The sequence below is a fragment of the Rhizobium hidalgonense genome (assembly GCF_002914525.1).
GTDB classification, from domain to species: domain Bacteria; phylum Pseudomonadota; class Alphaproteobacteria; order Rhizobiales; family Rhizobiaceae; genus Rhizobium; species Rhizobium hidalgonense.
Map to the genome: position 1 here is coordinate 224,846 of NZ_LODW01000093.1, position 55,592 is coordinate 280,437.

Here is a 55,592-nt window from a genome sequence, read left to right on the forward strand (position 1 = left end):
CAAGCTGCACCATATGCGGCCGGAATCCCGCGGCCTTCAGCCGCGACCAGGATTCGGCCGTATCGTTGACGAGCTCGCGGCTCGCCACCATTTCGGTGACGACGAGGCCGGCGCCGAAGCGCCAGGCGAGTTCGCGAAAGGGCATGTCGGTGACGCCGGACATCGGCGCCAGCACAACGCGGTTCCGCACGGAGACATCTCCTACTCGGAAAGGCGCTGCGAGGTCCTTGGAAATCAATTGATTATCTTTCAGGCAAACCATGGAACTGCATTATTTTTAGCCATTGTTCCCTGTCTTGCCAAGGGGGCTCGGATCGGAATCGATATTTTTCGGGCAGATGCTGGAAAAGGCCAAAGCAAGAGGTTAGAGCACTGCGGTCAATTCCGCATAATTTAGGGGATTTATGCTGCAAATGCCTTCCAAGCAACCGATATCGGCAGGAATTGTCATCGTTGCCGCCGGCCGCGGCGAGCGCGCAGGATCCTCCAAGGAAGGCCCCAAGCAATATCGCCTGATCGGCGGCAAGCCGGTTATCGTCCATACGCTTGAAAACTTCATGACATGGGAAGCCACGACCGAGATCGTCGTCGTGATACATCCCGACGACGAGGCGCTATTTGCCAAGGCGTTCCGCCATATCATTTCCGCAACGCCGATCACAACGGTGCATGGGGGTCCGACCCGGCAGCAATCGGTGCTGGCTGGCCTCAGATATCTCAAGGACAAGCAAATCAGCCATGTGCTGATCCACGATGCGGTGCGACCGTTCTTCGACAACGCGCTTCTCGACCGCATTGCCGCGACCCTTGGCGACGGCGCTCAAGCGGTGCTGCCGGCGATCCCGGTCACCGACACGCTGAAACGCGTCGACAGCGCCGGTACCGTGCTGACCACGGTTTCGCGCGAGCATGTCTACGCGGCGCAGACGCCGCAATCCTTCGCTTTCGGAACGATTCTCGATGCGCATGAGAGGGCCGCGGCGAGCAGGCGAAGCGATTTCACCGACGACGCCTCGATCGCGGAATGGGCGGGCATTCCGGTGACGATCGTCGAGGGGACGGCCGACAACGTCAAGCTCACGGTCAAGAGCGATATCGCCATGGCCGACGACAAGCTGTCGATCTCGTCGCTTCCGGACGTGCGCACCGGCAACGGTTACGACGTGCACCAACTCGAAGCCGGCGACGGCGTCACGCTCTGCGGCGTGTTCATTCCGCATGACCAGAAACTTAAAGGCCATTCGGATGCTGACGTCGCGCTGCATGCGTTGACCGACGCGCTGCTTGCCACCTGCGGCGCCGGCGATATCGGCGATCATTTCCCGCCATCCGATCCGCAGTGGAGGGGCGCGGCCTCGCGGATCTTCCTCGAGCATGCCGCCCGGATCGTGCGCGAGCACGGCGGCACGATCATGAATGCCGATGTCTCGCTGATCGCCGAGGCGCCGAAAGTCGGCCCGCATCGCCAGGCCATGCGGGCAAAACTGTCGGATTATCTCGGCATCGATATAGAGCGCTGCTCGGTCAAGGCGACGACCAACGAGACGATCGGCTTCGTCGGCCGGCGCGAAGGTATCGCCGCGATCGCCACGGCGACCGTCGTCTATCGCGGGGGGAAACGATGAGTCTTTTCCCGCAGGATATTCTGTCAGCGGCAGAGACGATCATCCGCGATTTCACCGCCGCCGGGCTGATGGTCTCGACTGCAGAATCATGTACCGGCGGGCTGATATCAGGCGCACTGACCGAGATATCCGGCTCCTCCGCCGTCGTCGATCGCGGCTTCGTCACCTATACCAATACCGCCAAGATCGAACTGCTCGGGGTACAGGAGCAAACGCTACTCAGCTTCGGAGCCGTCTCCGAAGAGACCGCGCGGCAGATGGCCCACGGCGCCCTCTTCCGCTCGCGCGCCGCGATCGCCATCGCCGTCACCGGCATTGCCGGCCCCGGCGGCGGATCGGCGGAAAAACCCATCGGCCTGGTGCATCTCGCCGCCAAGTCACGCAGCGGCGCACTGATCCATCGGAAAATGCTCTATGGCGATATCGGCCGCAGCGAGGTTCGGCTGGCAACGGTCCGGACGGCGCTTGATATGGTGCACTCGCTGCTCGCCGGCTGATTGCCTCATCAGACCGCCGCGTAGATCTTGCCCGCGCGCGTTTCGAAGGCTTCGGTGAACATGCGGAAGGCACGGTCGAACATCGAGCCCATCAACGCCCCGAGAATGCGGCTCTTGAACTCGTAATCGATGAAGAAATCGACGGTGCAGCCGCCGGTCGTCGTCTCGGCGAAGTGCCACCGATTTTCGAGATACCGGAACGGGCCATCGATATATTTGACCTCGATGACGCGCTCGGCACGGTTCAGCAGCACCTGCGTCGTGAAGGTCTCGCGGATCGCCTTGTATCCCACCGTCATGTCGGCAACGAGCAGGATCTTGCCGTCGCGCTCCTTGCGGCTTCTGATGGCGAGGGCTTCGCAGAGCGGCAGAAATTCGGGATAGCGCTCGACATCGGCAACGAGATCGAACATCTGATCGGGCGTGTGCGGGACGGGGCGATGGGTTTCGAATTGCGGCATAGGCGGCACTTAAGCGGGCGGGCCGAGAAGATCAAGAAGCTCACGCATCTGGCGGCGGGATTTTAGCTGCAGAACGGGTATGCCGGGGCCGTGCGCGGCGATGCCGGCGACATGCTCCCGAAGTGCTGCCTCAATCAGGGGCACGGCGTCCCGCTCGAAATTCCAGATATAGGCGAGTGCGCCGAGGGAGAGGCGTTCTGGACAGCCGGCAGGCAGCTCGGGACGGTTGCGCCCGAAATAACGCAATGCTCTTGAGACGGCGCCGTAGAGGCATGCATATCTGGGCAGACGAAGCCAAATGACGACATCAGCGCGCGGCAGGCGAAGATGGAAGGAACTGAGGCCGGTTCCATCCATGATCCAGCGCTCTTCCGCCACCGCCTTGGCGATCAGGCGATCGATCTCGTCGCGCGGTCTCTTTCTCCAGCCCGGCAGCCAGTAGAAGTCACGGTCCATGGAGATGTAGCGAAGGCCGAGCGCTTGCGAGAGCTGTTTTGCAATCGTGCTCTTGCCGCTGCCGGGGCAGCCGATGACCAGGATGCGGTCATAAAGCGGCATCGAATCCTACTCAGCGGCGATCAGTAGCTTCTTCTCGCGCGCCGCTCTCAGCCGGGCGAAATCGTCGCCGGCGTGATGGGACGAGCGGGTCAGCGGGCTGGAGGCGACCATCAGGAAGCCCTTGCTGTAGGCGACGGTCTCGTAGGACTTGAATTCGTCTGGTGTGACGAAGCTTTCGACCTTGTGGTGTTTGCGGGTCGGCTGCAGATACTGGCCGACCGTCAGGAAGTCGACATCGGCAGTGCGCAGGTCGTCCATCAGCTGCAGCACCTCGTTGCGCTCCTCGCCGAGGCCGACCATGATGCCCGATTTGGTGAACATGGTGGGATCGAGTTCCTTCACCCGTTGCAGCAGGCGGACAGAATGGAAATACCGGGCACCGGGGCGAACTGTCAGATAGTTGCCGGGGACCGTTTCCATATTGTGGTTGAAAACGTCGGGTTTGGCGGCGACGACGCGCTCCAGCGCACCCGGCTTCTTCAGGAAGTCGGGCGTCAGGATTTCGATCGTCGTTGCCGGCGAGGCCGCGCGGATCGCCCAGATCACCTTTTCGAAATGTTCGGCGCCGCCGTCTTCAAGATCGTCACGGTCGACCGAGGTGATGACGACGTGGGATAGGCCCATCTCCTTGACCGCCTTGGCGACATTCTCGGGCTCGGCCATGTCGAGCGCATTCGGCTTGCCGGTGGCGACGTTGCAGAAGGCGCAGGCGCGGGTACAGATCTCGCCCATGATCATGAAGGTGGCGTGCTTCTTATCCCAGCACTCGCCGATATTCGGGCAGCCGGCCTCCTCGCAGACGGTGACGAGCTTGTGCTCCTTCACGATCGCGCGCGTCTCGGCATAACCCTTGGAGGTCGGCGCCTTGACGCGGATCCAGTCCGGCTTGCGCATGACCTCAGTATCGGGCCGATGCGCCTTCTCGGGATGGCGCACGCGCTTGGCGTCGGGATTGATCGTGTCGAGTATGGTCACCATTGCAGTTTCAGCTTTCTACCGCCCCTGTGCGGCAAATCATCAGGACCTAGCGCCGCACCAGCCGCGCAAGAAATATCAGCAGGCAGGCGCCAAGGAAACCCGTCACGAAGTAACCGAGCCTGCCGCCGACCAAGGCGAGGTGAAACTGCGCGAGGATGGCGCTTGCAACAACCGAGCCGACGATGCCGAGCACGATGTTCAGAAAAATCCCGTACCGCGCTTCCATCAGCTTGCCGGCCAGCCAGCCCGCAAGTCCGCCGATGATGATTGCCGAAATCCAGCCTACGCCTTCCATGCCTGCCCCTACCCTCAACTTGCCCTTCAGTTGCGCCTCAAGCGACCGCCCTGGCGATCAGCACCACGATAATGGCGCCGACCGTGGCGTGGATGATCTGCACGACCAGCGCGTTGTCAATGCCCAGTGATATGCCGAGCGCGCTGAACAGATAACCGCCGACGAAGGCGCCGATGATGCCGCTGAGCAGGCATCTGATCAAGCCGCCGCCACCGACGACCAGACTGGCGAGGAAGCCTGCAACCAGGCCAATCAGCAAAAACACCAGCAACGCCTGCGTCTCCATAGACATGATGATTTCCTTTCGTTTTTTCCAGCCCCCAGGGATGACCTAGGCCATCCTGAAGGACGGCTTCGCCGCCTCGGGATAGAGGGCAGCCGTGGAAATTATCAAGCGTTCAGGACGCGGCCATAGGCATCGAGCACCGCTTCCTTCATCGTTTCCGAGACGGTGGGATGCGGGAAGATGGTGTGCATCAGCTCTTCTTCGGTCGTTTCGAGGTTCATCGCGACGACGAAGCCCTGGATAAGCTCTGTGACCTCCGCACCGACCATATGGGCGCCGAGCAGCTCGCCGGTCTTCTTATCGAAGATCACTTTCACCATTCCCTGGTCTTCGCCGAGCGCGATCGCCTTGCCGTTCGCCGCAAAGGAGAACCGGCCGACACGGATGTCGCGGCCCAGTTCCTTGGCCTTGGCTTCGGTCAGGCCGACGGAGGCGACCTGCGGATTGCAATAGGTGCAGCCGGGAACTTTGCCCTTGTCTGTCGGATGAACATTCGGCAGGCCGGCGATCTTTTCGACGCAGACGACGCCCTCATGCTCGGCCTTGTGGGCCAGCATCGGCGGGCCGGCGACGTCGCCGATCGCATAGATGCCGGCGACATTGGTCTTGCCGTAACCATCGGCGACGACGCAGCCGCGATCGGTCTTGATGCCAAGCGCCTCGAGGCCGAGGTTTTCGATGTTGCCCTGAACGCCGACGGCCGAAATCATCCGGTCGGCGATGATCTGCTGGACTTTGCCATCTGACGTCTCGACATGAGCGGTGATGCTATTGGCACCCTTCTCGACCTTGGTGACCTTGGCGCTGGTGAAGATCTTGAGGCCGCGCTTCTCCAGCTGTTTGCGCGCGATGGCGGTGATTTCGGCATCCTCGACCGGCATGATGGTCGGCATGACTTCCACAACCGTGACGTCGACGCCCATCGAGCGGTAGAAGCTTGCGAATTCGATGCCGATCGCGCCGGAGCCCATGACGATCAGCGACTTCGGCAGCGCATCCGGCTTCAGCGCCTCGAAATAGGTCCAGATCAGCTTGCCGTCGGGCTCGATGCCGGGCAGTGCGCGCGGGCGGGCGCCGGTGGCGATGATGATGTGTTTGGCGCTATAGGTGCCCTCGCCCTTGACGTTCTTCGGCAGCGGGTGCTGCGGCTCGACGACGGGCTTCGACGATTTGCCGACGACGATCTCGCCTGGCTTGGTGATTTTTGCTTCGCCCCAGATGATGTCGATCTTGTTCTTCTTCATCAGGAAGCCGACGCCGGCATTGAGGCGGGCGGAGACGGCGCGCGAGCGGCCGACGACGGCCTTGGCATCCGGCTTGACCGTGCCGTCGAGAACAAGGCCGAAATCCTTGAAGTGATTGGCGTGATCCAGCACCTCGGCCGAGCGCAGCAGCGCCTTTGTCGGGATGCAGCCCCAGTTCAGGCAGATGCCGCCCATATGCTCGCGCTCGACGATCGCCGTCTTGAGGCCGAGTTGAGCGGCGCGGATGGCGGCGACATAGCCGCCGGGACCGGAGCCGATGATGATGACGTCGTAGGATTCAGCCATGTGTTTCCTGCCCTTTTGTTACGCTGCGCTGCGGGTCATGAGCACCCACGCGTGTCTCTTGCTGTTTTCGAAGAGCGGCACGGCATTGGCGCGCGCAGCCTCCAGGAATCCGTTTCTTCCATAAAGCGACAGAGCCGCCTCGTTATCACTTGCGGTAATGAGACTGACGGGGCGGCAATCCGCCCTTTCGATCTGATCGTCCAGCAGCCTCCGCCCGATGCCGATGCCGCGCAGATGGCGATAAACGCCGAGACTGCCTATGAACCAGCTTCCCACAACCGTTTTCTGCAAGGCGAGCATCGGCGCGGTCGCCGGAATCGTCGCCTCGATATTGCCTATCCTCTCGTCGAGCGCATGGCCGATCGCCACACCTGCGACCTCGCCATAGGCCTCGGCGATGACGGAATCCCGCCAGCCGCCGACAGCCTCCTCTTCGCTCATCTTCAACCGGCCCCGCTCCAGCGGCGTGTCGCTGACGCCATTCGCCACATCGGCGAACCAGAGCCAGGAGGCAAAACCGTGCGAAGCAATATCCGCCAGGATCGCCAGCTCCGAGGCATCCCGCCGTGAGGCCTGCCGCAGCGCGATGAAGGCGGCCATTCAGATCCCCAGCATCATCCGCACGATCGATTCCAGCCCGCGCCCGAGCGCCCGCGTATTCTCCGCATCGAGATGAATGCCGTCGATCGGCGTGGTCCTGGCGACGGAATTGCCGTCGAAGAAGCCGCAGCCGAGTTCGTCGGCAAGATCGCGATAAAGCGTTGCAAGCTTTGCCGATTCCTCGATGCCGCCGGGAAAGGATGCGGCGAAGGGAACGTTGCCCGTCGCGCAGATCGCCGGCGGCGCCACGATCAGGATCTCCGGTCCATCGAATTCGAAGGGCCAGGCATGATTGCGGATCAGCCGCACGAGGCGGCTGATGCCCTGGCAGGCGGCAAAGGCGGAACCGGCAACGACCGGCTTCATGTCGTTGGTGCCGAGCAGGAGGATGACGAGATCCAGCGGCGCATGCGTCTGCAGGATTGTCGGCAGGACGCGCGCACCGTTGCGGTCGCAATCGGCGAGGTGGTCGTCGAAAGCGGTCGTGCGACCGTTCAGGCCTTCAGCGATGACACGCGCCTCGCTGCCGAGCGCTGCCTGAAGCACGCTCGGCCAGCGATTCTTGTACTCATGACGGCCGATCGTCTCGGCGTCATAACCCCAGGTCAGCGAGTCGCCATAGCAAAGAACGGTCTTGCTCATTTCCGCCTCCGTTTTGCTATCAGACAAGCATGCCCATCGGGTTTTCGATGTAGCCCTTGAAGGCCTGGAGCAGCTCGGCGCCGAGCGCGCCATCGACGCAGCGATGGTCGGTCGACAGCGTCACCGACATCACGGTGGCGATCGCCATTTCGCCGCCCTTGACGACGACCCGCTGCTCGCCGGCGCCGACCGCGAGGATCGTCGCATGCGGCGGGTTGACGACGGCGGCGAAGTTCTTGACGCCCATCATGCCCATGTTGGAGACCGAGCTGGTGCCGCCCTGATACTCCTCGGGCTTCAGCTTGCGGTCCTTGGCGCGCTTGCCGAGATCGCGCATCTCGTTGGAGATGACCGACAGCGTCTTCTGCTCGGCCTTGCGGATGATCGGTGTGATCAGGCCGCCGGGGATCGAGACTGCGACGCCGACATCGGCGTGCTTGTGCTTGACCATGTTGTTGTCGGTCCATGACACGTTGGCGTCGGGCACGTCGCGCAGCGCCAGCGCCATGGCCTTGATGACCATGTCGTTGACCGAAAGCTTGTAGGCCGGGGCATTGTCCTTGCGCGGCGCCGCATCGTTGAGTTGGGCGCGTAGCGCCATCAGAGCATCGAGCTCGCAATCGACGCTGACGTAGAAATGCGGGATCGTCTGCTTGGATTCGACCAGGCGCCTGGCGATCGTCTTGCGCATGCCGTCATGCGGCACGAGCTCGTAGGAGCCCGGCTCGAAGAGCTTCAGCACGGCTTCCTCGGAAGCGCCCTTCGGCGCTGCGGCCGGAGCCGGAGCGGCGGCAGCCTGCGGCGCGGCAGCGGCCGGTGCGGGCGCGGCCTTGGCACCACCGCCGGCAACGGCAGCTTCGACGTCGCTCTTGACGACGCGGCCATGCGGACCGGAGCCGGCGACACCAGAAAGGTCGATACCGGCTTCCTTGGCCAGACGGCGGGCGAGCGGTGAAGAGAAGGTGCGGTTGCCATCGGCTGAAACCGACGCGGCTGCAGCGGCAGGAGCCGGTGCAGCCTCAGCCTTCGCCGGTGCAGCCTCGGCCTTAGGCACGGGGGCGGCCTCGGCCTTTGCCGGAGCGGCGGAAGCCGCGCCGCTTGCGGCAGCGGCGACATCTTCGCCATCGGCGGCGAGAACGGCGATCAGCGCATTGACCTTGACACCTTCGGTGCCGGCGGCAACGACGAGCTTGGCGACCGTGCCTTCATCGACGGCTTCGACTTCCATCGTCGCCTTGTCGGTCTCGATCTCGGCGATCACATCGCCAGACTTGACCGTGTCGCCTTCCTTGACCAGCCACTTGGAAAGATTGCCTTCTTCCATGGTCGGAGAGAGGGCGGGCATCGTGATATTGATCGGCATCGAAATACCCTCCCCTTATTTGTAGCAAACAGCCTTCACCGCATCGACGACTTCGCCGACGTTCGGAAGCGCCAGCTTTTCGAGATTGGCGGCATAAGGCATCGGCACATCCTTGCCGGCGATCGTCAGCACCGGCGCATCGAGATAGTCGAAGGCCTGCTGCATGACGCGGGTGGCGATTTCAGTGCCGACGGAGGACTGCGGATAACCTTCCTCGACGGTGACCAGACGGCCGGTCTTCTTGACTGATTCGATGACCGTTGGAAGGTCCATCGGGCGGATGGTGCGAAGGTCGATCAGTTCGACGTCGATGCTGAGCTTCTCCAGTTCGGCAACCGCCTTCGTCGCATAGGTCATGCCGATGCCGAAGGAGACGACTGTGACGTCCTTGCCCGGACGATGGATGCGGGCCTTGCCGATCGGCAGGACGAAATTGTCGAGCTTCGGCACGTCGAAATGCTGGCCGTAGAGAATTTCGTTTTCGAGGAAAATGACCGGATTCGGATCGCGGATCGCCGCCTTCAGCAGGCCCTTGGCGTCGGACGCCGTGTAGGGCATGACGACCTTCAGACCGGGAATGGCGCTATACCAGGCAGCATAGTCCTGGCTGTGCTGAGCGCCGACGCGGGCAGCAGCACCGTTCGGTCCGCGGAAGACGATCGGAGCGCCCATCTGGCCGCCGGACATATAGAGCGTCTTGGCGGCCGAGTTGATGATGTGGTCGATCGCCTGCATGGCGAAGTTGAAGGTCATGAATTCGACGATCGGACGCAGGCCGGCCATAGCAGCACCGACGCCGACGCCGGCAAAGCCGTGCTCGGTGATCGGCGTATCGATGACACGACGGGCTCCGAATTCCTGCAGCAGGCCCTGGGTGACCTTGTAGGCGCCCTGATATTCGGCGACTTCCTCGCCCATGACGAAGACGTCGTCGCTGGCGCGCATTTCTTCGGCCATGGCGTCGCGCAGCGCTTCGCGCACCGTCATCGATACCATTTCGGTGCCGGCCGGGATTTCCGGATCGTTCGGAACGACGGCCTTCGGCTCGGCCGGAAGCGGCGCGGAAGCGGAGCCGGTATTGGTCGGCTTCTCTTCCTGGGCAACCTGCGGAGCGGCGGCTGCAGCCGGTTTGGCGGCGGAGATATCCGCGGCTGATTCGCCCTCCTGCAGCAGCACGGCGATCTTGGTGTTGACCTTGACGCCTTCGGTGCCGGCATCGACGAGCAGCTTGCCGATGACGCCTTCGTCGACGGCTTCGACTTCCATCGTCGCCTTGTCGGTTTCGATTTCGGCAATCACGTCGCCAGAAGTGACCTTGTCACCTTCCTGCTTCAGCCATTTGGACAGCGTGCCTTCTTCCATCGTCGGAGAGAGGGCGGGCATGAGGATATCGATAGGCATGGGTTCCCTCCCCGATTAGAGCAGAATGTCGGTATAGAGCTCGGATGCATCCGGCTCCGGATCGGCCTGGGCGAAGTCGGCGCTGTCGGCGACGATGTCGCGGACATCCTTGTCGATCGCCTTCAAATCGTCTTCGGAGGCCCAGCCCTTTTCGATGAGGCGTGCCTTCACCTGTTCGATCGGGTCCTGCTCGGAGCGCATCTTCTGCACCTCCTCCTTGGAGCGATACTTCGCCGGATCGGACATGGAGTGGCCGCGATAGCGATAGGTCAGCATTTCGAGGATGATCGGGCCCTTGCCGGAGCGGCAATGTTCGAGCGCCTCGTCGGCCGCCGCTTTGACGGCGCGAACATCCATGCCGTCGACCTGGATGCCGGGGATGCCGAAGCCGGATCCGCGCAGCGAGTAGTTCGACTGAGCCGTCGCGCGGGCGGTCGAGGTGCCCATGGCGTAACGGTTGTTTTCGACAATATAGACAATCGGCAGCTTCCAAAGAGCGGCCATGTTGAAGCTCTCGTAGACCTGGCCCTGATTGGCGGCGCCGTCGCCGAAATAGGCGATCGAGACATTTCCGTTGCCGCGGTAGTGGTTTGCAAAGGCAAGGCCCGTTCCGAGCGAAACCTGGGCACCGACGATGCCGTGGCCGCCGTAGAAATGTTTCTCTTTCGAGAACATGTGCATCGAGCCGCCCTTCCCGTGGGAATAGCCGCTGCGGCGCCCGGTCAGTTCAGCCATGACGCCGCGTGCTTCCATGCCGGTCGCCAGCATATGGCCGTGGTCGCGATAGGCGGTGATAACCTGGTCGCCTTCCTTCTGCGCCATCTGCATGCCGACGACGACAGCTTCCTGACCGATGTAAAGGTGGCAAAAGCCGCCGATGAAGCCCATGCCGTAAAGCTGGCCGGCCTTCTCCTCGAAGCGGCGGATCAATAGCATCTCGCGATAGGCCTTGAGCTCTTCGTCGCGATCGAAGTCGGCTACGGGGCCTCCATTCGATGCTTTGGCTGCCGGTTTAGCTGCAGTCTTGCGGCTGGAAACGGTCGCGGTCTTTCGCGGCGCCATTCAACCCTCCCTATGGGTTTGTCGTTTCTCGGTGGCGCGTACCATAGGGAAGAAATATGACCACAGCAATGCCATAATTGCATGGCTCGTATTCGGCACTAAATTATTGGAAACACACGAGAAATTCCAATTAACTGAATTCCGGTTAATTGGAATAATGGTTGAATATGACGATCTCGTCCGCGCGCGACATATTGAGCTGATAGCGCGCTTTTTCGTCCAGCATATCCTTGTCGAGCGAGCCATCACTCAGCAGCGCGACCTGATTTTCAAGATGTTCGCGCTTTGCCTTCAAGATCGCAAGCTCTTTTTCACGCGCGAGACGCTGATGCTCGAACGTTTCCGTTGCGCGCAGACCGTAATCGCCGTGAATGCAATGATAACCGAAATAGGAAAGGAAGGCGACCGTCATAGCCGGAATGACGAAGCGGCCGATCTTTCTCTTCTTATGATGCTTTGTCCACATACACGCATGCTCTTGAACGCATTACCAATTCGTTCAGCATAACGCGCAGAGATTAACCGTTCATTGACCGTAACCGCCGGCAATAAAAAACCCGCGCCGGTGAGGCGCGGGTGAAGTCGTCGAAAGCAGATTCGATCAGCCGCGGATGATCGAGCGGCCGGCATACTGAGCCTGCGGGCCGAGGCCCTCCTCGATGCGGATCAGCTGGTTGTACTTGGCAAGACGGTCGGAACGCGACAGCGAGCCGGTCTTGATCTGGCCGCAGTTGGTGGCGACTGCGAGGTCGGCGATGGTTGAATCTTCGGTCTCGCCGGAGCGGTGCGACATGACGGCGGTGTAGGCTGCCTTGTGCGCCGTGTTGACGGCGTCGAGAGTTTCCGTCAGCGAGCCGATCTGGTTGACCTTGACGAGGATCGAGTTGGCGACACCCATGCGGATGCCATCGCGAAGACGGGCGGAGTTGGTGACGAAGAGATCGTCGCCGACGAGCTGGGTCTTCTTGCCGGTCAGGTCGGTCAGCGTCTTCCAGCCGTCCCAATCGTCTTCGGCCATGCCGTCTTCGATCGAGATGATCGGATACTTGGCGGCGAGTTCGGCGAGATATTCGGCCATGGCGCCAGATTCGAGCGTGCGGCCTTCCCCTTCGAGAACGTATTTGCCGTCCTTGAAGAACTCGGTCGAGGCGCAATCGAGGCCGAGGTAGATGTCCTCGCCCGGCTTATAGCCGGCTTTCTCGACCGACTTCATGATGAAGTCGAGGGCTTCCGAAGCGCTCTTCAGGCCCGGTGCGAAACCGCCTTCGTCGCCGACATTGGTGTTGTGGCCCTGGGCGGCGAGTTCCTTGCGCAGCGTATGGAAGACTTCCGAGCCCATGCGCACGGCTTCAGCAATGGTGTCGGCGCCGACCGGAAGGATCATGAATTCCTGGAAATCGATCGGGTTGTCGGCATGGGCGCCGCCGTTGATGATGTTCATCATCGGCACCGGCAGGAGGCTGGCGGAAGCGCCACCGACATACCGATAGAGCGGCAGGCCGGAGGCCTGGGCGGCAGCCTTGGCGACGGCGAGCGAGACGCCGAGAATGGCGTTGGCGCCGAGGCGCGACTTGTTCGGCGTGCCGTCCAGCTCGATCATGATGTTGTCGATCTGGATCTGGTTTTCGGCGTCGATGCCGCCGATTGCGTCGAAGATCTCGGTATTGGCGGCATCGACCGCCTTCTGGACGCCCTTGCCGAGGTAGCGCTTGCCGCCGTCGCGCAGCTCGACCGCCTCATGCGCGCCGGTGGAAGCGCCCGAGGGAACGGCCGCGCGGCCCATGTTGCCGTCTTCGAGATAGACATCGACTTCGACGGTGGGGTTACCACGGCTATCGAGAATCTCGCGGGCGATAATATCGGTGATTGCAGTCATGGGTTCTTCCTGCTCGGTGGGTGATCAATCATTCGAAGCCTGTCATAATCGAAGGCGGGCAAATTACAATGGCGCATTGCGACGCCATCGACCTGCGTGTCTGATCGTCGCTATAGCACGAACATGTCAGGCTTTTGACTGTCAGGCCTTGGCGACAGCATCGAAGGCGAGCAACTTTTCCAGCAGCCGCGGCATGTCCTTGAGATAGACCATGTTCGGGCCGTCGGACGGTGCGTTGTCCGGGTCCTGGTGGGTTTCAACGAAAACGCCGGCAATTCCGGTCGCCACCGCTGCGCGCGCCAGCGTTTCGACGAATTCCCGCTGACCGCCGGAGGAATCGCCCTGCCCGCCGGGCTGCGCGACGGAATGGGTCGCATCGAAAACGACGGGGGCGCCCATCGACGCCATGATCGGCAGTGAGCGCATATCGGAAACCAAAGTATTGTAGCCGAAGGAAGCGCCGCGCTCGCAGAGCAGTACGTTCGGATTGCCGCTGGCGTTGAGCTTCTTCAGGACGTTCTTCATTTCCCAGGGAGCCAGGAACTGTCCCTTCTTGACATTGACGGCACGGCCGGTCTCGGCAGCGGCGATCAGAAGGTCGGTCTGACGGCAGAGGAAGGCCGGAATCTGCAGGACATCGACCACCTTTGCCACTTCGGCGCATTGTTCGGCGGTGTGAACGTCGGTCAGGACCGGAAAGCCGAATTCCTTCTTGAGATCGGCAAAGACCTGCATGCCCTTTTCAAGCCCGATGCCGCGCTCGGCCGACAGCGAAGTCCGGTTCGCCTTGTCGAAGGAACTCTTGTAGACGAGGCCGATGCCGAGCTTGGCGCAGAGCTCCTTCAGCGTCCCGGCAACCATGAAAGCGTGGTCGCGGCTCTCCATCTGACAGGGGCCGGCAATCAGCGACAGGCGGCCAGCATTGGAAAAGGTGACCTGGCCTGCGCCCTCGCCGATCCTGACTTCAGAATTCGTATCAGTGCTCATCGTGTTTCCTCGAAGGCGAAGAGCGTGCCTGCCCGGGCGCCGGCTTCACCAGAATGCGATTGTTCTTGCGCGTGTAGGTCACTCCGTTAGCAGCCAAATGCGCTTCTGTCACGGCAAGATCAGCGACGGCAAAGAGGATAGCCCGGCCGCGCAGGCCGCGGTCGGCGGATGAGACGGCGATCTCGAAATAAGCCTCCAGCCCTTCCGGCGTCATCAGGCTGATTTTTACATTCGACGCGGCGATATTGACGCCGAAACCGGTCTTCTCGACGGCCGATTGCGCTGCGGCAAGACCGACGAAGGCGGCGAATGCAGCGGGGTCCGGCGCGCACAGCGCGATCTCGGCAATGCCTGTTGCGCCATTGGCATGCGTCTCCAGCGCGCCGCGATCGGCCGGCAAGGGATTGATACGCTGGCAGGTAAAGAGAAAGAAATCGGGCGCCCGCAGATCGCCCGCAAAAGCCAGTTTGAAGCTGCCGACGCTCTTGGAACCATCCGGCATTTTCATCGGCCGGCTGAATTGCAGCATCTCGCCGGCGCTCGATCCGCCGTCAGCGAAGCTCTTATGGTCGTGGCCGGCGTCCGCGGTGCCGAAAACCACCGCCGAAAGCCCCTCCTCGCCGCAACGGAAGCGGAAGGCCCGGTTGCGGGCGGTGAAGACATTGCCTTGCCGCGCCGACGCCTCGTTCTCCTCGACGCTCGCAATACCAAGCGGCTCCAGATAGGTCTTGTCGGCAAGGAAGACGCAGGCATTTTCCGTTCCGAAGGGATGGCGGGCATCGGCGGCAACGGTGAAGCCGAGCTTGCCCAGCCGTTCGCGGGCCAGATCGATATTGACGACGGGCAGCACGACATGATCCAGCGGGTGCGGTATGGCGGAATACTCGTTCATGATATCCCTCCCTCAAACGACAAAAGATGTGCGACAGCGCCACCCCCAAAGCAAGACATGTGTGCCAATCCGGCGAATGAAAATAAATATCTCAACGAGTTGGCGGCAAGTTTTACGGAAAATTAGCTACTTGCGGAACACATATGGAACATATAGTGTCTGTTCTGGATTTGTTTCAATCAGGGGTCTGACGTCGATGCTCACGCGCAAACAACAGGAGCTTCTCCTTTTCATTCATGAGCGCATGAAGGAATCCGGCGTTCCGCCGTCTTTCGACGAGATGAAGGATGCCCTCGATCTGGCCTCGAAATCCGGCATTCATCGCCTGATCACGGCGCTCGAGGAACGCGGTTTCATTCGCCGTCTACCGAACCGCGCCAGGGCGCTTGAGGTCATCAGGCTTCCGGAGGCCTATAGCCCCAGCATCCAGCCCCGGCGCGGCTTTTCGCCGAGCGTCATTGAGGGCAGCCTCGGCAAGCCCCAGCCGGTCGCCGCTCCCGCGCTTGTAAAACCCGTTGCTGACAACGGCAACTCGGTCTCGGTGCCGGTCATGGGCCGAATCGCTGCCGGCGTGCCGATTTCGGCGATTCAGAACAACACCCACGATATCGTCGTTCCGGCCGATATGCTTGGCTCCGGCGAGCATTATGCTCTGGAGGTCAAAGGCGATTCGATGATCGACGCCGGCATCTTTGATGGCGACACGGTGATCATCCGCAACGGCAGCACCGCAAGCCCAGGCGACATCGTCGTTGCCCTCGTCGATGACGAGGAAGCGACGCTGAAGCGCTTTCGCCGCAAGGGTGCCTCGATCGCACTTGAAGCGGCCAACCCGGCTTACGAGACCCGGATCTTCGGACCTGATCGTGTCAAGGTGCAGGGCAAGCTCGTCGGCCTCATTCGCCGCTACCACTGACACTGGACAGGCCAGATTCGACAAAACTGTTGCTGCGCCAGTCATAAGCGCGATGGCGCATCCACGGCCGTGACAGGGTTTCGAATGCGGTTGCGACCTCCAAGCCGGTGTCTGCGAAGCGCAGCTCGATTGAACCGGTTTTCCGTAGTGTCTCACCGGTAAAAAGCGTCCCACCTGAACGGCAGCTGTTGAAACGCAGGCGGACTGATGTGACGACGATATCGGCCGCATCGCAGGCCGGACCGAGATAAGCGGCATTGTCGATGACCGTGACGATACGGCCATTGCCAAGCCTCGATGTGCACCAGGCCTTCTTGACGCAGGAAAAGCGGTTTGTTTCACCGCCCGCGGCCGCCGCCCGCATCGCCGTCCTCGCTTCATTCTGCTGATCGCGGGAAAGCCTGACGCGGCGGTCGTCTCCCTCCGGCGGAATAGCGGGACCATCCAGCATCTTCGGCGGGTAATGCGCCGGCAGGACCAGCGCTCGCTGCCATTGGTCGAAAATGAAATCCGGCGGGTTTTCGCGATTGGAAGCCATTGCCTCAGCCGCGACGACTGCAACCAGACTGCCATCCTCCGAAATCACCAGATCCGGCGGCCGGGGAACCGGCAGAAGCAGCACGATGGACGTCGAGGCGGCGAGGATCGAAGTGCCGGCATGGCGCAACCGGGTGCGGAGCAGCGTCAGCAGCAGAAAGCCTGCCACCGCCACGACGAAATACCAGGCGGGGAGACGGCCGACGCCAATATCGCCGCCCCAGCCGGACACCGTCTTGGCAACCGCAATCACCATATCGAGGCCAAAGCCGACCACCTTCCAGAGCGGCGCGTCCAGACCGAAAGGCATGAGCAACATCGCCAGCAGCCCCGCCGGCATGACGATGAAAGAGATGATCGGCATCGTCGCGAGGTTTGCCGGCAGGCCGTAAGCGGTCAGGCGATGAAAATGCTCGATCGAAAACAGCGCCGTGGAAAAACCGCCGATCAGTGAGGTCAGGAAGACGCCGCCGAAGAAACCGGCGACCGCAACGACCGGCCTGATGATCGGCAGCTTCAGCAAAGCGTTTTCGCGGATGCGCCGGTCCTTCCACAGCTGATAGCCCGATACCAGCGCCAATGTCGCGGCAAAGGACATCTGGAAGCTCGGGCCCAGGACTTCCGAGGGCGAAATGGCGATGATGACAAGAGCCGAGAGGACGACATTGCGCAGGCTGATTGACGGGCGATCGAAGAAGACTGCGATCAGCATGATGGCCATCATGATGAAGGCGCGTTCGGCCGAGACTCCGAATCCTGATATCAGGAAGTAGGCGGTGACGGCGATGAGCGCGCCGGCGGCGGCGATTTTCTTTGTCGGATAGGCTTGAGCAACGCCCGGAAACAGGCTGAGCAGCATCCGGAACCCGACGAAGAAAATGCCTGCCGACAGGGCCATGTTGAGGCCCGAGATCGCAACGATATGGGCAAGACCGGACTGGCGCAGCGCCTCCGTCGTCGCCTTCGAGATGGCGCGCCGTTCGTCGGTCACCAAAGCAGCTGCAAAAGCGCCCGTATCACCGGGCAGGATCGACCGAATGCGGTCGCCAATGCTACTGCGCAACTGGTAAAGCCATTCGAGCACAGCTTCCGACGTCGATCTTGCCGCCTGTGGACCAGCCTGCAAGTCGACTTTCTTCGGCGCACCGTAGAAGAAACCGTTGGCGCCGATGCCGTCGAAATAGGCACCGAAGGAGAAATCGTTGAGCGCGGGCAGCGCCGGGCCCGCCGGCGGCGTCAGCCGCGCCCTGCCGGTGATGATGTCGCCGATCTCGAACGGCGCATCGGCGCCACGGGCGATTGCGGTGATGCGTCCCGGCTGCCGCTTCAGTTCCGGTGCCTCAGTGCCGGTGACGGCAAGAATATAGCGCCAGCGCCCCCGGCCGTCGCCTTCCCGCCGTTCCACGCGGCCGGTGACCGTCGTCGTCACCGCTGAATCGAGGATCACAGTCGAAGCCCGCCAGCTCTCGAACTGGGCCGAGAGCATGCCGCAGGCGAAAAACGCCAGCGCCAGGAAAGTTGCGCGCAATGCCGGCCGGCTGCGGCCGGCGAGGAAAACCGCAGCCGCCGGCACCAGCAGACAGAGCAGCGATGCAAAGAAGGGAAAATCCCATGCCGCAAGAAACCAGCAGGCCGAGCCGGCGCCGAGGAAGACCGGCGAGAACAGCAGCAGGCGGCCGTGATCGGCCTCTTCGCCCAGCATGCAGGCTCCGGCACGCAGCACTTGCCGGCCGGTGGCCGGCAGTCGATGGCGCAAGGGGGTCTCCGATTGCGTCCTTGCCGGTCGGGTCACCATCGCAATCGCGGGAAGAGCCGGCGGAACGGCACGGCCCACGCCCGCTTCCGGCCGCAATTCGGCTGTCGTCAATTCCTCCATGCCCCGCCCAAGATCACCCGCACCGGCAGTCAGAATGCAACCTTCAATCAAAACGAGCAAGAATAATCGATTGAAATATGAGGGAAAATCGAGAGTGCCAAAAGACCAGTCGAATCATTGGCTTCCGCTATGCCTGCGGCTCATCGCTGCAGTGCCTAAAAGGTGATGCCGCAATGCACAAAAAGCCGTCACGGTAACTTGGCATTAGCTTCGCGATCATATAGCTATCGCTGAGGACGCTTAACCCCTATGGCGCTTTTATGGCGCCACCGCCAGTTCGGAGGATCAGCATGACGGATCAAAGCGCAACAATAAAAATCGGTGACAAATCAGTCGACCTCGCCGTCAAAAGCGGCACGATCGGTCCGAGCGTCATCGATATCGGTGCCCTCTACAAGAACACCGCTTCCTTCACCTACGATCCGGGTTTTACGTCGACCGCATCCTGTGAATCGAAAATCACCTATATCGACGGCGACGAAGGTGTGCTGCTGCACCGCGGCTATCCGATCGAGCAGCTGGCCGAGCATGGCGACTTCCTCGAAGTCTGCTACCTGCTTCTCTACGGTGAACTGCCGACCACCGCCCAGAAGAAGGATTTCGATTATCGTGTCACGCACCACACCATGGTGCATGAGCAGATGAGCCGCTTCTTCACCGGCTTCCGCCGCGATGCGCATCCGATGGCCGTCATGTGCGGGTGCGTCGGCGCCCTGTCGGCTTTCTATCATGACTCCACGGACATCACCGATCCGCACCAGCGCATGGTCGCCAGCCTGCGCATGATCGCCAAGATGCCGACGCTTGCCGCCATGGCCTACAAGTACCATATCGGCCAGCCCTTCGTTTATCCGAAGAACGACCTCGACTACGCCTCGAACTTCCTGCGCATGTGCTTTGCTGTGCCTTGCGAAGAATATGTGGTCAATCCGGTGCTTTCCCGCGCCATGGACCGCATCTTCATCCTGCATGCCGATCACGAGCAGAACGCCTCAACCTCGACCGTCCGTCTTGCCGGTTCGTCGGGCGCCAACCCGTTCGCCTGCATCGCAGCCGGCATCGCCTGCCTCTGGGGCCCCGCCCATGGCGGCGCCAACGAAGCAGCGCTCAACATGCTGAACGAGATCGGCTCGGTCGAACACATTCCGGAATATATCGCCCGCGCCAAGGACAAGAACGATCCCTTCCGTCTGATGGGCTTCGGTCACCGCGTCTACAAGAACTATGACCCGCGCGCCAAGATCATGCAGAAGACGACGCATGAGGTGCTCGGCGAGCTCGGCATCAAGGATGATCCGTTGCTCGAAGTGGCGATGGAACTGGAGCGCATCGCGCTCACCGACGAATATTTCATCGAGAAGAAGCTTTATCCGAACATCGACTTCTATTCCGGCATCACGCTGAAGGCGCTGGGCTTCCCCACGACCATGTTCACCGTGCTGTTTGCGCTTGCCCGCACCGTCGGCTGGATCGCGCAGTGGAACGAGATGATCGAGGATCCTGAACAGCGCATCGGCCGGCCGCGCCAGCTTTATGTCGGCGAACCGAAGCGCGATTACATCCCGGTTTCGAAGCGCTGATCGCTTCACAGCCAAAAAGAAACCCGGTCAGAAACGACCGGGTTTTTTCTTTCTCAGCACGTCGAGAAGGATTTCGGCGGCATGGGCGCCGGGCGGCTTTTCGGTCTGCATGCGCTGCCAGATGAGTTCGTAGCCTTCCTTCATCGCCTTCAGCTGGTAGGTGTCGGCCGAGAGCCTTTCCATCCAGCGTGCGAGGCTTGCTCCGCGAACGACATCGTTTAGATATTCCGGCACGACCGCATAATCGGCAATCAGGTTTGGTAGTGCTCCCGTCCAGGTCTTGATGCTCGACGTCAGCAGCCTCATGATCCAGTCGACCTTGTAGGCGGAGACGACGGGAACGTCGGCAAGCGCCAGTTCAAGAATAACGGTTCCGGACGCCGCCATGGCTGCATCGGCTTCAGCGAAGGCCTTCCATTTCGCTTCCGCGCCGATAACGATCTCCGGCTGGACCACCCACTTCGCCGTCAATTCGCGGACAAGCCCTTCCTTGTGCATCACCGTCGGTAGAATAAAACGCATCGGCCCGTTGCGGGCAATGAGTTCGCTCACTGCCACCTCGAAATGCGGCAGGAGCTTCTGGATCTCGGAGGAGCGTGAGCCGGGCAGAAGCAGGATCGCGCCGGTGCCGGGCTGTCTGCCGGCGCGCCGGCGCCGGGTCTCCAGCAGCGCCGGGTCGGCGGTCAGGCGATGCCCCACATAGGTCGTTGCCGGCCCATTGAGGCGCTGCATGGTTGACGGCTCGAAGGGCAAGACGGCAAGCACATGATCGACATAGCCGAGCATGCGCGTGGCGCGATATTCCTTCCAGGCCCAGACGCTCGGACAGACATAATTGACGACAGGCAGATCGGGCAGCGCGGTGCGAACCCGCTTTGCGACGCGATGGGTGAAATCCGGGCTGTCGATAATGACGAGAATGTCAGGCCTTGCAGCGATGATCGCAGCAGTCGTCTGGCGGATCAGCCTATAGAGCTTCGGCAGCCGGCTTAGCACCTGGGTGATACCCATGATCGACAGTTCGGAGAAATCGAAGAGGGATTTCAGGCCTTCCGCCTGCAGCCCCTCGCCGCCGACGCCGACGAGTTTCATCGGTCCGTCATGAATCCGCTTCAGGGCGGCAATCAGATCGGCGCCGAGCAGATCGCCCGACACCTCACCGGCAATGACGGCGATCTTCAGCGGCGCCCCGTTCATTCGAACCCCCATGCCGGCAGCCCGCGATCAATGCCGCAGATAAAAAGCCCCGCCTCATCGGCGGCCTGAATGACGGCGGTGCGATCGAGCACCAGCGAGCGGCCAGCCTCCACCGCGATGCCGCCGAGACCGGCGCTTTTTGCGTTCAGGACGGTGGAGACGCCGATCGCCGGCAGGTCGGCGCGAATATCCTGTTGCGGCTTGCAAAGTTTGACGAGCGCGCCGCGGCGGCGCGGCGAGATGCGCCCGGCGGCTCTCAGACCCGCGACACGCTCGAGCATCTCGTCCGTGCCTTCCAACCCTTCCAGCGCAACGATGCGACCGCCGATGCTGACAGCGCCCTGCCCGACATCGAGCCGGCCGAGCGTGTCCGCGGCTTCGGCCGCGCGGCTGATATCGCGACGATCTTCCTCCCCGGGCGCCACTGTGCCCAGCGGGCCGACGGCCGCAAGAAGATCGGGGGCGATCTCATGGGCGCCGACGACACGGCGGCCGTTTCCTTCGATCAGCCGGATCACCATCTGCAGAACCGTATCGTCACCGCCGGACAGCAGCGTGCGGATGGCAGCCGGCATCTTCATCAGAACGCGTAGCGTCGGGCGCACCTCGCGCCACTCCGGCCGGCGCGCCACACTCCCCGACATCACGACACGGCCGACACCATAACGATTGAGCAACGCATCAAGAGCTGCGAAATCGCCGATCCCGATGACGGCGTGGTCATAGCCTTCCCAGCGTCGGTCGCTTTCGTCCTTCAGGGCAAAGATGACCGGATTTTCACCCGCCGCTCGCGCTGCTTCGGCGACATAGGAAGGCAGAAGGCCGCCGCCGGCGATGATCGCCAGCCGGCCCGCAGCGGTGTCGCTGGAAAAAGCCACAGGACTAGCCCTTCTGCCCCCGGGTCGGCGAGGACAAGGCACGATCACTGTCGGCCGCAATGAAATCGAGGATCTGGACCACCGGCTCGCAATCGGCATATTCATCGCGGATGGCGGCGGCGTTTTCGCGGACGGAGGCCGTTCCTTCGAAGATCGACTTGTAGGCGCGGCGCACCCGGTGAATGACGGCGCGGTCGACGCCGGCGCGCGTCATGCCGACGACATTGAGGCCGCTCAGCAGGCCGGGGTTGCCGTTCAACATGCCGTAGGGAATGACGTCGTAACTCACCGCCGAAAGCCCGCCGACGAAGGCCTGACGGCCAACGCGGGTGAACTGGTGAACGGCTGAGCCACCACCCAGGATGACGCGATCCTCGATGACGACATGGCCAGCGAGCATGACATTGTTCGACATGATCACGTGATTGCCGACCTTGCAGTCATGCGCGACGTGAGAATTGGCCAGGAAGAGATTGTTGTCGCCGACGATCGTCTGGCCACCGAAATCGGCCGTGCCGGTGTTCATCGTCACGCCTTCGCGCATCGTGCAGTTGGCGCCGACCGAAAGCGTCGTCTCCTCGCCGCCGTGATGCACGCTCTGCGGATCGCCGCCGATGACTGCCATCGGAAAGATGCGCGTGCCCTTGCCGATCACGGTGCGGCCGGTGACGACCGCATGTGACAAGAGTTCGACATTTTCATGCAGGACGACGTGCGGCCCGACATGGCAGAAGGGACCGATCTTGACGCCCTCACCGATCACAGCCCCGTCTTCGACGACAGCCATCGGATGAATGCGGGCGCTTTCGGCAATCGTGCTCATGCCTGTTCCTTACGAACGATCATCGCGCCGATATCGGCTTCGGCGACAAGCGCCCCGTCAACCTTGGCGTCGCAATGGAATTTCCAGATGTTGCCGCGCTGCTTGTGCTTCTTGACGTGGAATTCGACGCGATCGCCGGGCACGACGGGCTTGCGAAAACGCGCATTCTCGATGGTCATGAAGTAAACGAGGTTGCCGGGCTGGCCTTCCTTCTTAGCACAGATCGCACCTGCGGTCTGCGCCATGCCCTCGATCAAGAGAACGCCGGGCATGATCGGAGCTTCCGGAAAATGACCGGTGAAATGCGGTTCGTTCACCGTGACGTTCTTGATGCCGACCGCGCTGTTGTCGCCGTCGATCTCGATAATCTTGTCGACCATGAGAAACGGATACCGGTGCGGCAGGAGCTTCATGATCTCGATGATGTCAGCCGAAGAAAGCGTTGTAGTGGCTTCCTCAGTCATTTTGCTTGCCTCCAGGGTTCTTTCCGCGCAGCTTGCTTTTCGACACCTGCAGTGCGGCCTCTCTCAGATAGTCTTTTAGTGGCCGTGCCGGGACACCGCCATATTGTCCGCCGGCGGGAAGATCGGTCATGATACCGCTTTTGGCGGCTATCTGCACGCCGTCACCGATGGTCACGTGACCCTTGATCCCGGCCTGGCCGCCGATCTGCACACCGTTGCCGATCTTCGTGCTGCCGGCGATGCCGACCTGCGAAACGATGGCGCAATGGCGGCCGATCTGGACGTTGTGGCCGATCTGGACCTGGTTGTCGATTTTGGTGCCCTCGCCGATGACCGTATCGTCCATGGCGCCGCGGTCGACCGTGGTATTGGCGCCGATTTCGACATTATCCTGGATGATCACCCGACCGATCTGGACGATCTTGATCATGCCGCGCGGACCCGGTGCATAACCGAAACCATCCTGGCCGATGCGCACACCGTTGTGGATGATGACGCCGTTGCCGATCAGCGCGCAGAGAATGCTCGCACCGGCCGCGATCGAACAATCCCGGCCGACCTTGACGCCTGGACCGATAATGCTGTGTGCGCCGATCCGCGTCCCTTCGCCGATCTCGGCATGCGGGCCGATCACGGCCAGCGGCTCGACGATCACGCCCTTTTCGAGTTTCGCGCTCGGGTCGATCACAGCGCTGGGTGCGATTTCGCTTTCACCCGGCGGGAAAACGACCGGGCGCAATGCCGCGGGATAGAGCACACCGCCCGCCATGGCGAAGGCCGCATGCGGATTGGACGACAGGATGACCGGGATATGTTCGGGGACGAGGTCGGCGAGCGCCTTGTCGCAGATCACCGCCGAGGCCTCACATGTCGCTAGTTCATCACGGTTGCGGCGCGACAGGATATAACAGAGATCGCCCGCCCGCGCCCGGTTGACGGGGGCAACGGACCTGACGACAACATCTGAATGATCGGAATTGGCGAGTTCCGCCCCAAGAAACTCTGCAAGCTCAGCGAGCTTCAGACCTTCATGGGGCAGAAAAAAAACGTTTTGCTCCATCGGCAATGCTCCAGAACGGAATTGAGTCTTACAGTTCCGGACTGCCGATATCAGAATTGGTTGTTGATGCCAAACTTGAAGTTCTGCGTCTTGTCGAAGTCTTCCTTGAGAACCGGGATCGCGTAATCCAGGCGCAATGAACCGAAGGGAGACTGCCAGACGACACCGACACCGACCGAAGCGCGCAGAGAGGCGTCTTCACCGTCAATGCCGTCGCCCCTCAGGTCAACGTCATTGCCGAACAGCGTGCCTGCATCGGCAAAAACCGCACCGCGCAGGTTGAAGTCACGCGGGAAGCCCGGCATTGGGAAGGTCGCTTCGGCCGATGCCGTGAAGTAAGTCGTACCACCCAGTGGATCGTCGTTGGTGCCGGAAACGCGCGGGCCGATACCCTTGTTTTCGAAGCCGCGAATATCGCCGTTGGTCAGCGTGAATTGGTCGAAGACATTCAGGTGTTCCCCGAAGCCGATGACATAACCCGCCGAGGCCGAAACCGAGCCGATAATATCGGCATCGTCGGCGAGCAGGTGGTAGTAACGGGCCTTGCCGTAGATCTTGTAGAACTGCGAGTCTCCGCCGAGACCGGCAATTTCCTGCGTCGCCGTCGCGTAGATGCCTTCACGCGGCAGGACGGTGTCATCAAGCGTGTTGTAGGTCAGCGTCTGGGAGACCGAAGACCGTGTCCACGGGCTATCCTCAACGAGGTGCTGATACGGAGCGGACAGATCGGAAAGATCGTTGTTATCCGCGTCATACTTCATCTGCTTGTAGTTATAGCGGAAGGTCGTCGCCAAATCCTCGGTGATCGGCGCGGTGACGCGCAGCACGACGCTGGTTTCCTCGTAGTCGTAGTTGTCGTTGCTCGACGTCTCGCTGTGGTTGACGTCGAAGCCTGCAGCCAGGCGGTAGCCGAGGAAATAGGGTTCGGTGAAGCTAACGCCGTAAGCACGCGAACCTTCCTGACCGCCGCCGGCCGAGATGCGGATGTACTGACCGCGGCCGAGGAAGTTCTTTTCCTCGATCGAGGCTTCGAGCAGCAGACCATCGCCGCCGGCGGCATAACCTGCACCCACACCGAACGAACCTGTCGACTGATCCTGCACGTCGACAACCACCACGACACGGTCTGGCGAACTGCCCGGCTGGGTGGAAATATTGACGGACGAGAAGTAACCGAGCGCTTCGAGGCGACGTTTGGCCTTGGTGATCATCTGCTGGTTGAAGGCATCGCCTTCGCTCATATCGAATTCGCGGCGAATGACGTAGTCGCGTGTGCGGCTGTTGCCACGGATTTCGATGCGCTCGACATAGGCGCGCTCGCCCTGGTCGACCAGGTATTCGACACCAATCGTGTTGTTGTTGAGGTCGCGGTTACCGCGCGGCGTGACGCGCGCAAAGGGATAACCGGCCGAGGCCACCTGATCGGAGATCGCCTCGATCGACTTCTGCACTTCCTTGGCGCTGTAGAGGTGACCCTCCTTCGTGCGCACGAGGGGCTGCAGTTGCTCGGAACCGACGCCTTCGACGGTGGACTGGACGGTCACCGGACCGAAGTCGTAACGCTGGCCTTCCTCGATGTTGAAGGTGAGCGTGTATTTGTTGGTCGCCTCGTCGAAGCTGGCATCGGAAGAGACGATGCGCATATCGGCATAGCCGCGATTGTAATAAAACTGGCGAAGCGCTTCCTCGTCGGCATGGAGCTTGTCGTCGTTGTAGACGTCTTTGCGGGTCAGGAACGACAGAAAGTTCGAACGCTTGGTGGCGATGACGGCAGCCAGGCGGCCGGCGCTATAGGCATTGTTACCGACGAAGTTGATCGAATCGATCTTGGTGCGGTCGCCTTCGTTAATGACGAAGGCCAGGTTGACACGGCCTTCGCCGAGCGGCACGACCTGCGTCGTCACTTCGACTTCGCTGCGGCCGGTGGCGGCATAGGCATCCTTGATCGACTGGATGTCGGACTGGATCTGGGTGTCGCTGTAAGGGCCGGCGGCGTGCGTCTGGACGATGGTCGCAAGCTTGTCGTCCTTGATCTTGCGATTGCCGTTGAAGACCACCTGATTGACGAGCTGGGCTTCCTGGACGTTAACGACAAGCGTGCTTCCGGAAACCGAGATCTTGACGTCGGAGAAATAACCCGTGCCGTAGAGCTGCTTGACCGAGTCATCGATATCGGTGTTCGAAAAACTCTTTCCGGGAGCGATGGTGAGGTTCGACCGGACTGCTTCCGCGCCGACGCGGCTTGCGCCGCGCACATCGATGCGCTGGATGACCGCGGCTTCGGCGGCCGTGGCGGAAACGAACGTCAAAGCACCTGCGCCCGAAGCAACAACACTAGCAGACAGCGCAACCGCCGATACTGCGTTCAAAAACTTTGAACCAGCCTTCATTTCACCTATTACCTTTTTTTCCCTCGTCCCCGGCCCCAGGAGAACCCGATTCCGGTCACGTGTGTCGTTTTACCCGCTTTTGACATACAAGCAAGGGAGGTCGTTAATTTCTGTTTACTTCATTTCGAAGCGTGACCCATTCGCCACTACAGCCTTGAAACATCGTAAATAAATAGTAATTCCCCTGCCTTGCGCGTTTACCCTTAGCTCAGGCTAATGTCGTTCCAGGTCGTGAAAACCATCAATGTCAGTATCATGGCCAAGCCAATGCGAAATGCGATTTCCTGAGCCTTGGCGCCCAGCGGTTTCCCTCTCAGCGCTTCCACCGCATAGAACATCAGGTGGCCGCCATCAAGTACCGGAACCGGCATCAGGTTAAGCAATCCTATCGAAACTGAAAGCACGGCAGCAAGCTGCAACACCGCCCCTATCCCAAGCTTCGCCATCTGGCCCGAGGCTTGCGCGACGCGGATCGGTCCACCCAGTTGGTCGGCCCGCATCGTTCCGGCGAAGATGTTGCCGATATATTTGAAGGTGCCGGTGACGATATCCCGGGTCTCGAGCACACTCTCCCGCATCGCCTGGAACGGCGTGTAGGTCTGCAGGCGGAAATTGCCGACTTCCTTGCTGGTGACGATGCCGATCTGGCCGACCTCGATCTTGTTGCCGAACTGGTCGGTCATGTCGACGCGTTGCGGCACCATCGGCAGATCCAGCTTCTGGCCGCCGCGCTCGATGGTGACGACGATCTGCTGGCTCGGGCGGATGGCGACATAGCGGCGCACGTCGTCGAAAGTTTCGACCTTGCCGCCGTCGATGGCGACCAAGAGATCGCCGGGAAGGATGCCGGCCGCAGCCGCTACGCCATCCGGCTTGACTTCGGAAACGACGGGATCGGCGACCGAACGGCCATAAATCGAGAAAAGCAGGGTGAAGATGGCAATCGCCAGCAGGAAATTGGCGATCGGGCCGGCCGCGACGGTCGCGGCGCGTTTCCACAGCTTAGCGCCGGCAAAGGAACGCGCCCTGTCCTCTTCGGACATGGCATTGAGCTTGTCCGTGTCTGGCTTGCTGGAAGCATCCTCGTCGCCGAAGAACCGGACGTATCCGCCAAGCGGGATCACCGAAATCTTCCAGCGCGTTCCGTGGCGGTCGGTGAAGCCGAATATTTCCGGACCGAAACCGACGGAAAAGGCCAGGATGCGGATGCCGCTCCAGCGCCCGACGAGGTAGTGGCCCATCTCGTGCACGAAGACGAGCAGCGAGAGCACGAGGATGAAGGTGACGATATTCCCCATCAGGAATGCGTATATATCGGTCATCACTTCCAACAGTTCCTTCCGTCAGGCTGCCGCGTCATCAAAGGCCGAACAGAGCCGCGCCGAGCGACGTCATCGCAGTCCCCCTTATCAGGGAAAATAGTCCAGCAAGCAAGAACGCCGAAAAACAGGCGAAAATCAGTCCGTCGACACGATCCATGACGCCGCCGTGACCTGGAATGAGACGGCTTGAATCCTTGACGCCGAATTTCCGCTTGATGAACGATTCGAACAGGTCTCCCGACTGGCTGCAAACCGAGAGAACGAGTGCCGCAACGGCAGCGATGATTTCCGCGCCAGGAATGAGAAAGTGGACGAGAACGACGCCGGCTGCAACCGCCGAAACGGCACCGCCGATTGCGCCCGACCATGTCTTTCCCGGCGAGATCGAAGGCGCAAGCTTCGGTCCGCCAAGCGCCCTGCCGACGAAATAAGCAAGGATGTCGGTTGCCCAGACGACGGCAAAGACGAAGAGCATGGCATAGAGGCCGGGCCGGTCATCGCTTCTGATCGCGGCAAGCGCCAAGCCGGTGGCACCGGCATAAAACAGGCCCACCGGCAACCAGCGGCTGGTGCCGTGCAGGATGATCAGCGCTATGCCGACGGCGGTGACGCCGACCAGCATGCCGGCGGCGAATTCAAAATTGCCGACAAGCACGAGGAAGGCCACCGCCGCCTGACCGATCCAGCCGACGGCATTGGCGACCCAATCACGCGCGACGCCGGTAATTGTCGACCATTCATAATAGATCAGCAGGCCGATCACGGCCGCCAAGATGCGGAAGGCAAAACCACCATACCAGGTGGCGGCAAGAACGATGACCGCAAGAATAAGTCCTGAAACGATGCGGAGCTTCAATTCCTGCTGCATCAGGTGCCGACCGCGGCTGCCTGCGACGACAGGCCGCCGAAGCGCCGGTCGCGGGAGGCGAATTTCTCGAGCGCCTGGCGGAAGATTTCGGGGCTGAAATCCGGCCAATATTCCGGAATGAAGATGAATTCCGAATAGGCAGCCTGCCAGAGGAGGAAGTTTGAAAGCCGCTCCTCACCGCTGGTGCGGATGATGAGGTCTGGATCGGGAATGCCGGCCGTATCGAGACGGGCGTTGATCAGCGATGGCGTGATATCCTGCGCCCTCAGGCGGCCGGCCTCGACGTCCCTCGCCAAGCTCGCCACAGCCCGGGAGATCTCGTCGCGCGAGCCGTAGTTGAAGGCGATGACCAGCGTCAGCGCCGTGTTGTCCTTGGTCGTTTCCTCCGCCTCGAGCAGCAGGCCGAGGATGTCGCTGCGCAGGCTGTGGCGGTCGCCGATCACTTTGATCCGCACATTCTGGCGATGAAGCTCGGCAAGGTCACGCCGGATAAAAGCCTTGAGCAGACCAAGCAGATCGGAGACCTCGGCCTCCGGCCGGCGCCAGTTCTCCGAGGAGAAGGCAAAGAGGGTCAGATATTTTATGCCGGCCGCGCCGGCGGCGCGCACTGTCTCGCGGACCGCCTCGACGCCCTTGCGATGGCCCATTGTGCGCGGCAGGCCGCGCTGCTTGGCCCAACGGCCATTGCCGTCCATGATGATGGCAACATGCTCTGGCACAGTCACAAATACAGATTCCGACATTTCCCGTCCGGTCTTTCCAGGCAAAGGCACAGATCCACTAGACCTGCATGATTTCCTTTTCCTTCTCGCCAAGCAAGCGGTCGATTTCGGAAATCGTCTCGTCCGTCATCTTCTGTACACGTTCCGACTGCGCCCTGCCCTCGTCCTGGCCGATTACGCCATCCTTTTCGGCTTTCTTAAGGCCGTCCATGCCGTCGCGGCGAACGTGGCGAATCGCGACCTTGCTCTTTTCGGCATAATCATGCGCCACTTTGACGAGCGACTTGCGGCGTTCCTCGTTCAGCTCCGGCAGCGGAATACGCAGGTTCTGGCCATCGACAATCGGGTTGAGGCCGAGATTGGATTCGCGGATGCCGCGCTCGACGGCGCTGACCATCGACTTGTCCCAGACGGAAACTGCCAGCATACGCGGCTCGGGCACAGTGATGTTGGCGACCTGGTTCAACGGCATACGCGAACCATAGGCCTCGACCGTGACCGGATCGAGGATGTTGGCCGAAGCACGGCCGGTGCGCAGCGATGCGATGTCGCTTTTGAATGCGGAAACTGCGCCGTCCATGCGGCGCTTCAGTTCCTTGATGTCGATACCTTCACTCATGTCGATGCTCCCGTATAAAGCGCGTCGCGATGGCTGCGCCCGATAAAGCGGCGCAGTCTATATCAGTTGTCGGAGACGATGGTCTTGAGGCCGCCGCCCGTCAGGATTTCAGCAAAACCGCCTTTCTCGTGGATCGAGAAGACGATGATCGGAATGGAATTCTCCCGGGCGAGCGCCACGGCGGCAACGTCCATTACCGCAAGCCCTCTGTCCAGCACTTCCTGGTGCGTCAGGCGATCGAGACGAGTCGCATCGGGATATTTTTTCGGGTCGGCGGTGTAGATACCGTCTACCTGCGTGCCCTTGAAGATCGCTTGCGCACCCATTTCGGCGGCGCGCAGCGCTGCGGCCGAATCGGTGGTGAAGAAGGGGTTGCCGGTGCCGCCGGCAAAGATCACCACACGCCCCATCGACAGGTGATAGAGGGTCGCGCGCTGCGAAAAGCTCTCGCAGATCTCGGGCATCGAGATGGCCGAAAGCACTACCGTATCGATGTTCAGCTTACGCAGCGAGGTCGCCAGCGCCAGCGCATTGATAATGGTGCCGAGCATGCCCATGTGGTCGCCGGTGACCCGGTCACCGCCCTTGGACGCGACCGCGACACCGCGAAAAATATTGCCGCCACCGACGACGACGCCGACTTCCACGCCCATATGCCTTGCCTCGGCGATATCGGATGCAATGCGGTCCGCCACCGCAACATCGATCCCGAAACCCTGGCTACCCATGAGCGCTTCGCCGGAAGCCTTGAGTAGAACGCGTTTATAGACAGGCTCTAAAGACATCTTGGCTCCTCGTAAATTGCCGTGAATGCCCGATACACGAAGGGCACCGCGTTGTCACGCGATGCCCCTCTTGTTTTCCCAATTATGGCTGGAAGATCAACCCTTGACGGCAGCCGCAACTTCGGCTGCGAAATCGGTCTCTTCCTTCTCGACGCCTTCGCCGAGCAGAAGGCGGGCCATGCCGGCGACTTCGATCGGCGCGCCGACGGCCTTTTCAGCTTCCTTGACGGCGGCTGCGACAGTCAGGTCCGGATTGATGACGAAAGCCTGCGAGAGAAGGGCAACTTCCTCGAAGAACTTGCGCATGCGGCCGTCGACCATCTTCTCGATGATGTTGTCAGGCTTGCCGGAAGCGCGCGACTGCTCGATGAAGACGTTGCGCTCGCGCTCGGCGACGGCGGCATCGACTTCCTCAGGGCGGATCGCCAGCGGTGCGGTCGCAGCGATATGCATGGCGACCTGGCGGCCGATTGCGTTCAGAGCTTCCTTGTCGCCGGTCGACTTCAGCGCGACGAGAACGCCGAGCTTGCCGAGGCCGTCGGAAACAGCATTGTGGATATAGGTGGCGACGACGCCGTCCTCGACGGAGAGAGCGACCGAACGGCGCAGGTTCATGTTCTCGCCGATCGTTGCGATCGCGTCCTTGATCGTGTCGGAAACCGACTTGCCGGAGGCCGGGTAGGTCGCAGCCGCCACGGCGTCGACGCTGCCGTTTGTGGAGACAGCAACCTTGGCGATACCGCGGACGAGATCCTGGAAGGCATCGTTACGGGCGACGAAGTCGGTTTCGGAGTTGACTTCGACGACAACGGCCTTGGTGCCCTGGCTCGAAACGCCGATGAGGCCTTCGGCAGCGGTGCGGCCCGACTTCTTGTCGGCCTTGGCGATGCCCTTGGCGCGCAGCCAGTCGATTGCCGCTTCCATGTCGCCGCCGGTTTCAGCAAGAGCCTTCTTGCAGTCCATCATGCCTGCGCCGGTCTTTTCGCGCAGTTCCTTCACCATTGCAGCCGTAATCTCGCTCATTAGCTTCCTCTTGTCGGTTCAAACGGTGGGCCGCAAAGCGCGGCGCGGCACCGGATTGAGGCACGAAATGTACCTGTATGTATGACAGCGTGATGAAGACGCGTCATAACGAAACTTAATCGGCGGGGAGCCTGATGCCCTCGCCCTGAAACAGGCAAGGCCGCCGAACTTCGATGAGTCGCGAGCGGCCTTTCCCAGTCATGCAAGCTTTGGCGGAACTTTCGATCCGCCGGCTTTCATCAGCCTTCGGCTGCTTCCTCGAGAGCCGGTTCGACCGGAACTTCGGAGGACGCGCCGAGATCGCGGCCGGAAGAGCTCTGCTGACGCGCGATGCCATCGATGGCGGCGCGGGAGATCAGCTCGCAGTAGAGAGCGATGGCGCGCGATGCGTCGTCGTTGCCCGGGATCGGATAGTCGATCAGGTCCGGATCGCAGTTCGAATCGATGATGGCGACGACCGGGATGCCGAGGCGCTTGGCTTCGTCGATCGCGATCTTTTCCTTGTTGGTGTCGATGATGAACATCAGGTCCGGGGTGCCGCCCATGTCACGGATACCGCCGAGAGCCTTGTCGAGCTTTTCACGCTCGCGCTCGAGGTTCAGGCGTTCCTTCTTGGTGAAGCCCTGGGCTTCGCCGTTGAGGATCTCGTCGAGCTTGCGCAGGCGCTGGATCGAGTTGGAGATCGTCTTCCAGTTCGTCATCATGCCGCCGAGCCAGCGCGAGTTGACGTAGTACTGGGCCGAACGCTTGGCGCTGTCGGCGATAATCTCCGACGCCTGGCGCTTGGTGCCGACGAACAGAACGCGGCCGCCGCGGGCAACGGTGTCGCTGACGACCTGCAGGGCGCGCGACAGCATCGGAACGGTCTGGGCCAGGTCGATGATGTGGATGTTGTTACGGTCGCCGAAGATGTACGGCTTCATCTTCGGGTTCCAGCGGTGCGTCTGGTGGCCGAAGTGGACGCCTGCTTCGAGAAGCTGGCGCATAGAGAAATCGGGCAATGCCATGCCTTTGTATCCTTTTCCGGTTGAACCTCCGCAAGGCGAACAGCATCCTCTTCGAGGATGCCACCGGGCGGAACGATCCGGATTTCTCCCGGACAATCCCATGCCTTACGTGTGGAATGGTGGTGCCCATACATTCGATTTGGCGCAAAAGCAAGGCTTATGCCGAAAAATCCCCGCTCATTCGCCCGGCACTGGACGAGACGGTGTCGAAACGGACGCATCGGCCTCGATCGGCGTCAAGCGATATGGAACCGTCGGCATTGCCGGTGGCAGCTCCCAAGGGCTTGCGCTGCAATTGTCTACACGAGGACATACGAGACGGCGGCGATCGCCGACCACGGTGAATCTGATGAGAGAGTTTGAAGACAGGCGCGATTCCGTGCCTACTTGCAAACCTCGGCGTTGCGATCGAGCAGCTCCAACTTGGCGAGCTTGCCGGTCAGGACGAAATCGCCGTAATCCATCGTCAGGTCGCGGGTGATGCCGTTCTCATAGAGTTTGAACGACATGCGGTAGACCGGCAAGGCATCCGATTTTGCATTCTCGTTGAAATAGGCGATCGTCACCGGCCAGAAGGCCGTCTTGGAGAAAGCGCCGGCATTGCCGGCATCTGCCTCCTCGGCCACCGGCGTCTGCTGCTTGCCGACGATCGTCGTCGTTACCAGCGATTTGTCGCCGTCATCGGAGCCGTCGAAGACGCGGGCTTCGAAGAAGCGCTTGCCATCCTTGGCGTTCTGGATCACGTCAAGCATATGTTCGGTAGGAAAACGGCTTTCGGCAAGCTGCAGTTCGCGGCTCGACGGCTGCTTGAGATCGACCTTGACGCCATCCGGCTGATCCTGAGCCGCACCGTTAACCTCCTTGTCGAGCTGTTCGTCGGTGAAGGATTTTGTGTCGAATGTGAACTTGCCGTCCTTGAGGTTCTCGAAGGTCTTCGTCTGCTGGTCGCTGACGCGGACGCTGTCGCCAGTGTCGATCTGCGTCACGAAACGGAAGTTGGTAGTGAAGCCCTGGCAATAGTTGCCGTCGAACTCATAGACCATGCGTCCATACATGCCGGCAATGCCGGAGCGGTCCGAGGCGTCCTTCAGTTCCAGATCGTAGACGGCGCGATGTGCGACGAGGCCGGTCGCGATCGCAGCGCTTACCGCAGGCGCGGCCGCCCATGCATTGGCGGAAACGCTGGCGAGAAGCAGAGCGACAAGACCTGATCGGAACATTCATTAACTCCTGTTGGACTCGGTCGCGATGTTATAAGAACGCTTTCGGCCAAATCGAGGCTCGAACCTGTCATATTAAAGATTCTAGTCTTGATGCATAATTTTTGAAGAATTGACAACAAAAGCGGAGACGAAAATGTCCGATGAAATTGCAAAGCGCCTGACTGAGATGGGGATAACCCTGCCCGAAGCCGCAGCCCCCGCTGCAAATTACGTTCCCTATGTCATCAGCGGCAATCTTCTCTACATCTCCGGGCAGTTGCCGCTCGACAGCGGCAAGATCGCCGTCTCCGGACATCTCGGCAAGACCGTCGACGTTGCGAGCGGCCAGCGCGGCGCCGAACTCTGCGCCATCAACATCCTTGCCCAGGCGAAGGCGGCACTTGGCGGCGATCTCGGCCGCATCCGGCGCGTCATCAAGCTGAACGGCTTCGTCGCCTCGGCGCCCGACTTCGTCGAGCAGCATCTCGTCATCAATGGCGCTTCGAACCTGATTGCCGGCGTGCTCGGCGAGGCCGGCAAACATGCGCGTGCCGCCGTCGGCATGGCAGCCCTGCCGCTGAACGCCGCCGTCGAAATCGATGCTATCATGGAAATCGCCGAATGACCAATGCGGCCTGGATCCGGGACGTGCCGGTCGCCCATCGCGGCTATCACGACCTCAATAAACGCGTCTGGGAAAACACGCTCTCGGCCTTTTCGCGTGCCGTCGAAGCCGGCTTTGCGATCGAATGCGACCTACATTACGCCTCCGACGGCGTGCCGGTCGTCTTTCACGACGAGGACCTGCAGCGGCTCTGCAATCTCACCGGCGACATCCGCGAGCGCACCTCCCGTGAGCTCGGACTGATCGCCATCGGCGGCACGAGCGACAAGGTGCCGACACTGCGCCAACTTCTCGATCTCGTTCAGGGCAAGGTGCCTCTAGTGCTGGAGCTCAAGGGCCGTGAGGCCGACGACGAGGGTTTTGCCGAAGCCGTTCTCGAGGTGCTCGAGGGCTATGAGGGCAAAGTGGCGCTGATGAGCTTCGACCATTGGCTGCTGCGCGATCTGAAGGCACTTGAGGCCCCCTACCCACTCGGACTGACCGCCAACGGCAACACGCCAGAAGAGTTTGCGGCGCATTCGGATGCGATGGATATCGGTCTCGATTTCATCTCCTATTATTATGACGAGCTGCCGAACGCCTTCATCACCGGCGAACGCAAAAAGGGCATCCCCGTCATCACCTGGACGGTGCGCGACGAAGAGGCGCGCCGACGGACCTTCGCCAACGCAGACCAGATGACCTTCGAAGGTTTCGATCCGCGTGCGGTTTGACGCTCGCTTTTTGGCCAATATGATGCGCAGACTGAAACAGAGCCGAGACCATCCTCCCACAGGCTTCGCATCTGCCGCATGACTGACGAACTATCCATTCGCATAGAACGCTCCTTCACCGCGATTTCCCCGGAGAGCTGGTCCAGGCTTTCCGGGGCGTCGCAGAGTGGCAACACGCTTGCCTACAATCCCTTCGTTTCGCACGCATTTTTATCATCACTGGAGGAATCGGGCTCGGCTAGCGCCGAGACCGGCTGGCTCGGCCACCACCTGCTGCTCGAGACCGATCGCGGCGAACTGATCGGTGCCCTGCCCGGCTATCTCAAGAACCACAGCCAGGGCGAATATGTCTTCGACCATGGCTGGGCCGACGCTTTCGAGCGGGCCGGCGGGCGTTATTATCCCAAGCTTCAATGCTCCATTCCGTTCACGCCGGCGACGGGCCCGCGTCTTCTTGTTGCCGAGGGACTGCAGCGGCTGCCGATCCAGAGCGCGATGGCCGAAAGCCTCAAGGAGGTGGTGCGCCGGCTCGGCATCTCCTCGGCGCATGTCACCTTCGTGCCTGATGAGGAGATCGGCGTCTTCGAGATGGATGATTATCTGCACCGCACCGACCAGCAGTTCCATTTTATCAATGACGGCTACGCCAATCACGAGGAGTTTCTCGAAACGCTTGCCTCGCGCAAACGCAAGGCTCTGCGCAAGGAACGCCGCGCCGCCCTCGAAAACGGCATCGGCATCGACTGGCTGACCGGCCGTGACCTGACGGAACGCATCTGGGACCAGTTTTTCAAATTCTATATGGATACCGGCGGGCGCAAATGGGGCCGGCCCTATCTCACCCGCAAATTCTATTCGTTGATCGGCGAGCGCATGGCCGACGACATCCTGTTGGTCATGGCCAAGCGCGACGGGCGCTATATCGCCGGCGCGATCAACTTCATCGGCGGAGATACGCTCTACGGCCGTCACTGGGGTTGCGTCGAGGATCATCCCTTCCTGCATTTCGAGGTCTGCTATCACCAGGCGATCGATTTCGCGCTTTCGAAAGGGCTAAAACGGGTCGAGGCCGGTGCCCAGGGCGAACACAAGCTCGCCCGCGGCTACCTGCCGGTGACGACGCATTCGGCCCATTATGTCGCCCATGCCGGCCTTCGCCGGGCGATCGGCGATTATCTCGCCCGCGAGCGCGCCGATGTCGAACAGATGAGCGAGGTGCTCTCCGAGCACAGCCCGTTCCGCAAGGGCGAGCGCCAGCAGGAGGATTGACGCCGCCCTGCCGGGCGCGTTACCCGATCAACAGGAAATGAGGAGATTTTGCGATGACCAGCGCCTATGACGACAACAACATCTTCGCCAAGATCCTGCGCGGCGAAATTCCTTCACACCGCATCTATGAGGACCAGCATACGGTCGCCTTCATGGATGTGATGCCGCAGGCGCCGGGCCATGTGCTGGTCCTTCCAAAGGCGCCTTCCCGCAACATCCTCGATGCCGATCCAGCCACCCTCACCCATGCGATTACCGTCGTTCAAAAGGTCGCCAATGCGGTCAAGGACGTCTTCGATGCTGACGGCGTGTTCATCGCCCAGTTCAACGAACCGGCGGCCGGGCAAACGGTCTTTCATCTGCATTTCCACGTCATCCCGCGCCACGAGGGCACAGCACTCAAGCCGCATTCCGGCAAGATGGAGGATGGCGCCGTGCTTGCCGCCCATGCCGAAAAGATCAGGGCGGCACTGGCGTAAGGTCATTACCGTCTAACAAGGACGCGAAAACCAAAAAGGCCGCGAGTGACGCGGCCTTTTTCATTCTGTGACGAAAGTTCACTTCTTGCGCGGAACCTTCGGAACCGTGCTGCCCTTCTTCGGGGCGTCGCGGACTTCAGGCTCGGCCTGGGGGACTGTCTTGGCGCGGGTCTTGGGCGCTGCCTTGGTCTTCAGCTCGCCATCGCCATCTTCATCGGCTTCGGGATGGACGACCTCGGCTTCCGGCTTCGGCTTGATCGGCGCCGTATCCGGAATGGCCTCCAGCACGATGCCGGGCTTGCCGTCTTCCTTGGGGCCGACGGTGACGTTGACGACGCCGCCCTTCTTCAGCTTGCCGAAGAGGATTTCGTTGGCCAGCGGCTTCTTGATCGTGTCCTGGATGACCCGGGCAAGCGGGCGAGCGCCCATCTTTTCGTCGTAACCCTTTTCCGACAGCCAGGCGATCGCATCCTCATGCAGGTCGAAGGTGACGTTCCTTTCGGAAAGCTGGGCCTCCAGCTGCATGATGAACTTCTGCACGACCTTGTGAATGACAGCCGTCGGCAGCGCCGCGAAAGGAATGATCGCGTCGAGACGGTTGCGGAACTCCGGCGTGAACAGGCGGGTCAGTGCCTCCTCGTCTTCGCCGGTGCGCTTGGACGAGCCGAAGCCGATCGCCGCTTTGGCCATTTCGGATGCGCCCGCATTCGTCGTCATGATCAGGATGACGTTGCGGAAGTCGATCTTCTTGCCGTTATGATCGGTCAGCGTGCCATGGTCCATGACCTGCAGCAGGATATTATAGATGTCGGGATGCGCCTTCTCGATTTCGTCGAGCAGGACCACGCAATGCGGGTGCTGGTCGACGCCATCGGTGAGAAGACCGCCCTGGTCGAAACCGACATAGCCGGGAGGTGCACCGAGCAGGCGCGACACCGTGTGCCGCTCCATATATTCCGACATGTCGAAGCGCAGCAGTTCGACGCCGAGTGACGATGCCAGCTGCTTTGCCACCTCGGTCTTGCCGACGCCGGTCGGACCGGAGAAGACATAGGCGCCGATCGGCTTGTTCGGCTCGCGCAAGCCGGCGCGCGCCAGCTTGATCGAGGTCGACAGGGCTTCGATGGCGATATCCTGGCCGTAGACGACCGAACGCAGTTCCTGCTCGAGATTGGCAAGCACCGCTTCGTCATCCTTGGAGACGGTCTTCGGCGGAATGCGCGCCATCGTGGCGACCGTCGCCTCGATCTCCTTTTCGGTGATCAGCTTGCGGCGCTTCGACGGCGGCAGCAGCATCTGGGCGGCACCGGTCTCGTCGATCACGTCGATCGCCTTATCCGGCAGCTTACGGTCGGAGATGTAGCGGGCCGAGAGTTCGACGGCCGACTTGATGGCATCGTTCGAATACCGCAGATGGTGATACTCTTCGAAATAAGGCTTCAGGCCCTTCATGATCTCGATCGCATCATTGATCGACGGCTCGCTGACGTCGATCTTCTGGAAACGACGGACCAGCGCCCGGTCCTTTTCGAAGAACTGGCGGTATTCCTTGTAGGTGGTCGAACCGATGCAACGGATCGCGCCCGACGACAGGGCCGGCTTCAAGAGGTTCGATGCATCCATCGCGCCGCCGGAAGTGGCGCCAGCGCCGATCACCGTATGGATTTCGTCGATGAACAGCACGGCGCCCGGATATTCTTCCAGTTCCTTGACGACCTGCTTCAGGCGCTCCTCGAAATCACCGCGGTAGCGTGTGCCGGCGAGCAGCGTCCCCATGTCGAGCGAGAAGATCGTCGCATCGGCGAGCGCTTCGGGAACCTTGCCTTCGACGATGCGCTTGGCCAGACCTTCGGCGATCGCCGTCTTGCCGACACCGGGATCACCGACGTAGAGCGGGTTGTTCTTCGAACGGCGGCACAGGATCTGGATGGTGCGGCTCACCTCGGCGTGACGGCCGATCAGCGGGTCGATCTTGCCGCCCTTCGCCTTCTCATTGAGATTGACGCAATAGGCCTTGAGCGCATCCTGCTGCTTCTTGGGGCCGCCCTCTTCCTCGCCGCCGCGCGCCGTCGGCTTGCTGCTCTCGGCTTCCTCCTCGGCGCCGCGCGGGGGGCGAGCTTCCGAAGCACCCGGGCGCTTGCCGATGCCATGGGAGATATAGTTGACGGCGTCGTAGCGGGTCATCTCCTGCTCTTGCAGGAAATAGGCGGCATGGCTTTCGCGCTCGGCGAAGATCGCGACGAGCACGTTGGCGCCGGTCACTTCCTCGCGGCCGGACGATTGCACGTGGATGACGGCGCGCTGGATGACACGCTGGAAGCCGGAGGTCGGCTTCGAATCCTCGTCATAGCCGGTGATCAGATTGGAGAGTTCGTTATCGACATACTCGACGAGCGTCTTGCGCAGCGCGTCGAGATCGACATTGCAGGCGCCCATGACCGCGGCCGCATCGGCATCGTCGATCAGGGCGAGCAGCAGATGCTCGAGCGTCGCATATTCGTGATGCCGCTCGTTGGCAAAGGTCAGTGCCTGATGGAGCGCCTTCTCTAAACTAGGCGAAAATGTTGGCACGTTCAGATCCTCACTTCTTTTCCATGACGCATTGCAGCGGATGCTGGTGCTGCCGGGCGAAATCCATCACCTGGCTGACCTTCGTTTCCGCCACCTCGTATGTGAATATTCCGCATTCGCCGACGCCGTGGTTATGGACATGGAGCATGATGCGGGTGGCACTTTCACGATCCTTTTGAAAAAAACGCTCCAGAATATGGATGACGAATTCCATCGGCGTGTAGTCGTCATTCAAAAGCAGCACGCGGTAGAGATTGGGCTTCTTGGTCTTCGGCTTGGTGCGTGTGATGACCGAGGTTCGATTTCCGTTCTCCCCGTTCCTATCGCTGTCGTTCTGCATCCGGATCGGCTTTGCGATCATTGTCATTCATTCCTCAAGCAATCCGGCGGAGCATGGGAGGGTGCTTTTTCCCGCCGAATATCTGAAACACTAACTTAGTTCATAATAGGCCGATTTTAAGCCCCCTGTCAGTCACTGCAATCAAGAAATGGCCGGCATGCACGGGAAAGACCAAAAAAGTCCCCGACCGATCCCACGCAGGTGCAGCAGCGAAGTGGAAACAAAAAAGACCGGCCACAGATGCGTAGCCGGTCTTTAAATTTCAATATGTAGCGCAGGTTGCGCCGTCGCAATCAATTCATGCAGCGGCGGGGGTGGCCGGCGGCGCCTGCCTGGTGGTCTTGGCGACGGCAGTGGCGATCGGCGCTTCGTAAGGCTTGTAAGCGGATTTGGCGAGATCGGCATACATCTCGCTGAGTTTCGTCGTCTCGGAGACGAGGCCTTCGAAATAGGACTTGACGTAATTGGTCTGAAGTTCGAAAGCGGCCTCGAAGCTCTTGACGCCGGCCAGCGTTTCGAAATGCGTCACTGCGTCCTGAAAGGATTTCTTCGAATAGTCAGCGGCTTCGGCGGCGATCGCCTGGAAGCCCCTGGTCGTATCGGAATAGGTTCTCAGCGCCGTGTCGACGGCTTCCTTGCTCTTCCTGTTTGCATCGTCGAAGTTGAACATGACCGTCCTCCGTTGGGCTGTGGGATGGCGGCAGGGTAACCGCAACGCACAAATAGTCAAGTAGTCTTGTGCGCCGCAAAACACCTTGAAGTTGCATGACAACAATATAACAAAGGATGCGCGCCGGGGCACGTACGTCTTTAACTGATTTTGCTAATATATATCAGATCAGCACAACCGGAAGCTTCAAAAAAATTTTGATCCCAGGCCCAGAAAACGAAAAAAGACCGAACGGATCGCGCCGTTCGGTCCCTTTGAAAGCTTCGAACGCGTCAGAGATCGACGTCGAGGATCGCCATCGAAAAGTTGTAGGAGCGGTCGCCGTCCTCGTCATCGATATAGACGACGCCCAGAAATTCTTCGCCGATATAGACTTCCGCAGAGTCATTCTTGCGCGGACGCGCCTTGACGACGATCTGCGGGTTGAGCATGCGTTTGAAATAGGCGTCGAGCTTCTTGATTTCTTCTGGCTTCACTCTGTCATCTCCGTAAACGGTCTTGATTGGCCGCTTCTTGCACAGGAAAAGCAGCGGTGTAAAGGCAAGGTTGCCACTTGGCAATTTCCGTCCCCGCCTGAGGTCCGCCGACTGTTCCCGATCCTTTTTCCGGCAGCCGATCAGATATCGGCGCCGATCACCTGGTCCATGTTGCGCGACGGCTCGGAACAACCGGCTTCGCCGACGACCTTGGCCGGCACGCCGGCGACCGTCTTTTTCGGCGGCACCGCCTTCAAGACGACGGAGCCGGCGGCGATGCGGGAGCAGAAGCCGATCTCGATATTGCCGAGGATTTTTGCGCCGGCGCCGATCATGACACCGCTGCCGATCTTCGGATGGCGGTCGGCGCCCTCTTTACCGGTGCCGCCGAGCGTGACGTTGTGCAGGATCGAGACATTATCGCCGATCACCGCCGTCTCGCCGACGACGAGGCCGGTGGCGTGATCGAGGAAGATGCCTTTGCCGATACGGGCGGCCGGATTGATATCGGTCTGGAAGACGCTGGAGGAGCGGCTCTGCAGATAAAGCGCGAAATCTCGCCGTCCGCGGTTCAGCAGCCAATGGGCGAGACGGTGCGTCTGCAGCGCATGGAAGCCCTTGAAATAGAGCACGGCTTCCATGAAACGCAGGCAGGCGGGATCGCGATCGTAGATGGCCTGGATATCGACGCGCAGAATGGAGCTCCATTCCGGCCAATCGAGCAGCATTTCCTCGAAGGTCTGGCGAAGCAGGTTCGCCTGCATATCAGGGTGATCGAGACGTTCGCAGATGCGGTGAATGACGCATTCCTCGAGCGAATGGTAGTTGATCACCGTCGAGTAGAGGAAGGCGGCGAGAACCGGGTCCCGTTCGGCGGCGAGCCGGGCTTCCTCGCGCAGGCTGTCCCAAATGGGATCCATCACCTTCAGCGGATGGCCTGTCTCAAAAGCACGAATATCAGTCTTGGCGACCATCGCCGCTCTCCTCGTTGCCAACAGGAATGCCGTTTGCGGAATGCCAATATATAGTGGAAAACGCCAATAACATAAATGGGTGCCGTCGCCATGGTTTTTTAGCATGGGTTTTCGGCATCACGATGATGTCACCTGCCGGCGACTTTCGCGTAGAAGGCCAGCACGGCCTGCTTGAAAACCCTGTCGCCGACGGCGAGCATATGATCGCGGCCTGGAATATCGAGCGCTTGGGCATCGGGCATCAGCGCCGCCAGCTCCTGCGGCGAGCCGGCGATGTCATCCTTGGTGCCGACGCCGATCAGCGCCGGCATGTCGAGCTTTCCCATATCCGCGCGGGGCACGAGATCGCGCGAGCCGCGGATACATTGGGCAAGGGCGACGCGGTCGCTTTTCGTCTGCTCGGCAAAGGCGCGGAACATGCGGCCGCGGTCATGCGTGACGTCCTCCAGCGAGGGAGCAAGCAGCGCATCGGCGATCGGATCCCAGTCGCCGACACCGTCGGTCATGCCGATACCGAGGCCGCCGAGCACCAGCGAGCGGACGCGATGCGGATTGGCAAGGGCGGCAAAGACCGAAATGCGCGCGCCCATCGAATAGCCCATCAGATTGGCTTCCGGGATGCCGAGGTGGTCCAGAAGAGCGATCGCATCGCCGGCCATCACCCAGGGACGATAGGCTTCGGCGTCGTGCGGCTTATCGCTGGCGCCGTGGCCGCGATTGTCGATGGCGATCACCCTATAGCCGGCATCCCCCAGCGCCTTCAGCCAGCCCGGATGCACCCAGTTGACGTTTGCAGTCGAGGCAAAACCGTGGATCAGCAGGACGGGCACGCCGGCCGGATCGCCCTCGTCGAAGAAGGCGAGCTGCAATCCGTCATGGGTGAAGCTTGAAAATGCGGGCGTGTTCAGGTTCATCGGGTCTTCCTTTTGGCGCGACCATAATCGAGCCGCCATTCGTCGTGAAGCCAAAAACTGTGGCTAAAACTGTGCCTAAAAACAGTGCGCACCGCGGCGCTTTGGCTCTACACATTTGCGGCGAACGCTTATAAGGTCCGCGCAGATTTCAAGCATTCGGAGAGCGACATGGCCGGCCACAACATTCCCCACTTCCAGAACGACGGCGGTCACCGGGTTATCGAAGTCGGCGTCAAGGAATTCATGTGCACCGGCGCTTCGGCCCCGTTCGACCATCCGCATATCTTCATCGACATGGGCGACGACAACGAGAAGGTCTGCTCCTACTGCTCGACGCTCTATCGCTTCAATTCCGCGCTCAAGCCCAGCCAGACCAACCCGGCCGGCTGCGTTTTCCATGTGAAGGCGGCCTAACCCGTCCAGATTTCGGATCGGACGGACAATGCCGGTCGAACATGCCGCCATCATCGGCGCCGGAATATCCGGACTGACCGCAGCGCTTTCGCTTTCGCGCCGCGGCATCAGCTCCGACATCTTCGAGCAGGCGGGCGAACTCACCGACATCGGCGCAGGCTTGCAGGTTTCGCCCAACGCCTCGCGCATCCTTGCCGAACTCGGTATCCTTGAAGGGCTGTCAAAGGTCTGGCTCGAGCCGGAGACGATCCGGCTGATCTCGGGCAGTTCGCTTCGCCAGCTGACGGCCGTGCCTGCAGGCACATTCGCGCGGCAGCGCTGGGGCGCTCCCTATGGCGTCCTGCATCGCAGCACATTGCAGAAAGCCCTGTTGGCTGCGGTCGAGGCCGATCCGCTCTGCCGGCTTCACCTTGGCATCCGGATGGAATCGAACCTGCCGGCTATCGGACGGGACGCCGATGTCGTCATCGGCGCCGACGGCGTCTGGTCGAAGCTGCGGCAATTCGTTCCGCGCAGCCCCTCGCCGCGGTTTTCCGGCAATATCGCCTACCGCTTCACCATTGCCGAAACCGAAGCGCCTGATTTCCTCGACCGGGCAAGCGTTTGCGCTTTCCTCGGCGGGTCGGCGCATCTTGTCTGCTACCCTTTGAGGGAGATCGCCAGCTTCAACATGGTGGCGATCACCGCCGGCAATATCGCGCCGCAGGCCTGGCAAAGCGAGGCGACGGCCGAGCAGCGCGCGCAGTTGTTCGCGCGTCTTTCCGGCTGGAATTCCACGATCGTCTCGCTGCTCGAAAGACACCAGAAGCTGAGCTTCTGGCCGCTGTTCGAAACGACATCAGGCACATGGCAGGACGGCCGCAAGACGGTTCTGATCGGCGATGCCGCGCATGCGATGATGCCCTTTGCCGCACAGGGAGCGGCCATGGCGATCGAAGACGGCTACGAACTTGCTGCGTTTCTTTCCGATCGCCCGGCGGCGGAAGCCCTTAAGCTCTTTGAAAGCCATCGAGCCCCACGCATCGCAAAACTTCGCCAGCGCGGCGCCTTCAACCGGTTTGCCTATCATGCGAAAGGACCGATCCGCATCGGCCGCGATCTCGTGCTCGGCCTCAAGCCGCCGCAAAGCCTGGCGACGGACCTCGACTGGATCTACGGCTACCGGGCTCTGCGTCTGCCATAAAGCATAGCATGTCAGACGGCGCTTGCGGCGGCAAAACCCCGTTCGATATCGGCTTTCAAGTCAACCACATCCTCGATGCCGATCTGCAGGCGGATCACCGCACCATCGGTCGGAGCCTTGGCGACCTTGCGATCATTGAGGTAGGCGTGCAGGGCGAGGCTTTCAAAGCCGCCCCAGGAATAGCCGAGGCCGAAAATCCTGAGCGCATCGAGGAAGGCATGCGCCTTTGCCCTGGATTTTTCCGGGCCATCGGCGGCGAGCACGAAGGAAAAGATGCCGCTGGCGCCCTTGAAATCGCGCTTCCAGAGATGGTGAGAAGGGAAACTCGGCAGGGCCGGATGCAGCACGCGGGCGACGTCCTCCCTGCTCTCCAGCCATTCTGCGATTGCGAGCGCGCTTTCATAATGCCGCTCGAGGCGCAGGCCCATGGTGCGCAAACCGCGCAGGATCTGATAGGCGTCATCGGGTGCGCCGCAGATGCCGAGCACGCCATTCGCCTCCTTCAGCCGATCCCAGTGCTCGGCGTTGGCCGATACCGTTCCGAGCAGGATATCGGAATGGCCAGACGGGTATTTCGTCGCCGCGTGGATGGAAATGTCGACGCCGTGATCGAGCGGCTTGAAATAGAGCGGCGTCGCCCAGGTATTGTCCATCATGACGACGGCGCCATGGCGATGCGCCACTGCCGAGATCGCCGGGATATCCTGCATCTCGAAGGTGTTGGAGCCGGGAGCCTCGGTGTGGACGAGCTTGGTGTTCGGGCGGAACAATGTCTCGATGCCGGCGCCGATCGCCGGGTCGTAATATTCCACCTCGACGCCGAGGCGCTTCAGCATCGTATCGCAGAAATGGCGGGTCGGGCCATAGACCGAATCAACGACCAGCGCATGGTCGCCGGCGGCGACGAAACCCAGGAACGGAATGGTGACGGCCGCAAGACCCGAGGGCACCAGGATCGTGCCGGCCGAGCCTTCGAGTGCATCGATCGCCTCGCAGAGCGCATCGGTCGTTGGAGTGCCGCGCGTTCCATAGGTGTATTTCTGCGAGCGCGTCTCCATCGTGCGCGCATTCGGAAACAGCACCGTCGAGGCATGCACGACCGGCGGATTGACGAAGCCATGATAGTCGAAAGGGTCGTTGCCGATATGGGTCAGCCGGGTATTGATCCCGGCGTTCTGCAGCACGCTGTCTTTGTCTTTCATGTCGGGAATAGCCTTTGGCGAGGGGTCGCAAAACCAGACTTTTGGACGCCGCGTCGTTTCCGGTCAACCCCTTGACGATGGATTGCAGGCGACACTCTCGGACGACAAAATTTGGATTTTCGCGTTATTTTTCCGCAATCGGACGCCTATTTCATAGTCAGCCGCCTTCGAATGCGGCGCAATCGACCAAAATTCTGAATTTTGCCGCAATTATTGATGGCGACACTTGACCATAGTGACATTTGCGACTGTGATAGACTCACTCGCGCCGGGAGGGTGTCGAGACACATGGGAGCGGCAGGTTTTTCCGCCGGGCCTCCCACAAGAAAAGATAAGACAACGGAAAAGGTTGGGAAAAAAATGAAGAACACGCTTCTGTCCGCCGCTCTCGGCGCAGCAGTTTTGGCACTTGGCGCTTCGGCCGCCTCGGCCACCACTCTCGGAGACGTCAAGGCGAAGGGTTTCGTTCAGTGCGGCGTCAACACCGGCCTTACCGGCTTTGCCGCACCTGACGCTTCCGGCAATTGGGCCGGCTTCGACGTCGACTTCTGCAAGGCCGTCGCTTCGGCCGTGTTCGGCGACCCCACCAAGGTCAAGTACACGCCGACAAATGCGAAGGAACGCTTTACCGCTCTGCAGTCCGGTGAAATCGATGTCCTCTCGCGCAACACGACCTGGACGATTAATCGCGACACCGCACTCGGCTTCAACTTCCGTCCCGTCACCTATTATGACGGCCAGGGCTTCATGGTGCGCAAGAGCCTGAACGTGAAGTCGGCTCTCGAACTCTCCGGCGCCGCAATCTGCGTGCAGTCGGGCACGACCACGGAACTGAACCTCGCCGATTATTTCAAGACGAACAATCTGCAGTACAATCCGGTCGTCTTCGAAAATCTTCCTGAGGTCAACGCGGCTTATGACGCCGGTCGTTGCGACGTTTACACGACCGACCAATCCGGTCTTTATTCGTTGCGTCTGACGCTGAAAAATCCGGACGAACACGTCATCCTTCCTGAGATCATTTCCAAGGAGCCGCTTGGGCCGGCCGTCCGTCAGGGTGATGATCAGTGGTTCGATATCGTTTCCTGGACGGCTTATGCGCTGATCAATGCCGAAGAGTTCGGCATCACCCAGGCAAATGTCGACGAGATGAAGAACTCGCCGAACCCCGATATCAAGCGCTTCCTCGGCAGCGAGGCCGACACCAAGATCGGTACCGATCTGGGCCTGACCAATGATTGGGCCGCCAACGTCATCAAGGGCGTCGGCAATTATGGTGAAATCTTCGAGCGCAATATCGGCCAGGGAAGCCCGCTCAAGATCGCACGCGGCCTGAATGCTCTCTGGAACAAGGGCGGCATCCAGTACGCACCGCCGGTTCGTTAATAGAACTTCGGCATGAAATCCGGGAAGGCGGCCAAGCCGCCCTCCCATCGTCAAAAGCAAAAAGAAAGCCCGAAAACGGGCACAAGGGGATTGGCGCGGCATGACGCATGGGGCTGTGGATAGAACACCTTTGCATGACACCGGCTGGAGTTTCCGGTCGGCAATGTACGACCCGAAATACCGGAGCATATTTTTCCAGGTTCTAACGATCGTCGTTCTCGTGGCGTTTGTGTGGTGGGTGGCCCACAACACGGCCGTGAACCTTGCCCGCAGCAATACGGCATCGGGTTTCGGCTTTCTGAGCGGTCGCGCCGGTTTCGAAATCGGCCAGTCGCTGATCGGCTATTCAAGCGACTCGACGTATGCACGCGCCCTTCTCGTTGGCATTCTGAATACCTTGCTGGTGGCGGTGAGCGGTATCGTCACGGCGACCATCATCGGCTTCCTGATCGGGATAGGCCGGCTGTCGCACAACTGGCTGATTGCCAAGCTCTGCACGGTCTATGTCGAAATCTTCCGCAACATACCGCCGCTGCTCGTCATCTTCTTTTGGTATCTCGGGGTTCTCTCCGTCCTGCCGCAGCCTCGCGAATCGCTGGCGCTGCCGTTCAGCATGTTCCTCAACAACAGAGGACTGGCCTTCCCGAAGCCGATCTTCGAGACAGGCATGATAGCAGTCGGCATCGCCCTGCTAGTTGCGATCGTCGCCACCATCGTCATGGCGCGCTGGGCCCACAAGCGCCAGGCCGCAACCGGCCAGCCGTTCCACACGGTATGGGCATCGATCGGGCTGATCGTCGGCTTGCCGCTGCTGGTCTTCGTTGTTTCCGGCTTTCCACTCACTTTCGACGTTCCGATCGCCGGAAAGTTCAACCTGACGGGCGGCTCCGTCGTCGGCCCCGAATTTATATCGCTGTTTCTCGCCCTGTCCTTCTATACCGCCTCGTTCATCGCCGAGATCGTTCGTGGCGGCATTCGCGGCGTTCCGAAGGGGCAATCCGAGGCAGCCGGTGCGCTGGGGCTGCATCCGTCTGGTGTGACGAGACTCGTCGTGGTGCCGCAGGCACTGCGCATCATCATTCCGCCGCTGACGAGCCAATACCTGAACCTGACCAAGAACTCCTCACTCGCCATCGCGATCGGTTTCTCGGATCTCGTTGCCGTCGGCGGCACAATCCTCAATCAGAGCGGTCAAGCGATCGAGATCGTGTGCATCTGGGGTATCGTCTATCTCAGCTTGAGCATTCTCACGTCGCTGTTCATGAATTGGTTCAATGCTAAGATGGCACTGGTGGAGAGATAAGATGTCGGTCGCCGATAAACCCTTCGTCAGAACGTCCATCCTTGCCGCCGAACCGCCGCCCCGTGGCGAGCGTGGAGCCGCCGCCTGGATACGCCGCAATCTCTTGGCAACCCCGAAAGATATCATCCTGACGATCCTGGCTCTTGCGCTGATCGCATGGGCAGTGCCGCATCTCGTCAACTGGCTGTTCATCCAGGCTGTATGGTCGGGGCCGGACCGCACATTCTGCGCGACGACGATCCAGGGCGGCATCCAGCCCGATGGCTGGAGTGGTGCATGCTGGGCCTTCGTCAGCGCCAAGTACGATCAATTTATCTTCGGCCGCTATCCGCTCGATGAGCGTTGGAGGCCGGCGATCGTCGGGATCATGTTCATTCTGCTGCTGGTTCCGATGCTGATCCCGTCGGTGCCGCGCAAGGGTTTGAACGCCATTCTTCTGTTCGGAGTCCTGCCGGTCATCGCCTTCTGGCTTCTTCACGGCGGCTTAGGCCTCGAAGTGGTGGACACCCCACTCTGGGGCGGCCTGATGGTGACACTCGTCCTGTCCTTTGTCGGTATTGCCGTCTCCTTACCCTGTGGAATTCTGCTTGCGCTCGGGCGCCGCTCGAAGATGCCGGTCATCCGGATGCTCTGCGTTACCTTCATCGAGGTCATTCGAGGCGTTCCGCTGATCACAGTTCTGTTCATGGCAAGCGTCATGCTGCCGCTCTTCCTGCCCACGGGCTGGAACGTGGACAAATTGCTTCGGGCGCTGATCGGTGTTTCGATCTTCACCTCGGCCTATATGGCTGAAGTAATCCGCGGCGGCCTGCAGGCGATCCCGAAAGGACAGTTCGAAGGCGCCGATTCGCTTGGCCTCGGCTATTGGCAGAAGACGCGGCTGATCATCTTGCCGCAGGCGATCAAGCTCGTCATCCCGAGCATCGTCAACACCTTCATCGGAACGTTCAAGGACACGTCGCTGGTCACCATTATCGGCATGTTCGACCTGCTCGGTATCGTCAAGCTGAATTTCTCCGACGCCAACTGGGCAAGCGCCGTCACGCCGATCACGGGTCTGATCTTCGCCGGCTTCATCTTCTGGCTGTTCTGCTTCGGCATGTCGCGCTATTCAGGCTTCATGGAACGCCATCTTGATACCGGCCACAAACGATAAGAATGAGGGAAAATAGTCATGGCTGAAGCTCCAGTTAAAAAGCTCACCGTTTCCGCAACGGAAGTTGCAGTTGATATCGTCAACATGAACAAGTGGTACGGCGATTTCCACGTGCTGCGCGATATCAACCTGAAGGTCATGCGCGGCGAGCGCATCGTTATCGCCGGCCCGTCGGGCTCGGGCAAATCGACGATGATCCGCTGCATCAACCGCCTGGAAGAGCATCAAAAGGGCCGCATTATCGTCGACGGCACCGAACTGACCAACGATCTGAAAAAGATCGACGAGGTGAGGCGCGAAGTCGGCATGGTGTTTCAGCACTTCAACCTCTTCCCGCACCTGACGATCCTCGAGAACTGCACGCTGGCGCCGATCTGGGTGCGCAAGATGCCGAAGAAGCAGGCCGAAGAAGTGGCCATGCACTTCCTGAAGCGGGTCAAGATCCCGGAGCAAGCTAACAAATATCCGGGCCAGCTCTCCGGCGGCCAGCAACAGCGCGTGGCGATCGCCCGGTCGCTGTGCATGAACCCGAAGATCATGTTGTTCGACGAGCCGACCTCGGCGCTCGATCCCGAAATGATCAAGGAAGTGCTCGACACCATGGTGGGTCTTGCCGAGGAAGGCATGACCATGCTCTGCGTAACCCATGAAATGGGCTTTGCCCGCCAAGTCGCCAACCGCGTTATCTTCATGGACCAAGGCCAGATCGTCGAGCAGAATTCGCCGGCCGAATTCTTCGACAATCCGCAGCACGAACGCACCAAGCTTTTCCTCAGCCAGATCCTGCATTAAGCTTGGGAACTGACGCCATTGAAAGACCCGCCGCCCTTCCGGTTCGGCGGGTCTTTTACGTTCAACGTAACGCTGACGCCTGCAGCAGGCTGCAGAGACCGGAAAGACCGGAATCGGAGCCGCCTGAGGCCGAGCCGCCCGGGGATGAGATATCAGCGCAACGGACAAGCATCTTGCGTTGCTCATTGACCGGCCTCGACCGGAAATCGTCCAGGATGCGAGCCTGCGATGGGCTGAAGTTGCCCTCAGCCGCGGATTTGTTGCTGCCGCCTGCCCCGCCGATGGTGAGATTGGCGTCGGCGCCGCTGCCGCGCCTGACCGAGGCTGTGGCGTCGGTATCAAGCCCATCGGAGCCGCCGATGCGTGCATTGAGATCAGCATTGATGTCGCGCCGGGCGCCGAGCCTGACATTGACGTTCGCGTCGAGACCATCGCCGCCGGCGGCCCCCGCATTGCGATCGGCATCAACGCCCCGGCCGCCGCCGGCATTGGCGGTCGCGTTACCATTGAGGCCGCTCGATCCGCCGACGGACGCATTGGCCCCGGCGCTGACGCCACTGCCGCCGCCAAGTGATGCCCCGACATCGGCGCTGACGGCCTTGCCGGCATTTACCGATACGCCGACATCGAGAGCGTGTACATCGCTTGCCGGCATCGCAAGCAGGGCGCAGGTGGATGCAAGCACCGCCAGCGATAGCCTACTGTGATTATGAGTCATTTTTTCCTCCGTTTCCATTCGCCGGGCGATTTGCCCGGCAATCGAAAATCGAGGAACGCGCGTGCCTTCGATCGTCTGGACGACTGCAGCCTGCAAGACATCCATGGCAAGGCAACGTGAGGAGATGACGAATGTTTCAAAGCACGGCACGGCAAGTCGGCTGAGCGGCGTCCAATGATCTTTCACGGTTATCGGAATACGAATTGGCAGCTCGACCGTGCCGAAAGCGAACATGTCTTACGGCGACCGGTGCATCGGCCCAGTATTTCTTTCCCGCGGCCGCGTAGAAATCTTCAGTGCCCGCAAGCAACGTGCAGCTCTCTATGCGATTGGGTGGCGATTGACCCTTTCACAGGATTTTGCAGATCGCCTGCACCTTGCCTCAGAGCCGGATTCCATCACTGATTGAGACCGCTAAAAATAACGCCCTTCCGTCTGGATATATCAGGCAGGAAGTCCATGTTTCAGCATGTTCTCATCTGATGGAACTGGAGGTTCAAGAATGGGCATTTTCGACAAGATCAAACACGCCATCTTCGGAGAAGCGAAAGCAGCCGAACCGATTGCATCAGGCGCGCCAAAGACGCAGCCCGCCCCGGCTCCCGCCTCGCCGTCGGCGGCGCCCAGTCCCGCGCCCGCGGCCTCTCCCGCTCAGAGCAAGCCGGCCACGGCCACGGCCTCAGCAAATGTCGATATCGTCCCGATCCTCGACGCGGCCGTGAAAAAGAGCGGCCAGAAACTCGATTGGCGCCACTCGATCGTGGACTTGATGAAAGCGGTCGGGATGGATGCGAGCATGGCCGAGCGCAAGGAACTTGCCGCTGAACTCGGCTATACCGGCGACACCGGTGATTCCGCAAAAATGAATATGTGGCTGCACAAGGCGCTGATGAGACGCCTGTCGGAAAATGGCGGCAAAGTACCTGCCGATCTGCTGGATTGATCGATGAGCGAGAACTGCCGGCGCTTCGCGACAGAGGTTCATCTGTCGCGGAGCGTCGGCAACCCCGGGCACACGCAACTCGGATCAGAGGCCATCAGTCCCCCTTGCCCGCAGGCACTGGAACCAATAACGTTCCGCTCGATTACTTCGATAATCGATCACGGGAGAATGAAATCCAATGAGATTGATGGCAGTCGTTGGCGTTGCACTTAGCTTGGGCTGTATTTCGGCCGCGGAATCTCCTGCAAACTATCAATCCTACAGCGGCATTCGCGTCGACACCGACCCGGTCCTCCTGGCTCGGTACGACAAAGCGCTCCGGTGGTGCGTGCCGGAGGCAGGTTCATGGCACCGCGGCTCACCGAATCCACGCAGCCTGCATTACAACGCGGCACTCCGAGACTGCCTCTATAGACGCGGCTTCGTCGACCGAGGCGTCTACGCCTACCCGATCCCCGAAGTTTACTTCGAGCATTTTCTGGATCGCTGAGAATAGTCTCAGGGCGGCCGTCACAGCCGGGGAATGCGAAAGCATTTGCCGGCATGCTTGTCGGGATGCTCACATCATTGGCGGCGAAATAAGGACGGAGCGATAACTCCCGGACGCTGCACAGTTGCTAACCGATCGCCGTGACGACCGTTGGCCTATCAGATCAAGCCCCCGCCCGCCGACGTGACCATGCCTGTTGAGGCGGCTGCCGCTCGCTCGTAAGCATTTTAGCTGTCCAGCTAATAGGATCGAAAGATGCTTCTGGCAAAAAGACAACTTAAACATTTAGTGGAGAAACTTGTTGTCACGGTTTTTGATAGCATCGATGGCGTTGGCTTTCATCGCGGATGTTGTGATGAACACCGTGCTTTGGCTTGGAGGATTAGACACCGTGATTTCGGTATCCTCCGGAGCACTCGAGATATTCGCAAGAATTATGGGTGAAGTCCTGGTCTTTTGGTTCTTTGCGTTCGCGGCCGGTTTTGTTTTTTTCTGGGCGGCGCGGAAATCATCCGTCCCCATCCTGAGTCTCGTCGCATCGTCCATTGCGGTGTGTCTCATGGTAACGGCGGCCCTCGTTGGAGCTTATCATCCGTCCGAGAAGCATCCAAAAATCAATTCGGACCTGCTCCGCAGCGCCTTGACGTAGATCGTCATGGCCAATTTCGCGGATGGTCTTTCCCGCTTCACGCGAATCGAAATAAACATCGGACGCCAATCATTGGATATTTAAGGGAATAATAATGCGCGCTCGTATCGTAACAGTAATGATTGCCATAGGACTTCTGACCGGCTGCGTGCCGACACGTCAGGACTATGATGCTTACGTCACATTGTTGCAGGGCAGTTCAAGGGCGAGAAGTGAGGCCGTGAAAGACTGCGCGAAAGGATTTGATGCAAACGGCCGTCGCGGCGCCGGAATTGTGACAAACGTTTCGGACAAGGACGCTCCGAGGGTTGCATGCGAGCGATTTGTTGCAGCCGTGGTTTCCGGCCGTCTCACCTATGACGACGTCGTCGACGTCAGACAGCACCGCTTTACTCCGAAGATCATCAGGATTTTCCAAGGCCGTTAAAACCGGATCGCTCGTCGGCTTTCGGTCTCGTCGTTGCAAGCCGTCGGCGACCTGCTCGGCACGCTGTTGTCAATCATGCCTTACGTATGTGTCGTTGCCGTTGTAAGTCGTATCGAGGACGGCCCTGGTAAGGCCGATGCTCTCGGAAGCGTCCGCTACCATTGATCCCCAGGACTGCCGGATGCGTATGTCGAGTTGGCGGCCATCACCGCTGCCATCCGACTTCAACAGGTGTCCCCATCCTTTAGCTGCGACCAGGACAACTCACAGGTCTGCGGCGACCGTCGACAGGCTTCTTTACACGCGGCGAGCAAAACCAGAGAACTTGCGAAACATCGATACCACGCTTGGCAAGCAGGATCTCGACATGACGCAGGCTCAGCGGAAACCGAAAGTATAGTCGCACCGCAGCCGGATGTTCTCTAGGGAAATGCGGTGCCGCCTGAGGCGCCGGGCAATGGGTTTGGCCCGAATCGACGACGGTCATTCCCTCCCTTTTCCATCTCGATCGGTGCCAATTGCAGGGCGAAACTGCGCAAAATTGTTAAATTCAGAAAAAAAATGACTATTCCGCTTTGACGGAAGGAATCCACTCACCCCCGCCAAATTTCTCCAATGTTTTCAAAAGATGCATTTCGCTATAGTTGCAGAAAGAATAATTCGCGGTAAGCGAGACATATATTGTGCCACATTTTGGGCGACTCGAAATTCACCAAATATTTCAAATCGTAACTTCAGATCGATTTGGATAATGTGGCAGGAATATGGCTATGTTTCTCAAGCACTTACTGTCGCGTTGCTGTTGCGCCCTCGAAAACACCGCCCTATAACCTGCCGCCGTAACCCCTGATTAACTAAAAATAGTAATCGGTAAAGACAACGCTAAGGTTGAGGAACAAGACAATGACGACATACTACGTAGCGACGACTGGCAGCGGCGGTGGTAACGGCAGTGCCTCCTCCCCATTTCGCACGATCAGCGACGCGATGGCGTCGGACCTTAAGCCCGGCGACGAGGTTGTAGTGCGCGCCGGCACCTATAACGAGTCGGTGAACATGTACAAGGATGGTTCGGCCGCCGGCTACATTACCTTGCGCTCGGAGGTACCGGGTGGAGCGGTGATCCACTCAGCATCGGGCGGCGCAAATGGTATCAACATCACTGCTAACTATGTAGCGGTCGAGGGCTTCGAGGTCTACGGGAGCGATTCGCACGGCATTGTTGGTGATGGCGTCCACCATGTGAAGATCGCCAATAACGTTTCCCACGACAACGGTGCGTCCGGCATCGCCTTCGCCGGATCCGACTTCATCACGATCGAAGGGAACGAGACTTACAAAAATGCGAGTGCCGGCTGGTTTTCAGGCATCTCTCTCTACCAGAACCGGAATATCACCGGGGCGCCGGACGATGGCAGCTTCCGCAACATCATCCGGAACAACATCTCGCACGACAACGTCACGAAGTCGGGTGCGCACACCGATGGCAACGGCATCATCATCGACGATTTCCAGAGCACGCAGACGAGCGGTCATCCGAACTACACATTTAAGAC

At 60.4% G+C, this 55,592-nt stretch carries 57 protein-coding genes and 2 pseudogenes (2 of these 59 running past the window's edge); 19 read left to right on the forward strand and 40 right to left on the reverse strand.

What is annotated here, in order from left to right; genetic code table 11:
* On the reverse strand, positions 1-262 hold the start of the coding sequence (gene dusB, locus ATY29_RS28930) for a tRNA dihydrouridine synthase DusB (RefSeq protein ID WP_097533570.1). The gene continues 758 nt to the left of window position 1, outside the view; only the first 262 of its 1,020 coding nucleotides appear in the window; the start codon lies at positions 260-262; the stop codon falls past the left edge of the window.
* 142 nt (positions 263-404) lie between these two features.
* Here dusB and ATY29_RS28935 point away from each other — a divergent pair, with 142 nt between their 5' ends.
* Positions 405-1,625, forward strand: a complete 1,221-nt coding sequence (locus ATY29_RS28935) for a bifunctional 2-C-methyl-D-erythritol 4-phosphate cytidylyltransferase/2-C-methyl-D-erythritol 2,4-cyclodiphosphate synthase (RefSeq protein ID WP_097533572.1) — start codon at positions 405-407, stop codon at positions 1,623-1,625.
* Positions 1,622-2,122 (forward strand): CinA family protein, encoded by a 501-nt coding sequence (locus tag ATY29_RS28940; RefSeq protein WP_003573325.1) that lies wholly within the window; start codon positions 1,622-1,624, stop codon positions 2,120-2,122. Before ATY29_RS28935 ends, ATY29_RS28940 begins: the two co-directional genes overlap by 4 nt.
* Positions 2,123-2,130: 8 nt before the next feature.
* Here the strand turns inward: ATY29_RS28940 and ATY29_RS28945 are convergent, their stop codons facing one another.
* The 15 genes and pseudogenes from ATY29_RS28945 to ATY29_RS29015 form a co-directional block, all read right to left on the reverse strand.
* Complete coding sequence (locus ATY29_RS28945) at positions 2,131-2,583, reverse strand: type II toxin-antitoxin system RatA family toxin (protein ID WP_097533574.1); 453 nt, start codon at positions 2,581-2,583, stop codon at positions 2,131-2,133.
* A 9-nt stretch (positions 2,584-2,592) separates the two neighbouring features.
* Positions 2,593-3,141 carry an AAA family ATPase gene (locus ATY29_RS28950; RefSeq protein ID WP_003573328.1) on the reverse strand — a complete coding sequence of 183 codons (549 nt, stop codon included), beginning with the start codon at positions 3,139-3,141 and terminating at the stop codon, positions 2,593-2,595.
* A 6-nt stretch (positions 3,142-3,147) separates the two neighbouring features.
* Positions 3,148-4,119 carry a lipoyl synthase gene (gene lipA / locus ATY29_RS28955; RefSeq protein ID WP_097533576.1) on the reverse strand — a complete coding sequence of 324 codons (972 nt, stop codon included), beginning with the start codon at positions 4,117-4,119 and terminating at the stop codon, positions 3,148-3,150.
* Between the two features lie 46 nt (positions 4,120-4,165).
* Positions 4,166-4,414, reverse strand: coding sequence for a GlsB/YeaQ/YmgE family stress response membrane protein (locus tag ATY29_RS28960; protein ID WP_003573333.1), 249 nt, complete (start codon positions 4,412-4,414; stop codon positions 4,166-4,168).
* Positions 4,415-4,451: 37 nt separating this feature from the next.
* Positions 4,452-4,706, reverse strand: a complete 255-nt coding sequence (locus ATY29_RS28965) for a GlsB/YeaQ/YmgE family stress response membrane protein (protein WP_003573335.1) — start codon at positions 4,704-4,706, stop codon at positions 4,452-4,454.
* 98 nt (positions 4,707-4,804) lie between these two features.
* Complete coding sequence (lpdA, locus tag ATY29_RS28970) at positions 4,805-6,250, reverse strand: dihydrolipoyl dehydrogenase (protein ID WP_003573337.1); 1,446 nt, start codon at positions 6,248-6,250, stop codon at positions 4,805-4,807.
* An 18-nt stretch (positions 6,251-6,268) separates the two neighbouring features.
* Entirely contained in the window at positions 6,269-6,850 is a 582-nt protein-coding gene (locus ATY29_RS28975) for a GNAT family N-acetyltransferase (protein WP_003573338.1), read from the reverse strand.
* Positions 6,851-7,492, reverse strand: coding sequence for an SGNH/GDSL hydrolase family protein (locus tag ATY29_RS28980; RefSeq protein WP_003573340.1), 642 nt, complete (start codon positions 7,490-7,492; stop codon positions 6,851-6,853).
* Positions 7,493-7,511: 19 nt separating this feature from the next.
* Entirely contained in the window at positions 7,512-8,855 is a 1,344-nt protein-coding gene (locus ATY29_RS28985; protein ID WP_003573342.1) for a pyruvate dehydrogenase complex dihydrolipoamide acetyltransferase, read from the reverse strand.
* 15 nt (positions 8,856-8,870) lie between these two features.
* On the reverse strand, positions 8,871-10,256 hold the full coding sequence (locus tag ATY29_RS28990; RefSeq protein WP_097533578.1) for a pyruvate dehydrogenase complex E1 component subunit beta: 1,386 nt from the start codon (positions 10,254-10,256) through the stop codon (positions 8,871-8,873).
* A 15-nt stretch (positions 10,257-10,271) separates the two neighbouring features.
* On the reverse strand, positions 10,272-11,318 hold the full coding sequence (gene pdhA / locus ATY29_RS28995; RefSeq protein WP_003579069.1) for a pyruvate dehydrogenase (acetyl-transferring) E1 component subunit alpha: 1,047 nt from the start codon (positions 11,316-11,318) through the stop codon (positions 10,272-10,274).
* A gap of 145 nt (positions 11,319-11,463) precedes the next feature.
* Positions 11,464-11,784 (reverse strand): FtsB family cell division protein, encoded by a 321-nt coding sequence (locus tag ATY29_RS29000; RefSeq protein WP_003573348.1) that lies wholly within the window; start codon positions 11,782-11,784, stop codon positions 11,464-11,466.
* A 135-nt stretch (positions 11,785-11,919) separates the two neighbouring features.
* Positions 11,920-13,194, reverse strand: a complete 1,275-nt coding sequence (gene eno / locus ATY29_RS29005; protein WP_097533580.1) for a phosphopyruvate hydratase — start codon at positions 13,192-13,194, stop codon at positions 11,920-11,922.
* 141 nt (positions 13,195-13,335) lie between these two features.
* Positions 13,336-14,181 (reverse strand): 3-deoxy-8-phosphooctulonate synthase, encoded by an 846-nt coding sequence (kdsA, locus tag ATY29_RS29010; RefSeq protein WP_097533582.1) that lies wholly within the window; start codon positions 14,179-14,181, stop codon positions 13,336-13,338.
* Positions 14,178-15,073: pseudogene (locus tag ATY29_RS29015) on the reverse strand (VOC family protein). Before ATY29_RS29015 ends, kdsA begins: the two are co-directional and overlap by 4 nt.
* Before the next feature lie 196 nt (positions 15,074-15,269).
* Here ATY29_RS29015 and lexA point away from each other — a divergent pair.
* Entirely contained in the window at positions 15,270-15,989 is a 720-nt protein-coding gene (gene lexA / locus ATY29_RS29020) for a transcriptional repressor LexA (protein ID WP_003573356.1), read from the forward strand.
* On the opposite strand, the gene ATY29_RS29025 is transcribed toward lexA, so the two are convergent.
* Positions 15,970-18,402: a ComEC/Rec2 family competence protein gene (locus ATY29_RS29025; RefSeq protein ID WP_097533584.1), complete on the reverse strand. Its 2,433-nt coding sequence runs from the start codon at positions 18,400-18,402 to the stop codon at positions 15,970-15,972. The two genes, lexA and ATY29_RS29025, sit on opposite strands and share 20 nt — an antisense overlap.
* 290 nt (positions 18,403-18,692) lie before the next feature.
* Here ATY29_RS29025 and gltA point away from each other — a divergent pair, with 290 nt between their 5' ends.
* Positions 18,693-19,982 carry a citrate synthase gene (gene gltA, locus ATY29_RS29030; protein ID WP_003573360.1) on the forward strand — a complete coding sequence of 430 codons (1,290 nt, stop codon included), beginning with the start codon at positions 18,693-18,695 and terminating at the stop codon, positions 19,980-19,982.
* 27 nt (positions 19,983-20,009) lie between these two features.
* Here the strand turns inward: gltA and lpxB are convergent, their stop codons facing one another.
* The 14 genes from lpxB to ATY29_RS29100 all read right to left on the reverse strand — a co-directional run bounded on the left by lpxB (position 20,010) and on the right by ATY29_RS29100 (position 34,360).
* Entirely contained in the window at positions 20,010-21,179 is a 1,170-nt protein-coding gene (gene lpxB / locus ATY29_RS29035) for a lipid-A-disaccharide synthase (protein ID WP_025416106.1), read from the reverse strand.
* Positions 21,176-22,057 (reverse strand): LpxI family protein, encoded by an 882-nt coding sequence (locus ATY29_RS29040; protein WP_025416105.1) that lies wholly within the window; start codon positions 22,055-22,057, stop codon positions 21,176-21,178. Before ATY29_RS29040 ends, lpxB begins: the two co-directional genes overlap by 4 nt.
* Positions 22,058-22,061: 4 nt before the next feature.
* Positions 22,062-22,880 carry an acyl-ACP--UDP-N-acetylglucosamine O-acyltransferase gene (lpxA, locus tag ATY29_RS29045; RefSeq protein WP_003573366.1) on the reverse strand — a complete coding sequence of 273 codons (819 nt, stop codon included), beginning with the start codon at positions 22,878-22,880 and terminating at the stop codon, positions 22,062-22,064.
* Positions 22,877-23,344 (reverse strand): 3-hydroxyacyl-ACP dehydratase FabZ, encoded by a 468-nt coding sequence (fabZ, locus tag ATY29_RS29050; RefSeq protein WP_003573367.1) that lies wholly within the window; start codon positions 23,342-23,344, stop codon positions 22,877-22,879. Before fabZ ends, lpxA begins: the two co-directional genes overlap by 4 nt.
* Complete coding sequence (lpxD, locus tag ATY29_RS29055; RefSeq protein ID WP_003573369.1) at positions 23,337-24,404, reverse strand: UDP-3-O-(3-hydroxymyristoyl)glucosamine N-acyltransferase; 1,068 nt, start codon at positions 24,402-24,404, stop codon at positions 23,337-23,339. The genes fabZ and lpxD overlap by 8 nt, the downstream gene beginning before the upstream one ends.
* A 50-nt stretch (positions 24,405-24,454) precedes the next feature.
* Complete coding sequence (bamA, locus tag ATY29_RS29060; RefSeq protein WP_003573370.1) at positions 24,455-26,794, reverse strand: outer membrane protein assembly factor BamA; 2,340 nt, start codon at positions 26,792-26,794, stop codon at positions 24,455-24,457.
* A gap of 203 nt (positions 26,795-26,997) precedes the next feature.
* Positions 26,998-28,116, reverse strand: coding sequence for an RIP metalloprotease RseP (gene rseP, locus ATY29_RS29065; protein WP_375164596.1), 1,119 nt, complete (start codon positions 28,114-28,116; stop codon positions 26,998-27,000).
* Positions 28,117-28,153: 37 nt separating this feature from the next.
* Positions 28,154-28,984: a phosphatidate cytidylyltransferase gene (locus ATY29_RS29070; RefSeq protein ID WP_097533588.1), complete on the reverse strand. Its 831-nt coding sequence runs from the start codon at positions 28,982-28,984 to the stop codon at positions 28,154-28,156.
* A complete protein-coding gene (locus tag ATY29_RS29075) occupies positions 28,984-29,727 on the reverse strand; it encodes an isoprenyl transferase (RefSeq protein WP_003573375.1) in 744 nt (247 codons plus the stop codon). The genes ATY29_RS29070 and ATY29_RS29075 overlap by 1 nt, the downstream gene beginning before the upstream one ends.
* Positions 29,728-29,764: 37 nt before the next feature.
* On the reverse strand, positions 29,765-30,325 hold the full coding sequence (frr, locus tag ATY29_RS29080; RefSeq protein ID WP_003573377.1) for a ribosome recycling factor: 561 nt from the start codon (positions 30,323-30,325) through the stop codon (positions 29,765-29,767).
* Between the two features lie 62 nt (positions 30,326-30,387).
* Entirely contained in the window at positions 30,388-31,110 is a 723-nt protein-coding gene (gene pyrH, locus ATY29_RS29085; RefSeq protein ID WP_003573378.1) for a UMP kinase, read from the reverse strand.
* A gap of 96 nt (positions 31,111-31,206) precedes the next feature.
* Positions 31,207-32,133, reverse strand: a complete 927-nt coding sequence (gene tsf, locus ATY29_RS29090) for a translation elongation factor Ts (protein ID WP_003573380.1) — start codon at positions 32,131-32,133, stop codon at positions 31,207-31,209.
* Between the two features lie 239 nt (positions 32,134-32,372).
* On the reverse strand, positions 32,373-33,140 hold the full coding sequence (gene rpsB / locus ATY29_RS29095) for a 30S ribosomal protein S2 (RefSeq protein WP_003573382.1): 768 nt from the start codon (positions 33,138-33,140) through the stop codon (positions 32,373-32,375).
* Positions 33,141-33,523: 383 nt separating this feature from the next.
* Positions 33,524-34,360 carry a cell envelope integrity EipB family protein gene (locus tag ATY29_RS29100; RefSeq protein ID WP_003573384.1) on the reverse strand — a complete coding sequence of 279 codons (837 nt, stop codon included), beginning with the start codon at positions 34,358-34,360 and terminating at the stop codon, positions 33,524-33,526.
* Positions 34,361-34,496: 136 nt separating this feature from the next.
* On the opposite strand from ATY29_RS29100, the gene ATY29_RS29105 reads away from it, so the two are divergent.
* The 4 genes from ATY29_RS29105 (at position 34,497) to ATY29_RS29120 (ending at position 37,428) form a co-directional block, all read left to right on the forward strand.
* Positions 34,497-34,967 (forward strand): RidA family protein, encoded by a 471-nt coding sequence (locus ATY29_RS29105; RefSeq protein ID WP_003573385.1) that lies wholly within the window; start codon positions 34,497-34,499, stop codon positions 34,965-34,967.
* Positions 34,964-35,680 carry a glycerophosphodiester phosphodiesterase gene (locus ATY29_RS29110; RefSeq protein ID WP_003573387.1) on the forward strand — a complete coding sequence of 239 codons (717 nt, stop codon included), beginning with the start codon at positions 34,964-34,966 and terminating at the stop codon, positions 35,678-35,680. The genes ATY29_RS29105 and ATY29_RS29110 overlap by 4 nt, the downstream gene beginning before the upstream one ends.
* A 78-nt stretch (positions 35,681-35,758) precedes the next feature.
* Positions 35,759-36,949: a GNAT family N-acetyltransferase gene (locus ATY29_RS29115; protein WP_003573389.1), complete on the forward strand. Its 1,191-nt coding sequence runs from the start codon at positions 35,759-35,761 to the stop codon at positions 36,947-36,949.
* A gap of 53 nt (positions 36,950-37,002) precedes the next feature.
* Entirely contained in the window at positions 37,003-37,428 is a 426-nt protein-coding gene (locus tag ATY29_RS29120; protein ID WP_003573390.1) for an HIT family protein, read from the forward strand.
* 78 nt (positions 37,429-37,506) lie between these two features.
* Here the strand turns inward: ATY29_RS29120 and clpA are convergent, their stop codons facing one another.
* From clpA to ATY29_RS29150, 6 genes are all read right to left on the reverse strand, one after another.
* On the reverse strand, positions 37,507-39,999 hold the full coding sequence (gene clpA, locus ATY29_RS29125; protein WP_003573392.1) for an ATP-dependent Clp protease ATP-binding subunit ClpA: 2,493 nt from the start codon (positions 39,997-39,999) through the stop codon (positions 37,507-37,509).
* A 10-nt stretch (positions 40,000-40,009) separates the two neighbouring features.
* Complete coding sequence (clpS, locus tag ATY29_RS29130; protein ID WP_003586692.1) at positions 40,010-40,360, reverse strand: ATP-dependent Clp protease adapter ClpS; 351 nt, start codon at positions 40,358-40,360, stop codon at positions 40,010-40,012.
* Between the two features lie 277 nt (positions 40,361-40,637).
* Positions 40,638-41,009 (reverse strand): phasin family protein, encoded by a 372-nt coding sequence (locus tag ATY29_RS29135; RefSeq protein ID WP_003573396.1) that lies wholly within the window; start codon positions 41,007-41,009, stop codon positions 40,638-40,640.
* 272 nt (positions 41,010-41,281) lie between these two features.
* Positions 41,282-41,485, reverse strand: a complete 204-nt coding sequence (locus ATY29_RS29140; protein WP_025416099.1) for a DUF3126 family protein — start codon at positions 41,483-41,485, stop codon at positions 41,282-41,284.
* A gap of 140 nt (positions 41,486-41,625) precedes the next feature.
* The gene (cysE, locus tag ATY29_RS29145) at positions 41,626-42,459 is read right to left on the reverse strand and encodes a serine O-acetyltransferase (protein ID WP_003573400.1); all 834 of its coding nucleotides are present in this window, start codon (positions 42,457-42,459) and stop codon (positions 41,626-41,628) included.
* 128 nt (positions 42,460-42,587) lie between these two features.
* Complete coding sequence (locus tag ATY29_RS29150) at positions 42,588-43,373, reverse strand: alpha/beta fold hydrolase (protein ID WP_003573402.1); 786 nt, start codon at positions 43,371-43,373, stop codon at positions 42,588-42,590.
* Between the two features lie 168 nt (positions 43,374-43,541).
* Between ATY29_RS29150 and ATY29_RS29155 the strand changes: the two genes are divergently transcribed.
* Both ATY29_RS29155 and ATY29_RS29160 read left to right on the forward strand, forming a co-directional pair.
* Positions 43,542-43,787, forward strand: a complete 246-nt coding sequence (locus ATY29_RS29155; RefSeq protein ID WP_003539274.1) for a zinc-finger domain-containing protein — start codon at positions 43,542-43,544, stop codon at positions 43,785-43,787.
* A 28-nt stretch (positions 43,788-43,815) separates the two neighbouring features.
* On the forward strand, positions 43,816-44,970 hold the full coding sequence (locus tag ATY29_RS29160; RefSeq protein ID WP_097533590.1) for an FAD-dependent monooxygenase: 1,155 nt from the start codon (positions 43,816-43,818) through the stop codon (positions 44,968-44,970).
* An 11-nt stretch (positions 44,971-44,981) separates the two neighbouring features.
* On the opposite strand, the gene ATY29_RS29165 is transcribed toward ATY29_RS29160, so the two are convergent.
* Positions 44,982-46,172 carry a cystathionine beta-lyase gene (locus ATY29_RS29165; protein ID WP_025416096.1) on the reverse strand — a complete coding sequence of 397 codons (1,191 nt, stop codon included), beginning with the start codon at positions 46,170-46,172 and terminating at the stop codon, positions 44,982-44,984.
* A gap of 360 nt (positions 46,173-46,532) precedes the next feature.
* Here ATY29_RS29165 and ATY29_RS29170 point away from each other — a divergent pair, with 360 nt between their 5' ends.
* The 4 genes from ATY29_RS29170 to ATY29_RS29185 all read left to right on the forward strand — a co-directional run bounded on the left by ATY29_RS29170 (position 46,533) and on the right by ATY29_RS29185 (position 50,809).
* Positions 46,533-47,558 carry an amino acid ABC transporter substrate-binding protein gene (locus ATY29_RS29170; RefSeq protein ID WP_003573407.1) on the forward strand — a complete coding sequence of 342 codons (1,026 nt, stop codon included), beginning with the start codon at positions 46,533-46,535 and terminating at the stop codon, positions 47,556-47,558.
* A 100-nt stretch (positions 47,559-47,658) separates the two neighbouring features.
* On the forward strand, positions 47,659-48,861 hold the full coding sequence (locus ATY29_RS29175; RefSeq protein WP_003573408.1) for an amino acid ABC transporter permease: 1,203 nt from the start codon (positions 47,659-47,661) through the stop codon (positions 48,859-48,861).
* Between the two features lies 1 nt (position 48,862).
* Entirely contained in the window at positions 48,863-50,017 is a 1,155-nt protein-coding gene (locus ATY29_RS29180) for an amino acid ABC transporter permease (protein ID WP_003573410.1), read from the forward strand.
* Positions 50,018-50,035: 18 nt separating this feature from the next.
* Entirely contained in the window at positions 50,036-50,809 is a 774-nt protein-coding gene (locus ATY29_RS29185) for an amino acid ABC transporter ATP-binding protein (protein ID WP_003573412.1), read from the forward strand.
* Positions 50,810-50,870: 61 nt separating this feature from the next.
* Here ATY29_RS29185 and ATY29_RS29190 read toward each other — a convergent pair whose 3' ends face one another.
* Complete coding sequence (locus tag ATY29_RS29190; protein WP_097533613.1) at positions 50,871-51,527, reverse strand: hypothetical protein; 657 nt, start codon at positions 51,525-51,527, stop codon at positions 50,871-50,873.
* Positions 51,528-52,029: 502 nt separating this feature from the next.
* On the opposite strand from ATY29_RS29190, the gene ATY29_RS29195 reads away from it, so the two are divergent.
* The 4 genes from ATY29_RS29195 to ATY29_RS29210 all read left to right on the forward strand — a co-directional run bounded on the left by ATY29_RS29195 (position 52,030) and on the right by ATY29_RS29210 (position 54,036).
* Positions 52,030-52,470 (forward strand): DUF3597 domain-containing protein, encoded by a 441-nt coding sequence (locus tag ATY29_RS29195; RefSeq protein ID WP_025416094.1) that lies wholly within the window; start codon positions 52,030-52,032, stop codon positions 52,468-52,470.
* Positions 52,471-52,648: 178 nt separating this feature from the next.
* Positions 52,649-52,960: a hypothetical protein gene (locus ATY29_RS29200; protein ID WP_003573418.1), complete on the forward strand. Its 312-nt coding sequence runs from the start codon at positions 52,649-52,651 to the stop codon at positions 52,958-52,960.
* Positions 52,961-53,261: 301 nt separating this feature from the next.
* Positions 53,262-53,609, forward strand: a complete 348-nt coding sequence (locus ATY29_RS29205) for a hypothetical protein (RefSeq protein ID WP_080588197.1) — start codon at positions 53,262-53,264, stop codon at positions 53,607-53,609.
* Positions 53,610-53,703: 94 nt separating this feature from the next.
* The gene (locus ATY29_RS29210; RefSeq protein ID WP_003573422.1) at positions 53,704-54,036 is read left to right on the forward strand and encodes a hypothetical protein; all 333 of its coding nucleotides are present in this window, start codon (positions 53,704-53,706) and stop codon (positions 54,034-54,036) included.
* A gap of 328 nt (positions 54,037-54,364) precedes the next feature.
* Here ATY29_RS29210 and ATY29_RS38575 read toward each other — a convergent pair.
* A pseudogene (locus tag ATY29_RS38575) lies at positions 54,365-54,495 on the reverse strand (IS6 family transposase); the annotation flags it as partial.
* 444 nt (positions 54,496-54,939) lie between these two features.
* Between ATY29_RS38575 and ATY29_RS29220 the strand changes: the two are divergent.
* On the forward strand, positions 54,940-55,592 hold the start of the coding sequence (locus ATY29_RS29220) for a right-handed parallel beta-helix repeat-containing protein (RefSeq protein WP_097533593.1). It continues 1,420 nt past the right edge of the window; the window shows 653 of its 2,073 coding nt (coding positions 1-653); the start codon lies at positions 54,940-54,942; its stop codon lies off the right edge, out of view.

What these genes read in the sequence shown, in the direction of transcription:
- ATY29_RS28935 (WP_097533572.1), top strand. Translation starts at nt 405, where the DNA reads ATGCTGCAAATGCCTTCCAAGCAACCGATATCGGCAGGAATTGTCATC.
- ATY29_RS28940 (WP_003573325.1), top strand. Translation starts at nt 1,622, where the DNA reads ATGAGTCTTTTCCCGCAGGATATTCTGTCAGCGGCAGAGACGATCATC.
- ATY29_RS28945 (WP_097533574.1), bottom strand. Translation starts at nt 2,583, where the DNA reads ATGCCGCAATTCGAAACCCATCGCCCCGTCCCGCACACGCCCGATCAG.
- ATY29_RS28950 (WP_003573328.1), bottom strand. Translation starts at nt 3,141, where the DNA reads ATGCCGCTTTATGACCGCATCCTGGTCATCGGCTGCCCCGGCAGCGGC.
- lipA (WP_097533576.1), bottom strand. Translation starts at nt 4,119, where the DNA reads ATGGTGACCATACTCGACACGATCAATCCCGACGCCAAGCGCGTGCGC.
- ATY29_RS28960 (WP_003573333.1), bottom strand. Translation starts at nt 4,414, where the DNA reads ATGGAAGGCGTAGGCTGGATTTCGGCAATCATCATCGGCGGACTTGCG.
- ATY29_RS28965 (WP_003573335.1), bottom strand. Translation starts at nt 4,706, where the DNA reads ATGTCTATGGAGACGCAGGCGTTGCTGGTGTTTTTGCTGATTGGCCTG.
- lpdA (WP_003573337.1), bottom strand. Translation starts at nt 6,250, where the DNA reads ATGGCTGAATCCTACGACGTCATCATCATCGGCTCCGGTCCCGGCGGC.
- ATY29_RS28975 (WP_003573338.1), bottom strand. Translation starts at nt 6,850, where the DNA reads ATGGCCGCCTTCATCGCGCTGCGGCAGGCCTCACGGCGGGATGCCTCG.
- ATY29_RS28980 (WP_003573340.1), bottom strand. Translation starts at nt 7,492, where the DNA reads ATGAGCAAGACCGTTCTTTGCTATGGCGACTCGCTGACCTGGGGTTAT.
- ATY29_RS28985 (WP_003573342.1), bottom strand. Translation starts at nt 8,855, where the DNA reads ATGCCGATCAATATCACGATGCCCGCCCTCTCTCCGACCATGGAAGAA.
- ATY29_RS28990 (WP_097533578.1), bottom strand. Translation starts at nt 10,256, where the DNA reads ATGCCTATCGATATCCTCATGCCCGCCCTCTCTCCGACGATGGAAGAA.
- pdhA (WP_003579069.1), bottom strand. Translation starts at nt 11,318, where the DNA reads ATGGCGCCGCGAAAGACCGCGACCGTTTCCAGCCGCAAGACTGCAGCT.
- ATY29_RS29000 (WP_003573348.1), bottom strand. Translation starts at nt 11,784, where the DNA reads ATGTGGACAAAGCATCATAAGAAGAGAAAGATCGGCCGCTTCGTCATT.
- eno (WP_097533580.1), bottom strand. Translation starts at nt 13,194, where the DNA reads ATGACTGCAATCACCGATATTATCGCCCGCGAGATTCTCGATAGCCGT.
- kdsA (WP_097533582.1), bottom strand. Translation starts at nt 14,181, where the DNA reads ATGAGCACTGATACGAATTCTGAAGTCAGGATCGGCGAGGGCGCAGGC.
- lexA (WP_003573356.1), top strand. Translation starts at nt 15,270, where the DNA reads ATGCTCACGCGCAAACAACAGGAGCTTCTCCTTTTCATTCATGAGCGC.
- ATY29_RS29025 (WP_097533584.1), bottom strand. Translation starts at nt 18,402, where the DNA reads ATGGAGGAATTGACGACAGCCGAATTGCGGCCGGAAGCGGGCGTGGGC.
- gltA (WP_003573360.1), top strand. Translation starts at nt 18,693, where the DNA reads ATGACGGATCAAAGCGCAACAATAAAAATCGGTGACAAATCAGTCGAC.
- lpxB (WP_025416106.1), bottom strand. Translation starts at nt 21,179, where the DNA reads ATGAACGGGGCGCCGCTGAAGATCGCCGTCATTGCCGGTGAGGTGTCG.
- lpxA (WP_003573366.1), bottom strand. Translation starts at nt 22,880, where the DNA reads ATGAGCACGATTGCCGAAAGCGCCCGCATTCATCCGATGGCTGTCGTC.
- fabZ (WP_003573367.1), bottom strand. Translation starts at nt 23,344, where the DNA reads ATGACTGAGGAAGCCACTACAACGCTTTCTTCGGCTGACATCATCGAG.
- lpxD (WP_003573369.1), bottom strand. Translation starts at nt 24,404, where the DNA reads ATGGAGCAAAACGTTTTTTTTCTGCCCCATGAAGGTCTGAAGCTCGCT.
- bamA (WP_003573370.1), bottom strand. Translation starts at nt 26,794, where the DNA reads ATGAAGGCTGGTTCAAAGTTTTTGAACGCAGTATCGGCGGTTGCGCTG.
- rseP (WP_375164596.1), bottom strand. Translation starts at nt 28,116, where the DNA reads ATGACCGATATATACGCATTCCTGATGGGGAATATCGTCACCTTCATC.
- ATY29_RS29070 (WP_097533588.1), bottom strand. Translation starts at nt 28,984, where the DNA reads ATGCAGCAGGAATTGAAGCTCCGCATCGTTTCAGGACTTATTCTTGCG.
- ATY29_RS29075 (WP_003573375.1), bottom strand. Translation starts at nt 29,727, where the DNA reads ATGTCGGAATCTGTATTTGTGACTGTGCCAGAGCATGTTGCCATCATC.
- frr (WP_003573377.1), bottom strand. Translation starts at nt 30,325, where the DNA reads ATGAGTGAAGGTATCGACATCAAGGAACTGAAGCGCCGCATGGACGGC.
- pyrH (WP_003573378.1), bottom strand. Translation starts at nt 31,110, where the DNA reads ATGTCTTTAGAGCCTGTCTATAAACGCGTTCTACTCAAGGCTTCCGGC.
- tsf (WP_003573380.1), bottom strand. Translation starts at nt 32,133, where the DNA reads ATGAGCGAGATTACGGCTGCAATGGTGAAGGAACTGCGCGAAAAGACC.
- rpsB (WP_003573382.1), bottom strand. Translation starts at nt 33,140, where the DNA reads ATGGCATTGCCCGATTTCTCTATGCGCCAGCTTCTCGAAGCAGGCGTC.
- ATY29_RS29100 (WP_003573384.1), bottom strand. Translation starts at nt 34,360, where the DNA reads ATGTTCCGATCAGGTCTTGTCGCTCTGCTTCTCGCCAGCGTTTCCGCC.
- ATY29_RS29105 (WP_003573385.1), top strand. Translation starts at nt 34,497, where the DNA reads ATGTCCGATGAAATTGCAAAGCGCCTGACTGAGATGGGGATAACCCTG.
- ATY29_RS29110 (WP_003573387.1), top strand. Translation starts at nt 34,964, where the DNA reads ATGACCAATGCGGCCTGGATCCGGGACGTGCCGGTCGCCCATCGCGGC.
- ATY29_RS29115 (WP_003573389.1), top strand. Translation starts at nt 35,759, where the DNA reads ATGACTGACGAACTATCCATTCGCATAGAACGCTCCTTCACCGCGATT.
- ATY29_RS29120 (WP_003573390.1), top strand. Translation starts at nt 37,003, where the DNA reads ATGACCAGCGCCTATGACGACAACAACATCTTCGCCAAGATCCTGCGC.
- clpS (WP_003586692.1), bottom strand. Translation starts at nt 40,360, where the DNA reads ATGATCGCAAAGCCGATCCGGATGCAGAACGACAGCGATAGGAACGGG.
- ATY29_RS29135 (WP_003573396.1), bottom strand. Translation starts at nt 41,009, where the DNA reads ATGTTCAACTTCGACGATGCAAACAGGAAGAGCAAGGAAGCCGTCGAC.
- cysE (WP_003573400.1), bottom strand. Translation starts at nt 42,459, where the DNA reads ATGGTCGCCAAGACTGATATTCGTGCTTTTGAGACAGGCCATCCGCTG.
- ATY29_RS29150 (WP_003573402.1), bottom strand. Translation starts at nt 43,373, where the DNA reads ATGAACCTGAACACGCCCGCATTTTCAAGCTTCACCCATGACGGATTG.
- ATY29_RS29155 (WP_003539274.1), top strand. Translation starts at nt 43,542, where the DNA reads ATGGCCGGCCACAACATTCCCCACTTCCAGAACGACGGCGGTCACCGG.
- ATY29_RS29160 (WP_097533590.1), top strand. Translation starts at nt 43,816, where the DNA reads ATGCCGGTCGAACATGCCGCCATCATCGGCGCCGGAATATCCGGACTG.
- ATY29_RS29165 (WP_025416096.1), bottom strand. Translation starts at nt 46,172, where the DNA reads ATGAAAGACAAAGACAGCGTGCTGCAGAACGCCGGGATCAATACCCGG.
- ATY29_RS29170 (WP_003573407.1), top strand. Translation starts at nt 46,533, where the DNA reads ATGAAGAACACGCTTCTGTCCGCCGCTCTCGGCGCAGCAGTTTTGGCA.
- ATY29_RS29175 (WP_003573408.1), top strand. Translation starts at nt 47,659, where the DNA reads ATGACGCATGGGGCTGTGGATAGAACACCTTTGCATGACACCGGCTGG.
- ATY29_RS29180 (WP_003573410.1), top strand. Translation starts at nt 48,863, where the DNA reads ATGTCGGTCGCCGATAAACCCTTCGTCAGAACGTCCATCCTTGCCGCC.
- ATY29_RS29185 (WP_003573412.1), top strand. Translation starts at nt 50,036, where the DNA reads ATGGCTGAAGCTCCAGTTAAAAAGCTCACCGTTTCCGCAACGGAAGTT.
- ATY29_RS29190 (WP_097533613.1), bottom strand. Translation starts at nt 51,527, where the DNA reads ATGACTCATAATCACAGTAGGCTATCGCTGGCGGTGCTTGCATCCACC.
- ATY29_RS29195 (WP_025416094.1), top strand. Translation starts at nt 52,030, where the DNA reads ATGGGCATTTTCGACAAGATCAAACACGCCATCTTCGGAGAAGCGAAA.
- ATY29_RS29200 (WP_003573418.1), top strand. Translation starts at nt 52,649, where the DNA reads ATGAGATTGATGGCAGTCGTTGGCGTTGCACTTAGCTTGGGCTGTATT.
- ATY29_RS29210 (WP_003573422.1), top strand. Translation starts at nt 53,704, where the DNA reads ATGCGCGCTCGTATCGTAACAGTAATGATTGCCATAGGACTTCTGACC.